This is a genomic window from Microscilla marina ATCC 23134 (assembly GCF_000169175.1).
GTDB classification, from domain to species: Bacteria; Bacteroidota; Bacteroidia; order Cytophagales; family Microscillaceae; genus Microscilla; species Microscilla marina.
Map to the genome: position 1 here is coordinate 1 of NZ_AAWS01000026.1, position 57,671 is coordinate 57,671.

Genomic DNA, 57,671 nt, shown 5'->3' on the forward strand with positions numbered 1-57,671 from the left:
TAAAAAAGGCTAAAAATACTAATGTTCAGTTACTTATGGGTATAGCTTTCCACGTGAAAGTACTACTTTTTGATGATATTTATGTATTTGTCTATGTCATCTTTTGGGAATAGGGTATTTTTTAAGGTTAACATTTTAATCAATTCCTGGTGCTCTTTATCTAAAGAAGCTCTTAAGCAGAATTGTTCATTACATTACTCACTTGCAATAAAACAACTATAGGCGCTTAAAATCATTTTAAAAAGAGAGGTAAGGTGACTCTTTCCACCCACACCTTTTGGGAAAGATAGACTAAATAAAGCATTGGAGCACATAGAGTTATTTTTTGGAAAAGTAGGTGTCAAAGCCAAGAAAATAGAGGAGATAAAAACAGAGTTGACTCAATCTGTAAAAAAAAGCTAACAATATTAACCTGCTGATAAATAGTGCTTTACACTTTTAATCTAATGCATTGTCCCAAGTATTGTCCTCAACAAATGCCCTTGTAATCCTTGGATCAGATGCATACTTACCTCAAATTAGCTTCTGTAACTATCGCAGTTATATTACACTTAATAATTTTTCATTCTTAAATTTTTATAAAACAATGAAAATCATAAAATATGCATTGTCAATTTTTATGTTCTTGCTCATCACAATGCAAGACAAAGCGCAAGCGCAAACTACTACTGTCAGACAAAATGTGATTTTTGATGGGTCGCTCGATAGCAAAGATTCGTGGCGATTTCACCGCTCTAATAATAATTATGGATTGTATGTAGGGCGCGACCCTCAGGGAAATGCGGGCAATCAATGGGAGTTTTTATTTAGATCAGGGGGTACTTTTGAAGCCAAATTTATTCAGATAGGAAGTGTAATTGGTGGAAACAGAAGTACCAGCTATACTGGCAAACGTCCTGTCGGCAATACCTACCGTTTGTCGGTAGATGGTCACATCATTACAGAAAACGTAACTACCCTGCCTAGTGGTAGCTGGCCAGATTACGTGTTTGAAAAAGACTACCAATTGCAAAGTTTGAGTGAGATAGAATCATACATTCAAAAAAACAAGCACTTGCCCAATGTGCCTTCTGCCAAGCAAGTATTAAGTCAAGGGTTTGAGTTGAATGAGATGACCAAGGCATTGCTCCAAAACATAGAAGTGTTGACCTTACATACCATTGCTCAACAAAAGCAATTGAAAAAGCAGGCGCAAGCCATTGAAATACTTCAGAAAAAACTAGCTAATCAAAAATAAATTACTTGAGGGAAGGTAGTGTGCCTTCCCTCTTATTCACTATCCATTTTATGCGCTATCAAATCACAAAAAAAGTTTCTCTCTTAGCCCTTAGTGTCTTTGTGTTTGCTGTAACCCTTGGGCATACCTGGGTTCCTTACTCGACAAAGCTTCCGGAAAGTTATCAAATAAAGCTTTCAGCGTATGGCTTCTTTAAGGGTAAACTAGCTGATTTGCAGCCAGTCAATGGAGTGGTTCCTTATACACTTAATACACCTCTTTTTTCTGATTACGCCCAAAAAGTACGCTTTATAAAACTGCCCCAAGGCAAAAAAACCAGCTATAATGCCAAAGAAGTCTTTGACTTTCCGGTAGGGACTATTCTTATCAAAAATTTCTTTTACCCTATAGATGAACGCTCTCCGGCAAAAGGTAAACGCCTGGTGGAAACTCGCTTACTGATCCATGAAGCAAGCGGCTGGAAAGCTTTACCTTATGTTTGGAATGATGAACAAACTGATGCTTTACTTGAAATTGCGGGCGAAACCAAGCAAGTAAGCTGGATAGATAAAAAAGGAAAAAATCGCCATCTAGGATATATGATTCCTAATATGAATCAGTGCAAAGGGTGTCATGTACGGGGCAAAAAAATGATGCCAATTGGCCCCAGTGCCCGTCAGTTGAATGGTAAATTAACATATAGTAATCACAAAAAAATAAATCAACTGCTGTACTGGCAAAAAACAGGGATGCTACAAGGCCTACCTGCATTAAGTCAGGTGCCCAAAGCTCCTGTATGGAATGATCCTTCTACAGGAGATCTCAACGCCCGTGCCCGTATTTGGTTAGACATCAATTGTGGGCATTGCCACCGTCCGGATGGGCCTGCCAACACCTCTGGCTTATTTTTATATATCCACGAACAAAATATGGCAAAGCTTGGGGTATATAAATCTCCTATTGCCGCAGGCAGAGCCGCACAGTATGCTAAATATGACATACTACCAGGAGAACCTAATCAATCTTTAATCGTGACCCGTCTTGAAGCTACTGATCCTGGAATAAGAATGCCCGAATTAGGAAGACAAATGGTACACCAGGAAAGTATTAAGTTACTCAAACAATGGATAAAAAGGCTTAACAAGTAAATAGATTGGGATAATGAACCTCCTTGCTTATGATAGATGTAGGCAAGTGTAGAAGAAGAAAAAAGGAGTTTTTGACTCCTTTTTTTCTGTATAGCTCACTTCTTTGGTATATTGTTATTTGTCATCAGTGTTGCATAAACTATTTTTTCTTACAAAATATAAAACAATGTACTGAGAGCTTTCTAAATTTTTATAAGTATACATTATTTCATTATCCTTCACCTATTTTTTGCGTCTGGTGCCTGTTTTCTTTCCCCTTTATTCAGGGGTTTATAAAACATATTCGACGCAAGAGTTTTCAACAGTTTATTGTATTATTTAAATCTTTCAATCAACCATGAGAGTTTCATTTATAATGCTATGTATTATGTTGCCTATATTGGTAACTGCCCAAAATAAAAGGCTCATTGACTCGCTAAGTCAACGGCTAAAAAACACAGCTTCTGATAAGCAAAAAATAGAACTATACAATTCAATTGCCTGGCAATACCGTCGCACCCATTTATCAAAAAACCAACATTACGCCCAACAAGCACTTCAGTTGTCTGAGCAAATAGGTACTGCTGAAGGCAAAGCAGAAGCGTATTATGCAATGGGAGGTGGATTGATGGAAAGTGGTAAGTATGATGAAGCCTCTAAACTATATCATCGGGTACTAAGCATTTCTAAAAATGTGCAATATTCGCTGGGACAAGCCAAGGGTTATAACGGTTTAGGTGCGTTGCATGAATATAAACAAAGCTACGCTCAATCAATTATGTACCATCGCAAATCTCTCGAAATAAAGCTGAGAATTGGGATTTTACCAGAAGTCGCCAATAGTTATTATAACATTGGTAATACATATCGCAGGTGGGAAAAGTATGACTCCGCAGCCGTTTATATTCATAAAGCTACTCAAATGGCTTTACGAATTGGACGTACGGGGCAAGCTGCTGATAGTTATGATATATTGGCAATTATTAAAGAAAATCAAGGTAAATTTACCGAAGCCCTTGAGCACTATGTCCGTGCCATTAGTCTATGGGAGAAAATGGGTAACCATGCCCAAACTGCTTTAATTTATAATGACAAGGGGTACCTTTATCAAAGAATGGGTGAATTTGCCAAAGCCCTTTATGCACATAATAAAGCGTTGGCATTATATAAGCGGATAAATTATATAAAAGGGTGTTCACGAGTTTATTTTGGTTTGGGAAGCCTCTATTGGCGGCAAAACAAGTACACCCAGGCAATTAAATACTACCGCCAAGCGCTGCAAATAGACCTTCAGTTGAACAGACAAATGCATGCAGCAAGTGCATATCAGAACATTGGAGGACTCTATAGTGATCAGGCAAAATATAAAGAAGCCCTTCATTATTACCGTAAATCTTTAGAAATAAGACTCAAATCAGGTAATAAATATCAGATTGCCAAAAGTTATTTATATATAGGGCAAGTATATAAAAACAAGAATGAGTACAACAAAGCCAGAAAATATTATTTGAAAATCATTGCTATGAAAAATCAGCTAAACGATGATATTCATATAGCCAAAACCTATTATGGGCTTGGGGTTACTTATTGGTATAGTGGCAATTATCCAAAGGCACTTGATTATTACCAAAAAGCCCTTTCAACATACCAGAAAAATAACCACAAAGAAGAAATTGCCAGATGTTATGATGCCATTGGAATTGTACATGCACAGCAGCAAAACTATGCCTTGGCATTGAAGTTTCTGCTGGAGTCTGAGATGCTGAAGAAACAACTCAATGATAAAAGCAGCTTGATTTATTGTTATAATAATATAGGCAACCTTTATCAAGATAACCATCAATACTTTCTGGCCAAAGCGTATTTTGAAAAAGCACTCACATTGGCAAAATCGATCAATGCACCTCAGGAGATTGCCAATACTTATCTTCAATTAGGGTATTTGGAAGTAAAAAAGAAAAACCCTTCACAAGCAATAGCTTATTTTAGTAAAGTAAAGAAGATGAATAATATTAATACAGAAGCTTTGCTACAGGTTAAGATTTATTGGGGAGTAGCCTGTGTCTATTTGAAGGATTTTCCAGAGGCATTGTTGTTACTTAATGAAGGGTTAAAAACAGCTCAAAAACAACATAGATTATTACTTGTGAAAGTAGCTGCTAAAAATCAAGCTAAAGCTTATGAAGCATTAGGTAGTTACAAAAAGGCTTATAACAGTCATCAAATTTTTAAAGAGGTTTCAGACAGCTTAAATAATGTAAAGGTTACCAGAAAAATAACCCTGCTACAGGCAAGGCATACATTTAACCAAGAAAAAGACTCTATGCAACGAGTCCAGGCGCAAGAGAAAGCACTGTTTCAGAATAAAATGATACAAAAAGACCTGACCAATCGCCTTCAGTCTCGTACCCTTTTATTTGTCTCATTAGGACTACTGACTACACTACTTTTTGCCTTTTACATAAACAAAAGCCGTCAGGTAAAACAGCAGCTGAACCATATATTGATTAATCAACAGCAAGAGCTGAAGTATAAAAATGAAATTCTCGAAATGAGTAAAGAAGAAATTACTACACAAAGAGATATGCTTGAAGAACAAAAACAAGTATTGTCGTTGTATAAAGACCGTACAGGGCAAAGCTTCAGGTCTGCCAGACGAATTCAGAAAGCTTTTCTTCCATCCAAAGAGTACCTCTCTTCTATTTTTAGCGACTTTTTTGTATTGTATTTACCCAAAGATGTGGTTTCAGGTGATTTCTATTGGGCAACCGAAGTAAACAATACAAAGCTTATGGTAGTAGGTGATTGTACAGGACACGGAGTATCTGGTGCTTTTACTACAATGATTACCCATAAATTACTTGATCAGGTCATCAATGTTGAGCAGACTATTTGCCCGGTTACTATCCTCAACAAGATGCAAGACGCATTTCAGCAAAAACTGATGGATGATAAAAATCGCTATGTAGACATAGGGCTGGATGTTACTGTACTTGCAATTGAACCTAAACAATCGCAAGTACAAATAAACTTCGCTGGAGCAAGGCAGAGCTTATGCTATATGCTACCTCAAAACAACAAAATTCACTATATTCCGGGTACCCGTAAGTCAATAGGAGGAATGCGTTTAAAAAATCGGAAGTTTGAAAATCACCAAATATTGTTTCCTGAGGGTAGCCTACTGTATATGGGGTCTGATGGATTGGCTGATCAAAGTAATAGTGACTCTAAAAGATTTGGTACAAACCGCCTTTTAGAAATGTTGGAAAAGAATTATCAATTATCGATGAAACGCCAAAAAAACAAACTGATGAATGAACTTTTTAAATATATGGAGGGTGTAGAACAACGAGATGATATTTTATGGGTAGGAGTTAAACTATAAAAGTAATCTACAGGTGCCTTTCTCTCTAAATTAAACTATTTTAAAACCACACAAAGCGAACAGCACTTTGTGTGGTTTTTTCATTATCTCTTGCAAGCCTTCTTGCTTGTGTTACTCAGTTAAATGTCCCCTTTCTTCTGGTTGGTCTTCAATGTAACTTATTAAATCCAATTCCAGTTTTTTTGCCCATCCGATAAGTTCCTCTCCATCTACCCAAATTCAATGAGGTTTCTTCTTTTTTGAGAGTTGTCAGCAATTTTTTAGCATCTACATTTTCTGAGACACAGGCATCTCATATATAAATCCTCAATATTAATCCCAGTGCATAAGTAAGACACTTTTTAAGGCTACTCAGTATTCCAAAGATTTATATTTTCATGTGAAGTAAAAGGAGGCATTGTACTAAGATTATATTTGGGACTGTTCATAGAATTGTGTCATTTAAATTATTAGGAGCGCACTTTGTTCTCTTACCTTAATATGGACCAGAGAATACATCCACCTGGATTTTTCAAAAAGCAATCTATATAACTCCTTGCCTGGCATTTATGCCACACCAACCCTTGATTAAATTGACAATTCAAACAAGAGTACATCCCTTTGAGATTCAATTCAAATACTTGTTAAATATCTGATATTCAATTGTTTAGTTATTTGATTTATTAACTTATTCCCCTCTCCTGTCCCCTTATAATCCATAGTCAAAACTTGCTTTCGGTGATTAGCTTGTATTATCTTAGCTTTCGTAATTGTGACTGTTAATCGCTTATATATTTTACTTCTGAATACACTACTTAGTGTAAAGTATACAGTGATTAAGCACTAAATAAATTACTTCTCTTTATTGAAAACACTGATTATTGAAAACACATGAACATGGGAGTAATTTGGAATCGCAACACAGGCCTGTTCCCGTAATATCAAGTCGGGGTATTTTGAAAGTAGAAATCAATTAGTTTCCAGCTTTTTATCCAAGTATTATTTATCTATTTCTTAAGATTAGCTATTATGAATCGTCAACCAAACACTAAGTCCACTAACATTAATAATTACATTCAACAATTGGTACATTGCCTAGATACTCTCAACGATCAATCTTTTTGGCAATACGCCCGGTTTTATGGCATTCTTGCTGAAAACTTTCAATATGATCGCTATAAAGCCACCGTCATGCTATTAAAAGCAAACAGGATGAATAATAGTTTTGCAAAAAAAGAACTCAGGCACCTGGGTTTTCAATCTGTTCCAGTCAAAAAAGTAAGCTAACTTCCGCTTTAGATTTAATCAAGTCATCAACGACATAGTATGACTTGGTTGTACTATCCTTTACTAATGAAAGATAGCGTTGTTAAGGTCCCTAACTGGCAGATAGCAAAAGACAAATGTTTGAATTCCGAATTAATGCATTTGATTTTGTGAAACACCCATGTTTTTGGTTTTTCTACGAAAAAAACAAATGCTTCATGTAGAAGACTATTAACATATTACTCTGACCAAGAATGAGGGTTTACTCTGAAAACAGGAGGTATTTTACCTCTTGTTTTTTTACTCATCAATCAGTTTATCATATTTTATTCAAGTATATAATGCACCACTACAATATCAGAAACAAGTCAAATACAAAAGGTGAGTATACTCATCAGTGGAAAAAGATAGTTTGTTCATTAGATAATAACGTTTTTTGGCACTATGCAGGGATGTATGGACTGATACCAAAAAACTATCAAAATAACCGTGAAAAAGCCAGTAAGCATCTATTGAATGCCAGCTTTGTAAGTGAAGAGTTTGCAAAAAAAGAACTTAACTATTTTAGAGTACAGGCACAAAATTTCCGTAAGTTTTAAAATCCTTTAATGAAAAAAAATAACGACAAAATGATGGATAGTTCAGAAATGCCTGCTCCAAAAGTAACTAAAAAGCCTTATATTGAATTATGGAGTCAGAAATTACATACTTTAGATGACACTAACTTTTGGGAGTACCTAAAACTATATGGGATTGTTCAGAAAAATAATAATGGCTGCAGACTCCAAGCTTTAAACAAACTCATTCGAGCCCCTTTTGTTGATGAAAAATTTGCAGTAAGGGAGCTCATGTACCTGAAAAATATAGAGTAATATAGTAAGCTATTATAGAATAGTTGAAAAGGTAAGCCATCTTTCATCGTAAAAGTATGCTTACCTTAAATATTGACTTACAGGTTGCTTTGTATAGATTTACAGTAGTTATGGGCTTTTCACTTTCTTTTACCCCTCCTGCACCATCATTGCCCCATTGATCTTGCGCACAATTTCCTGCACAATAAAATCGGCTGATTGTTGCACCTCCTGACCTTTGGTATCTAGTGCCTTAGTCTCTAAATAAGTCTACTATTAATTGTGATGAATTAACTTCGTTGAGCTCGCGAAAAGCTCGGTTTTGTTTTCTGGCGCACTTCAAAAAGTGCGCATAGCCGTAGCTACGTAAGTTTTTTGAAGTAAAGTCAGCAAGCAAAAGTTTACAGTCCTCCGAGAACAAGCTCGGAGCTGTGAGCTGAACTTGATTCAGGCAGACCGAAAAACCGAGCCTATTTCTAAATCTTAATTCATCGGGGCAGCTATGCTGTGGCGAGCCTTGCGAAGCTAATGTGTAAAGGGGTTTAGTTCCCGAAACATTAGCCCAAAAACCTTGCTTTGAGCTCAGGGGTAGGCATCATACATTCATCTTTTTTGCCATACCAACGATACCTGTTTTTAGCAATGAAGTCATACACCGCATCTCGGATAAAACGAGGTACAATAATAAACCCGTACAACAAACGCCAGGCTCCACCAAACTCACGCGCTACCCTAAGCGCTGCCGTAGATTTTATATAATGCGTATCGCTCTCTATCATCACAAAAGAATCAAGGTCGTCTACCGGGCGGTTAAACTTCCGCAATAATGCCTGTCCTACCTCAGATTGTAGCGAAGCAAATAGAAATTTTTCTTGTTTATCTCTCTTAATAATGGTTTGTACTGCATCATCACACAAATTGCACACTCCATCAAATAGTACAATAGGTTGGGTAGTTTGAGGAACTTGAGTAGGGGGTTGTGTTGTCTGTGTTTTCATAGTTTATATAACGTCTTGCAACTATTCAAAGTTTCAGTATTTTCTGAAAGTTGTGTGCTAAAACAGTGTACCTTGTACTGGAGGACGGTATATTTGGGGAGCTTTCAGGTCAAGCCCACAGGTTTTGTTCAGTGCCCGGATAAGGTAAAGTATCAACTCTGGGGTGGCCTCGTTTTCGTCGGGTTGGTGAATAAAAAGGTAGGCAGATTGCAAACCAAGACTGATGAGTTCCTGAATACGTGCTACCCAGGCATCTATTCGGGTATAGTCGGTAGGGTGCAGGTTGTTGCCCACAAACCGAAGTACCAACGTGGGCGTAGTAAGGCGTTGGTGCAGCACATCGCGCCTGCCCGCTACATCGGTGATTACGGTGGCTACATGATGCTGTTCAAGCAATTGTGCGGCATTTTCAAAATGACCTGCTTTAAACCAGTCAGCATGCCGAAACTCCACCGCCAGCGGTATGTGTTGGGGGAAGTTTGCCAGGTAACGTTGCAGGTGTGCGACATCCTGAGGGCTGAAGTAAGGAGATAACTGCATAAAAGTAGTACCCAAATAATCGCTCAATCCTTCCATTGTTTGAGCAAATACTTGAGTAAAATCGCTTGCTTTGCCCGCAGGCATCAACTTGTGGCTAATATCCTGGGGTACCTTTGGGCAAAACTTAAACCCAGGGCTGGCTTGTGTTTTCCATTTGTTTATAGTGTCGTTGTTTGGCAAAGAGTAGTGGGTACTGTTGAGCTCTATAGTATTAAACTGTTGGGCATAGTGCTTCAGGTATTCTCCCGTAGGTGTTTTTCTAGGGTACAAGGTGCCCACCCAGTTTTTATTACCCCATATAGGGCAACCTATGTATATTTGGGGGGTGTCAGTTTGTTCCCGTTTTTGCAATAGTTGCCGGGTGCCAGCGGCAATAGGAGGGAGGTCAAAATTGATACTATCTGCGGATTCTACTTTACCAAATTTCATATTTATAACAGGGTTTTGTGGCGTAAATTTATACAACTGTCCGTTTGTCTCAAAAGTTTTTTGACTTGGTACCAGATTTACTTCTAAAAGTGCAATCAACGCATCTTGCTTTTGTTATATTTGTTAAAATCAAACTTTTCAAAAACCTAAACTAAATATTATGCAAACTGCATCTTATTACAAAAACTCAGGCACTGTGCCTCCATTAGCACCTGTGCTCATGCTTACCTTGGGAGCAGCCGTTACTTGGGTTATGGCGTTTATCTATGCCTACGCTATTGCTTACATTCCATTTATTTATATCAGCTTTATACTTACCGCTATTTTTGGGTTGGGTATAGGTGTTACGGTAAATTTATGTGGGCAATTTGGTAAAGCGCGTAACGCCACCTTTACTATGACCTCAGCACTGGTGTTGGGTTTATTTGGTGTATATGCTTGTTGGGCAGTGTGGTTCAAAGCCCAAGGAGCCAAAACTGGGTTGTTCATTTCGCCAGATGTACTGTTTAAACTGGTGCAATTTATTGCAGCAGAGGGTGCCTGGAGCATTTTTGACTCTACGCCTACCGGAGGAGCCTTGTATGCTGTTTGGGGCATCGAAGCGGCCATAATTATTGGCGTACCCTTGTACATGGTCAAATCATCGGCCAATGATACTCCTTTTTGCGAGGTGTGTAACAAATGGGCAGACCAGGAAAAAGCTGTAGGACCTTTGGCACCTATCATGGATACCCATGCCTTTAAGTCTCGCATAGAGCAAGGGCATTTTCAGGCCATTTTAGATTTACCGTTGATAGAAGATCGCTATATTCAATATACAATGGTAAAGCTATTGAGTTGTCCTGACTTTGAAAATAGCACCTTGTTTTTGACAGTACAAGCAGTGACAGTAGAAGTAGACGATGACGGCAAAGAAAGCACAGACGAAATTGATATTGTCAAAAACCTCATAATTAATCGTGCAGAATACGAACAATTGCTAAACCATGAGTATGCACAAGAAGTAGCACACGACGAAGACCCGAACGACGAAGATTTGAGAGAAGAATAAACTTAAAATCACATGCATAATGCACATTGTTTTAAGTTCAGTAAATGATAGAACCATAAAAAAAGCAGACTTTATCAAAAGCCTGCTTTTTTTATTATTGAATTTTTTACGATCGTCTGCTACTTTTCTTGGCTGTTTACAGCGTAAAGTGTAAAACTCGGCACCTGTGACATGATTTTTTTTTGCTAAAAATCAATGTGGTGTACAGAGCCTGGCACCGGTACACATCGGCATCTAAGGACTTGCCGATTGTTATTTAAGCCTAAAAACAAACTGCCCCCCTTCGTTGCCTACCCCTTTGAGCGGGTTGCCTATAGGGTTCTGTTCGGTATTGTCGGCCACTGCTACAGTGACATATTGAATAAGTTCTGATACAGCAAATTTGTCTTTTAAGTTATCTTTCAAAAACTTGATCAGGTAAGAAGCAAATGGGCTATTTTTACCCTCCTTGCCGTCCGATACATACTCCAGGTTGCCCGAAGTAAGCCCCCAACGAGATTTTACCTGTTCTACTTTTTCTATATATCCCCGGTGTGCTTCCGAAAACAAAGCTCCTGAAAAACAGGCGTCAGCCACTAAAAATACATGGCGATGGTTCAATGCTTTGATGTATTGCTTAAGCTTAGTATTGGGTATATAAGTAGATGTTTGGTTGATCTTACCCTCTGAAGGTACCCAGTATCCTTCATCAAACGAAGCGTCATAATAGCCATGTCCTGAGTAGTAAATAAACAGGTTGTCCATTCCGGTTCCTTTTTCTTTTAGTTTAGTGAAGGTCTTGCGTACTTTTTCGAGGTTTACATCTTCATTGTACAGCTCATATACGTTTTCCTGAGCAAAACCATACCTTTTCATCAACACCGTTTTTACATCATTGGCGTCTTTGATTGGGTTTTTGAGCGACTTCCAATACTTGTATCTATCCACGGCAAGCACCAGCATAAAGTTTTTTCCAGTACCCCCTACATCAAAATCCAGGTCATCACCTTCGTCGCTTTTACCCTTGCGTAAGTATTTCAGGTCAAAATTATAAGTACGACTATTGGTAAGCGTTTTCTTTACTTTTTTCTTTTTCTTGCCTCTTTCCTGAGCATTGACAGGTAGGGTTGTTGCAAACAATCCTACAATTGCCAGCGACCAGAAAATGAAATGTTTAGTTGTTTTCATTTTGCCTAATATATTTAGGTGATCAAAAGCCAGAGTTTAAATGTCTTATTAAATGAACGAAGTATGGCTCTATGTAGTTTAATAAAGTGTTTTTAAAGTATTGAGGCTTAGTACACTGTAAAATAAATATCTTATGCTTTTTTCGACTTCTTTTGCCCTCTGACTTCTCTTTACAAAAATCGCGTAGCTTTGGCTATGCTCTATTTGTAAAGATCGCCAGCAAACAAAATAAACTCGAACTAAATGACAACTTACTTAATTTACAGTGTACTTAGGAATAGTACCAAAATAAATTTACATTTTTAACGTCATCTTTCGCTGACAGAATTCGTTAAAAAAACTTGCCGTAGCGCTGCTATGACGCCGTCCCGCAGGGCTGGTTCAACATCCACTGGATATTGCCCTGCCTCTCCTGCCAATATAGAACTTTATTTTTACACCATTCCTTATTGCAGCGATGAGTCAAGGAATACAATAAAAATATCTTTCCGGTTGTTTTTTGTCCCAAAGCTTTCAGTAGAGCCAATCAAAACCAATTGGTGATTGTTGCCAGGGTTTATTGCCAGTTTGTTGCCCTCGTCCTCTTCTTTTCCTCCAATGAGTTTTACCTGTTTTAAGTCTCCTTGTGCATTGTATTTAGCAATGATCATGTCTTTACTGGTAAGAATGTTTTCGTGGGTACCCAATACAATAATGTCTTTGTTGCTATCTTCTTCCACATCAGAAAAAGACTCTTTGCTCAACTCCATTGTTTTGAGCCAGGTAAGTGTACCTGCTTGGTTTACCCTTGCCACAAAAGCATGGGTAGTGTCTCCATCGGTGGTTTCACCCACAAAAATAAAATCCCGGTTATCAGATTGGGTCACCGCCTTGGCTTTGCCTGTAATGCTCAAGGTGGTATTCCATTGTATTTTAAGACTAGGGTCAAACTTTACAATCAATGGGGCGTCATCTTCGAAGCCCACTACCACAAAGCCCCCATCTTGAGTAAGCTCCAGAGACGATACCGTCCAGTTGGCACTGCTTATTTCTTGTTTGTCGAGCAATATGCCATTTTGGGTGTCATATACCTCAAACTGAATAGAAGATTGCCCGCCTACTACTTGCGATGAGCCTACTACTACCAGGTTTCCATTGAGGTCAACCACATCGTTAAAACTTTCATTGAGTTCGGTAGCTACTACTTTTTGCCACTGTAGTTCCCCATCTTTATTCACTTTCAGCACAAAAGCGTCATTTTCGGTGGGGCTGTCTTCTATATAACCTACTACCACAAAACCGCTATCATTGGTAGGACTTATGCGTTGCCCGTATACTTGTCCATCGGCAAGGTTGTTAAAGTCGCGTACCCAAAGTTCGTTACCCGAATTGTCAATTTTGCGCAACTGTAGCACATTCACATTCTTTTTTGCCATCAGTATTGTGCCACTATTGTCTATAGCGGGAGTAAAGTTAAAGCCTACCTCGTCATCAGAGGCAAGCCCAAATGTGGCTAATTCCTTAGGAGTTTCAGTGGCAGGTAATACTTTAATCGTTTGCGTGCTACTGTCTTTGGTAATGCCATCAGGTTTGGTCGTAATCAGTTTTACGGTAAAGTTGCCTATACTGTCATAAGTATGCAAAGGCGATGCATCAGTACTGGTTTTGTTGTCACCAAAGTCCCAAAAAAACTGACTTGCCACCGTAGTTGAGTTTTGCGCAAATTTAACCGTATCGCCCACTTGTACCGTACTTTGTACAAACGAAAAACGGGATTGGAGTTCAATGAATGGAATCTCTTGAATTTGTAAACAGCCAATTAAACCCAGTAACAGTCCTCCAAACAATAGTGAGAGAGTAAATCTATAGTTCATATAAATGTCTTTTTTTGATTGTATTGTACACTGGTTAGAATCGCCAGATCAATGATATTTGACTGCTGCCTGTATACTGATTTACATTAGGAACGATTAAAGGCATTAAGAAAGCCGTTTTCTTTTTATCCTCTTCTTTTTTAGGGGCAAACATTCGTTTATTTTTCAACCCCCTTAAATATACCCCTACTATGTCGGCGATCCAGACTGCCCCCCCTGCTATAAAAAAACCATAAGCCAGACGGCTAGACGTGCGTGCTTTATTGAAGAGTTGTTGGTGGTCGGACAAAGTATTAGGAACGCGGTTGTTGTAGTCGTTGAGTTCGTTGTTGGCTTTGATATAAAACAGTGTGCCTGCTCCCAGCAATGCAAAAGTAGTGGCAGTAATCCACTCGTAATGATAACCATTGCGTACTTTCAGATCGCCCAAACCAGGTAATAACAAAGACCATAAGGCATTTTTGGGACCACCCTTGGCTATTTTAGGTATTTCTTCTGCCTCTATCCGAAACATAATATTCTTACCATTAAAATAAGGGTTATCTTTAAGAAACGACCAACTTACTACTTTACTTTTTCCTACCTGAACGCTATCGCCAAAATCGCCGGAAAGCGAACGCAAAGGACCTTTGAAAGAGTTTCCTTTGTTGTTAGAGTAGAGCAATTGAAGGTTGTAGTAACGATTCTTGGGACCTTTTAAGTCATATTTGATCTTTATACTATTGGTGGAGGTATCAAGCTTGGCACTTAAGAATTTAACCTTCAGGGGACGAGAGTAAAAGATTTGAGCCTGGGTAAGTTCCATGCCTGAAATTAACAAGAGAAATGCGCCAATAAAAATTCGGGGTAAAAGTTGAGCCATGCCTTTAAGTTCTTTTTTATATACCATGCATTCTACACAAATATAACTTAAAATACGGCAAATAGCCTGTATGCGATTTACTTTTTAAGCCAAAATAACCGTCAACTTGGGGTCATTTTGACGTCATCGTTAGACCTTATATGCCAAGAAAGTAGTAAAACAAGTAGCCTCTTGAAGCAACAATTATCTTGTGAGTCATGAAATAATAGTGGACTTTTTTATGTATTTTAGGGTATCTGGCTCATTTTGCTGTAAAAATGCCTAAATATGATTTACTTTTTAAGTTGGAATAGTATTAAATTTACAGCGATTTTGAATAAATATTACTTGTTATACACAAAGGGCGTTGTATAACTTAATTTACCACCAAAGTAGCACTATATAGCTGACATGGCTATACCAATAAAAATAAACTATGGATATATACACTACCTCTCCTTTCAAATTATTTAGTATAAAAACTGCTTTGTGGACAATAACTCAGGTATTTAGGAGAGTGGCAAAGTGGAGCTTTGGGTGTTTTTTCCTGTGTTTGTTTAGTGTGCATACTTTTGCTCAAACCCCTGAAATAGACATAAGGCTAGGGACAAACAGTATTGCTTCAGGCAATACCGTGGATATAGGCATTGCAAGTATAGGGAGCCCTTCAACCACTACATTTACTATCTTGAATGTAGTGGGACCAGATTTAATTTTAAGTGGCAATCCAAGAGTCATGTTAGGAGGAGCTAATCAATCAGCATTCTCAATTATTCAACCTGTTTTAGGCTCCATACCACAAACCGATGATGATGATTTCACGGTTACCTTTAGCCCCACTACCACAGGGGTACATACTGCTACCTTGACCATTTTAAACAATGATTCTAATGAAGGTACTTACTTGATTAATATTACGGCACAGGCAAGCAGTTTGCCCGCTCCTGCTTTAATTTCTGTAGAGGCAATAGACGGAGTGGTAGATATATTTTGGCAAGACAACAGCACCACTGAGCAAGGTTTTGAAATATACCGGGCTAAAGCGGTTGGCTCAAATACGCCTCCTGTACCTGGTCCTTTTGTAAAAATATTTGATGCCCAGGCCAATGTTGATTTTCATACAGACATAGGGGTAAAAGAAAAAGAGCTGTATATATACAAAGTGTTGGCAGTCGCTCCACCAGGACAAACTAATTCAGGATTTTCTGATACTTTAGCGGTGTTTATACCAGGGCAAGTGCCGGTATCGCCCAGTAGTTTGAACGCAGTGGCGCTTTCTCAAACCGAAATACAAATAGAATGGGAAGACAATGCGACCAATGAAAGTGGATACGTGATTTCCCGTTCAGAAACAGGGGTACCCGGTTCTTTTTCAATAGTGAATACTACTGGGGCAGATGTGGAAAGTTATATAGACAAAGCTGGTCTTGAGTCAAATACTACCTACTATTACAAAGTAAGAGCTGCATCGACAGATGGTTTTTCACCATTTACTACTACAATATTTGCTACTACCTTATCCAATGCTCCTGCCTCACCTACCAACTTATCCGTTACCCCAGTATCAGGTACCGAACTGTTTTTAGAGTGGGACGATGAGTCGAACAATGAAGCTGGCTTTATTATATCACGTACTACCAATCAGTTGGGTACTTTTACTGTCATTGATACGGTGCCCGCCAATGTAACTACTTACCAGGATGTGGGCTTGACCAATAATAAGTCGTATTTTTATCATGTACAGGCATTCAATGGAGACGGCTTGTCTGAAACGCATACAAACATTGCTACAGAAAAAACGGCCGATGTACCTGTTATTCCAACAAATGTACAATTGACCGTAAAAGACTTCAAAACCATTACCGTTTCCTGGGAGGTAAGTGCTGCCCCATCTACTTCGCGTGAAGCTACCGGGTACAGTGTAGAGCTGGCCAATATTTTAGGCATTAAGCCCCCCGAAGGACGTACTACTAATGGACGTAAAGGGTTGCGTACCAACAACGAAGAAGATTTGACGTTTTTTCCAGTGAGGGAGGTAGATGCCAATACGCGTTCGGTTGAAATTACTAATTTGATTCCCAATCAAAAGTATACTTTTAGGGTAGGGGCTTTTAACGACAATGGTAACTCCCCTTATTCGGTCGAAGTCTCTGCGGTTACCCTGCCCGACTTGTCTATTGCTGTACCCAATGCTCCTACCAACCTGATTGCCGAAGCAGTGTCGCATAACGAAATAGACATCACCTGGAGCGATAACTCAAGCAATGAAAGGGTTTTTAAGATAGAACGTAAGTTGAGTAGTGCTACCAACTGGACAGAAATAGGGCAGGTAATTGGAGGGACTACCAGTTTTAGCAGCCTTGGGTTAAAGGAAGATAGCACTTACCACTATCGGGTGCGCGCCAGCAACGATGGAGGAGAGTCGGCTTATTCCAACGTTGATTCGTCTAAGACTGAGTGTAACCTGATTGTATTGGTAACCAATAACTCAGGAGGAATAAACATTTGCTCAGGCAAAACCTCTTTGTTGAAAGTAAACACCAATGTAACCGATGCGGTGTATCAATGGAAAAGGAATGGAGTAAATATTCCTAATGCCAACTTACCTGTGTATAATGCCGATCGCACCGGGGAATATGATTGCCAGGTGATTGCAGGGGATTGTCGTAAGCAATCGAGTGTGCCAGTGGTGGTCATTGTATCCTCTAGTTTCGACGTAAACATACGTACCACTGACAGCCTTACCCAGTCCATGACCACAAGTATACAAGGAGCACAAAGTTATCAATGGTACCACGATTATCAGCCATTAAAAGATGCTATAGCGAGCACTTACCAACCTACTCAAGACGGTTCTTACTTTGTGGTGGTTACCAACAACGATTGTTCGGTTACCTCTAACCTGATTACTGTGGCAATGACTGCTACCGGACTGAGCAAAAACAAGCTCTCTGGCAACATGAGATTGTCACCTAACCCCGCCGTGAGCCAGTCGGTGCTGGAAGTAGAGAACAATATATACGGTAAGTACACCATTACCATTACCGACTTGCAGGGGCGAGTGTGTATGGTGCTGGAAGGTAAAAAGACCCAGACTTTGCTTCATAGAGAGCTGCCTGTACAAAAATTGCCACAAGGGGTGTATTTGGTGAGGCTAAAAATGAAAGATATAGAAGGGGTGCAAAAACTGGTGAGGTAGGTATCATTGAGATACCAACACTCCCGCATTCTTCACATAACAACGATGAATATATCCCATTAAAGTTGGATAGGTGAGTAACAAGGTGAGTATGTGATTGTTAGGGTTTGTAAGTCATTGAAAAACAATCGAATAAAAAAAGGCGGACAGCTCATACCCATCTGTCCGCCTTATAAGGTGCCTAATTTTAAGTCAGGTGCGTTTACCAATTTCGCCACTCGCCCAGGTAATACCTGCTTTATCAGTGATAAGCATTGTGGGCGAGGAGGGATTCGAACCACTCAATACCGAAAATAATATTCATTGAACTTTCACCACGGATTTTATAACTTATAACCGCTGCTCTACCTCTGAGCTACCCCGAATGATTGCTGAACTATTTTCGGTGATCTGAAAACATAGACTCGGGGAAAGGATTCGAACCTTTGTCCAACGGTGTTCTATCTGCGAGAAGTTCTATAAATATTTTTTAAACTAAAACTATGAAGCTGTACACTGTAACTAATCGGCTACCAAACGGTGATTTCGCGTCGAGAGCACCAAACGGGTTGGGTGTTTGGTTGCGTCAACCTACGTCTTTGTGTTCAGTGCCTTATTAAACTAAAACTAAGACTGATACTAGGCTTCATAAGACCTTCTTACGGGTTTATAATATCTTTGTTTATAAACTCGAATAATTTTGTGGCAAGCTCGCTTTGCACCGCCTCTGCTTCATTGGCTTTGGAACGGGTGGTTTTCACGGCTTCCAGTACTGTATCTATGCGCTTCAACAGTTCTGCCTTGTCACGGGTAGATATTTTGGTACTGGTATATACAGTTTCGTACTTACCCACCTGAGCATCGGTGCTTGATTCGCGAATCTCGGCAGGAAAATGCTCTGTAGGGGGATGTATTACAATATGTTTGGTGCGTTTTTCGGTTTTGTACTTGTGCTCAGGGTCAGTTTTTTTATACCCTCTACTTTTACCCTCATCATCTTTCCAGTCTTTAGTAGGGTCAAGCGTAGGAATGGCCTCATAAAAACGGCGTACCTTGGCAAGGTAGTTTTCCAGGGCAAGCAACGAAGTAGCACTTACATCGCCATAACTTTTGCCTTCTATCATCAATTCGGCACGTGCCGCCCCTGACGAGTTGGTTTCTTCTTTGGTAAGCGTAGTATTGAGGTATTTGCATACAATATCCGACGCATAAGCCACATTCTCAATAATTGTATAATTGATAATTTTATTATCAGTAGTCATTCGTTCGCCTTCACCTTCCAATGGAATCAATACCCTGGTGAGTCCGTCAAATCGGGTATCGTTTTTAGTGAAGTTGGCAGTTTGCTCATTCAGAATTTTTTCAGACTGGGCCTTATTGGTTGCTTCTACGGCAAGTACTGCGTGGAGTTTGTTTTTGTTTTTTTTATTGTCTTTACTCATCTCTTGATTAGTTTTTTCAATAGTTTCTTTGGTGTATAGATTTACCTATACGCAGAGGTGTGTAAATAGATGCAAAATTTGAACGCTTACTGCCCAAGAAGGAAGGAAACATTATGAATTGTAAAATGGTAGAATTGTAAATCAGGCTAAGTTATCCTACCATTTGCCGAGCGTGGTTGCTAATACACTTCTTCGTCTTTTTGAGTAAGCATACGCATAATGGTATCTTTGAGTGGATCAAGCCCTTTTTGAGTAACCGAAGAAAAAATAAGCGTGGGTATATCTTCTGGAATTTCGTTGTCTAAAATTTTCTGCACCTCTTGCTCAAGTTCTTCGTCGAGCATATCAGCTTTAGACACCGCCAAAATCCTTTTCTTGTCCAATAGTTCGGGGTTATACTTGCGCAATTCGTCCAGTAAAGTTTCGTATTCTTCTTTAATGTTGATGTTTTCGGCGGATACTAAAAACAACAAGATAGAATTACGCTCAATATGGCGCAAAAACCTTAACCCCAGTCCTTTACCTTCGGCAGCACCTTCTATAATTCCTGGAATATCAGCCATCACAAACGATTTATAATCGCGGTAAGCCACCACGCCCAGGTTGGGCACCAAGGTTGTAAAGGCATAATTGGCTATTTCGGGCTTGGCAGCAGATACTACCGACAACAAGGTAGACTTGCCAGCATTGGGGAAACCCACCAAACCTACGTCAGCCAATATTTTAAGCTCCAATACTACCCATTCTTCTACGCCTGTTTCGCCAGGTTGGGCATAATGTGGACTTTGGTTGGTCGATGATTTAAAGTTGCGATTGCCTAAACCGCCTCTTCCACCTGGGGTTAAAATCACCTCTTGCCCATCTTCGGTCACTTCAAGTTTTACCTCACCAGTTTCAGCGTTTTTTGCCACAGTGCCAATGGGTACTTCTAATATAATATCTTTGCCCTGGGCTCCAGAGCGTCCGGCACCCTCGCCAGGGTTGCCTTGCCCGGCGGTGATGTGTTTTTGGTATTTCAGGTGCAGCAAAGTCCATAACTGAGCATTGCCCCGTAAAATAATGTGTCCGCCTCTTCCGCCATCGCCTCCGTCGGGTCCTCCAAGTGGCACGTGTTTTTCGCGGCGAAAATGCGACGAACCTGCTCCACCATGTCCCGAACGACATTGTACTTTTACGTAATCTATAAAGTTAGAATTTGCCAAACCTGTTTGTATTTTAAGAGTTGTAAATTATATTTTATCAGCCTGCACTCCTACTAAAAAAGGCTATCTGCTACTTATCAAGTAACAGATAACCTTTTCAGTAATGCCTTGTATTTAGGCAATGGCGTCTATTTTGCCGCAAAGTATCTCAAAAATTTCATCAATAGAACCTACCCCTTCAATGGCTACATATTTATCTTGTGCCTTGTAATGGTCGGCTACTGGAGCAGTTTCGTTTTTGTATACATCCAATCGGCTTTGGATCAAAATCTCCTTTTGGTCATCAGGACGACCAGAAGTTTTGCCGCGCTCCAGAATACGTCTCATCAATTCATCATCACCTACCTTAAGCTCAATCATTTGAGAAATGCTCTGCCCATTGTCAGCCAGCAATTTGTCAAGTGCCTCAGCTTGTGCCACAGTGCGTGGAAAACCGTCAAACACGAAGCCATTGGCCTCTTTATTTTCTTTAAACTTGTTGTCAATCATTCCTATCACTATGTCGTCAGGAACCAATTGACCTTTGCTCATTAAGTCACGGGCTTTGAGACCAAGAGGAGTAGCAGCAGCTACTTCACCGCGCAGAATGTCTCCGGTTGACAAGTGAATAAGTTCGTACTTTTCTATCAATTTTTTACTTTGTGTTCCCTTTCCGGCACCTGGGGGGCCAAACAATATTAAATTAAGCATATAGAGTATATTTTTAGTTTAAAAACGTTTGCCTTTTTTGTTGGGGCTTACCATCATCCAAGGCACAGATAACACATTTAATGTGAATTGGGTACCTGTCTGAAGTTTTCACTGTAAGGTTTCAAACAGGTGGTATACCACTCACTGGTTTTGAGCAAACAAACACCGCTATGAAGTGGTGAAACAGGAAAGCCTGTAAAATTTATTATTTGATAGCATAAATTGCATTCAGTGTTCTACCTTCTTGGTCGTAGTCAAGCCCATAGCCCACAACAAATTTGTCAGGAATGGCTATTCCTACATATTTAGGGTGTACCTCTGCCTTAAGGCATTCGGGCTTGGTAAGCAATGTAGCTATTTCAAGCGATGCCGGCGATTGGGCTTCAAACTGTTTCAGAAGCTTTTCCATAGTAAAACCTGTGTCTACGATGTCTTCAATAATTACCACATGTTTGCCTTTCAACGACACATCCAACCCCATTACTTCGGTGAGTTTCCCGGTACTGGCTACCCCACTGTACGAGGCTACTTTGATAAAAGCAGTTTCGGCAGGAGTTTTCATATGGGTAATCAAGTCACCCATAAATCTAAAGGCTCCATTGAGTACTGCAACAAAAAGCAAAGGCTGTTTTTGTGCATAATCCTTATCTATTTCGGAAGCAATGCGTTGAACTTCTTTTTGAATCGACTCGCTGCTAAGGTAGAGGTCGAAAGTTTTGTCTTTTAACTGGACACTATGCACTATAAAATTGTAGATTTGTAGCTAAAACAATGATTTGGGCTGATTGAAAAAACTTCATCAACTTTTGTAAACATACCTTTGCCAAACGTTGGGGCAAAAATGCTTTCTTAAGGCATTATGGTATTTTACAAAGGTTCAAATTTAGGAAGAAAATCTATTCGAAATAAAAATTAACTCAAAAAAGATGGGAGAGTTTTGTCAGACTTTATCGTTTTTGAGGTAAACCAGGATATTTTGGACGCTGGGCACGTAGGTTTTTCTGCGAAAGCAACCCCAAATATACACCCCTGCTCAAACTTCCCCCCTCAGTCTGTCGTTTTGTAATCAAACCCACTATTGTACATTTTTGGGTGATGGTTTTGCTCTTTTCATCACGCTTGATGTGGGTAAACGCACAAAAAACACTTTAAACAATATCATACACTATATGTATTTTTTACGCACCAAAATTTACGCCTGGTTACTCATCATTACTTGCCTTAGCTTGCCAGTTCTGGGGCAAATTGAGCACTCCGACAATAGCAAAGGTGGCAAGAAGGTTTTACTGCTCGATATGCAAACCCAGATTGATATAGCGCATGCCATCAATGCAATGTATAATTTTAAGTTTGATGTTGCCGAAAATAATTTCGAGTTTTTTCGCGAGAAGCACCCCCATCATCCTATGCCCTATTTTTTGTTTGGCTTGAGCCAATGGTGGAAAATAATGCCCAATCAGGATATAAAAACCTACGACCAAAAGTTTTTGCAGTATATGAACAAAGTTACTGACCTTGCCAAAGGCATGTACCGCAAAAACCGCAAAGATATAGAGGCTTCATTTTTTCTTTCGGCAGGTTATGGGCTCAAGGCTACTTTTTATGCCTACCGCAAAAAGTGGCGAAAATCGTTGGTAGCAGCCAAAGCCTCGCTCAAATACTTGCGTCGGAGCAAAAAATTGAATCAGATGAGCCCTGAACTCATGTTTGGCGATGCCATCTACAACTATTATACAGCGCATTTGCGCAAAGAAAAACCTATTCTAAGGCCTTTGCTTGCCTTGTTTCCACGAGGCAATAAAGCTAAAGGGGTCAAGCAGCTCACCAAGGTAGCCTACAATGCTTTTTATACCCGTACCGAGGCACAATACCACTTAATGGAGATTTATAGGTATTATGAAAAAGACCGCACCAAGGCATTGCACTTTGCCCGTTACCTATACCGCACCTTCCCTGATAACCCCTACTTTGAGCGTAGTTATGCCAGCCTTGCTTTTACCTCTGGGTGGTTTTCTGAACTTACGCTGGTGTCTAAAAGTATTTTGAATAAAATAGCGGCTGGCAAACCAGGCTACGAAGCAGTCAGTGGTCGTTATGCCAGTTATTTTTTAGGGTATACTTACTTGTATCGTTACCACAACAAAGCTGAAGCAAAAAAATACTTTCAACAAACCGTAAGGTTTGCCGAACAAACCAAAAGTGTGGGGTCGGGCTATTACCAATCGTCCATGGTAAAGTTGGCTCGAATTGCCCGTGATGAAAAGAAAATACGCCTGGCAAAGCTCTATTACCGCAAGGTAAGAAAGTATGCCAAGCGCCGGAGCAAGCGTTATAAAGAAGCGCGCGCATTTTTGCGCAAATACCGACGGTTTAGGTAAGTTTGGGCAGGCACCCAATGGCATTTGTGGGCGCATCAGGTATATTGAGCGTTGGCCATTTGGTGCAACCTGGTGGGGTTGATAAGGGTGATGGCTTTGTTTTCTATCAAAATCAATTTTTCCTCTCTAAACTCTTTGAGCAACCTGCCCAGGCTTTCGCGGGCGGTGCCTACTATATTGGCGAGGTCTTCGCGAGGAAGCACAATTTTGCCAGGTTTGCCGGTGGTTTCACTGTATTTTTGCTCTAGCAATAGCAGAAACAAAGCCAGGCGTTCTCTCAATGGTTTTTGTGCCAATACTGTAATCGTGTTGACCATTACCCCAAACTCGTGACTCATATTTTGAATAAGCAATGCTTGTAAGTGGGGTATTTGCGTCAACAGTTGTTCAAATTTTCGTTGATTGATAAACAACATCTGGCAGTCTTCCAGCGCCTCACAAGAGTCGGCATACTTTTCATTGCAAAGCAGTGCGTGGTAGCCCAACAAGTCGCCTTGTTTGTAAATATAAAAAATCTGGTCTTTGCCATCCAACCCTGTTTTAAAAATCTTAGCCCGTCCACTTTCAATAATAAACACCCCCGTAGGAATGCCCTCTTCATAAAAAACAAGTTTCCCTTTTTTGAAAGTAAGTGGGTAAGCCACGCTTAAAAACATCTTACGCTCTTCGGGCGATAGCGAAGATAGAATTTTATCGCTTTGGAAATTAAACTTTTCAACGTCTATCTTCATAAAATATTTCAATGAGTATTGAGGGGCAAGGGCACCCACTGGTCTTTTGAGCACCACCCTATAACATAAAGTTTAAGCCAGTTTGGTAACTATCCAATCGGCTACAAATTTGAGTACCTCGTCTTTTTTTATTTCATTATGTGTTTCGTGACGCAAGCCCTCCCATAATTGCAAGGTAGCCTTATCGCCCGCTTTTTGGGCAAATTCTTTAGAGGCTTCGTGTGAAGTGATTTTGTCGGCGGTGCCGTGCATGATCAAAGTGTCAACAGTGAGCTTTGAGGCATTCTCTAAAGCCCAATTGCCTCCATTGTGCGCCCCAAAAAACGTAGCCACCGACACTTGCCCATGTACCAAGGGGTCAGTGTCATAAGCTTTGCCCACCTCCTGGTCGTTCGACAGCTCGGCAGAGTCCAGGTTATTGGGTTGGGTCATACCTGGCAAAAACTTACCCACCAACTTGCCTAACAGGACCTGGAGCTTGGGTGGTTCAAAAGCCAGGCGCAACCAAGGCGATGAGAGCACTACCCCAACCAGTGGTAAAACCTCTTTTTTTAAAATATAATTACTGACCGTATTTCCTCCCCAACTGTGCCCATACAAAATAATAGGTACGCCCGGAAACCTGTTCTTTGTTTCCTGGAGCAAACGATCCACATCATTTAATAAATGCTCATAAGGGTGTACATGCCCTCTTTTACCATTGGTTTTTCCGTGTCCACGTTGGTCGTAGCCAATGAGGGCAATGTCGCGGGTGTTAAAATATTCGGCTACATGTTGGTAGCGGTCTATGTGTTCGCCAAAACCATGTACTAAAGCTACCACACCTTTAGGTGGGTTGTCGGTGGTCCATACATTGCCCTTGATAGTGGTTTTGTCCAGGTTCCAACTGAAATGTTGTATTTCCATAGTGATAAGTTTTTTCAAGCATCGATAATATACACTACTCAATTTCTTGTGAAGTTTTACTGAGGAAAGGTTGAAGCAAGCTGGCAAGTATTTCTCCAAAAACCAAGTAGAGTAAAACCAAGTGAGTAGGGTAAAACAAACAGTAAAACTATACTAAAATTTTGATCTGAATATAAACCCACCAGCTTTTTTTTAATAAAACCCAGACTAACCTTAGGTTTATTTGGGGTGTATGATCTATGATAGAATGTTGACTGGCATGGCAAGTATTTTGATTTTAGAACTATCAAAGTTTATTGAGTGGAACTATTTGAATTTCTTTGTACATTGAAACAAGAAAACCAATGGATTTAGTAAAACTACAAAAATAATCTAATCCACAGAACGGTATCTCTGGCGGATGTACTTCTTCAAAAACTTGTCCTGCAAGGAACTTTCCATAGCTTTGGCTATGCAAAGATTAGCTGAAGCAGAGCTCGGCACAGTACAACTGTAGCCTCGGTTTTTTTCATTGTCCACCCACCAAATATTTTGTTCTTTTGGAATATTTTATTTCTTCCGTTTTACTTAAAAGAAAAACACACACTCAATACAATAGATTATGGCATTATTATTCGAAAATTTTGAGAGCTGGAGACAATACTGTAAAGATAAAAAACTACCCTTGTATAAACCTGTATTAGAATATGAAATAGAGCAAAAGGGACGAGACGAGCAAACCATACAAGAGGGCTTGCTTAAGGCATACCAAGTAATGAAAGAGGCCGTAAAGACTGGCTTAAACAGCGACATGACTTCGCGCTCAGGAATGATTGACAATGGAGCAAAAAAAGTATACAACCATCCTGTAACTGTGCTATCGCGTGAGTTTACCGAAGTGATTTCCAGTGCATTGGCTGCCAAAGAAGTAAACTCTTGCATGGGGCGGGTAGTAGCAGCACCTACCGCGGGAGCATCAGGCATATTGCCTGGGGTGCTTACCAACTTGCAGAGTTTGCACGGGTTGTCTGACGAAAAAATATGCGAAGGTTTGCTGGTAGCCGCCGGCATTGCCTTGATCATAGAGCGCAACGCCAGTCTTGCCGGGGCAGTAGGAGGGTGTCAGGCAGAAACTGGCTCCGCTGCGGCCATGGGGTCGGGCGCTATAGTTTATTGTTTGGGAGGCACCGTCGACCAAGCCTTCAACGCTGTAGCCATTACCATTCAGTGTATGCTGGGGTTGGTGTGCGATCCGGTAGCAGGCTTGGTAGAAGTACCTTGTGTAGTGCGCAACGCCAGTGCTGCTGCCATTGCCTTTTCTTCGGCACAAATTGCCATTGCTGACGTAAACGCGGTGATTCCAGTAGACGAATGTATAGAAGCCATGGGAGAGATAGGACAAAGCATGGAAACCCGCTACAAAGAAACTGCCTTGGGTGGTTTGGCGGCAACCCTTACGGGGAAAGGCATTGCCAAAAAGGTGTTAATTCAAGATATTGAGATTTTACCCGATGAAGATACTGAGTGATTAGGTACAAGTGTTGCCTCTAAAAGAAGGAGCCTGTATATATCCGAGGCAAGAGGAAACAGTTTGACCAAGAAATAAACTCATTTTTTTGGCCGATTTTGCCAATCCGGAAGAAAATCAAGATGAGTTAAAATATATAGTACAATGAATAGCGATGCAGTAGATAATAGTTTTATTCAGAACCTTGATAACCTGAGTGACCTTGTTACCCAGCATGTAGCAGTTTACCTGGAGGCAAAAGCCAATGAAGTAGAGGGCAAAGGTTCAAGTCTAGAGAAAATTGTAGAAAAAGGCGCCAACATAAGCAAAGCCGTTGTCGATAATATGGCGGCGCGTTTTGTGGCAAAACGCCTGGGGGTAGACAAACTGGAAGCGGCAGGAATGAAGGCATTGCAAGAAGTGGGGATAAGATGGGATAGCGAACTCATGAAACATGTATTGAGCGATGAAGCCATAGGCGATCAACTTCAGCAAACAGTAGATGAGTATACCAATACTGAAGACTTGCCCAAAAAGTTTAAGTACGAAAGGTCATCCATGTTTTATCCGGTAGTAAAAGCCCACAACGATGGGGACTTACACCCACCCGAAAGTGTAAAAGGCAAGGCAATGCAAGTAAGCCGCAAAATAGCCGGAGGAGGCATAAAGGTTTGGCAATCGATGCGAAAGGGCAAGGTGTTAGGCGCGGCTGCTTCTATACTAAACAGTGGTACCGATGTGCTAAAAACTACCCTGGGGCGTGATACTTCAGAATCGAGGCTGCGTTTGCTGTTATTGACCGGAATAAGCGAATATTGTAAAAGAAAAGAGAAGTGATTTTTTACAAACTTTTAGCAACCAACGATCAGTAAAAACCCCAACTCAATACCCTTGAGCTGGGGTTTTTGAACTAAACAAGAAATACAACCAACAGGTTTATTTAACTACCGAAGGAGGCAATCTCACCCCCATTACCAAAATATCGTCAGTTTGCTCGTTGGCTCCTTGCCATTGATCCAGCGCCTGCATCAGTTGTTGTTGTTGCCGATCCAGTGGCTGATCCCCAATATTTTGCAATAACTCCAGAAAACATCGGCTGGTATAGCGTTGGTGATTAACTCCACCAAACTGATCGATAAAACCATCGGAGAAAAGATAAAGAGTCGTAGGCGAAATGTTCGTCAGGCGTATTTTGTGGGGGGTAAAAGTACGTTTGGCTTCCTTTTGACGACCACCTATGCCTCGACGATCTCCTGGTATTTTATAGATTTGTCCCCCTTGGCAATAAATTAGCGGACGCTTGGCTCCGGCAAAATGTAGTACTTCCAGGGCAAGGTCAATGACCACCAGAGCTACATCCATACCATCTGCGGGTATTGGGTTGTTGCAACGCATTGCGCACCTCTTGATGCAGGCATTCCAGAATGAGCTCAGCATCGGTCATCTGCCGCTCATTGACAATATAATTTAGCAAATCGTTGCCAATCATGCTCATAAAGGCTCCTGGTACCCCGTGCCCGGTACAATCTACGGCGGCTAACACTACCTTTCCGTTGACCTTGCGCATATCCCCCAGCCAGTAAAAATCACCCGATACTACGTCTCGGGGACGGTACAGTAGAAAATAATCTCCTAAGCTCGACTTTAGCCTTATGTAGCATACATTAATGTCTGCTGCATATGCTCAAGCAAATCTTTTGATATTGTTATCTCACACTCTCCTGTTTTTGGCGAGTGTGAGAAATTAAATTTATTCCAAAAAAGCCCTCTAACATAAGCCAGCGCATCACTAAAGGTTGGATACGGTTTCTTATACCAAGAAGTCTCTATTGTTGGCAACTCTCCTATGAGTGCTTGCCTGTGAGCCATCAATGTGACTATAGAAAACACGCCCAATAGTACTGGTGTGGCACGATCAATGGCTTTATTACTCCACTGTCTTTGGGTTTCTACTCCCAAGTGCTTTCTTACTTCTTCGAAGGTGACCTCCACTGACCAACGCCTTACATAATAGGTAATCACCTTTTTTAAATCAAGTTCCAAATCAGTACAAAGTATGGCTCTTGGTTCAAGTTTTTGGTCAGGGTCACATAGTAAAACCCATCTCAGAGGAACCACAGGTTTACCCGCCCGATACCACAAGGCTGTTCCTGTGGTAACCTTCATGACTTTATTTACCTGCCCATACCATTTGGTGATATTTTGCCAAACTGTTTGGCAGCCTTTCAATACGTCGGGCAATTTAGGTAGCTTATCACCTTTTACCCGACTACGCCCTCTCTGCCCCGGAGCACGAAATCATACAAAGCTGTATCCATTCTCATAGTGGCAATGATTGTGGCCAATTTACGTGCTTTGTCAAGAAACTCTATGGATGCATAGCTGTTATCTCCCACTACAATGATGTCCTTATCTGGCAACCAACGTTTTACTTGTAAAACCATCTGATACGCCTAATTGGTGAGCGTTTTATGTTTTTTGCTATCGTTCGCTGGGTGCTAAAACACTTAAAAAGGGTAATGCCCAAACCCGACTAGCCCATACGATGTCGGTCAATAACATCACACAAAGCCAACGCAAACCACTACACTTGACAAAATGAGATTTACTACTACGAACACTGTCTCTGTAAATGCCACGTTTGCCAATTTTACTTCCCCACTTTCGTTCAATGGTTTCATCAATATCAATTACTACATCATCACCAGGGAGTTGTAATCTTAAAATTTGACGAAGTAATATTTTAGAACAGGCAAGGGCTGACCATTTTGCCCGACTCAAAACTCGGTGATACTTTCCGAAATTTTTCACCTTACCCAAGCCCAAAATACGAAGCACAGAATTTACGGTGCGTTTACCCTGGCATAAAATTGCCCCAGTGAGTAAAAATTGAACATGAGAATATATACGCTTTGAAAAAACAGCTTTATATTGTATTATCACATCTAGAAACTCATTCGGGAATATTTGCATAGTTAAAAATGTTTCGTCACAATTTTAACTTGCTTTCACCTTTTTTATAGCCTATTTTTAGCATATGAATTGATGCAAAGGGTTTTCTTAAGCTATTTGACCAGCGCCAGGCTGATGGTCAGGGACTACTTTGTGTATCTAATGGGGATACCCTTGACTATCAATAAAAATGCTTTCTGGAAACGCAAATTGCGGGTTTCCAGAAAGCTTGCCAAATGGTCAAAGGCGAACACCCAGCACCAGGACATCGTCATATTGGGGGGCGGCTCTCTGGTATTCGCAAAGCTTTTGCTCTAGCAATAGTTTTTGAGAAAGCAAGTCATACAAATGAAGGGTTTGCAAGGTGTCCATTAAACGCAACTTGCCCATTTTTTTGTTTTGAGCATTGGGTTGCTTCATGTAACCATCGCTACATAAATAAAAGGAGCTCCCCTGGGGCAAAAGCACTTGTTGGTTGGCAATGGAGAGGTTTTCACTGCCAGGGTTTCCGATGGATTTTGGGGCTCCCTGGCATTCTTGAATCGTACAAGGGAGTTGCGCCGTTACATAAAACAAGGAGCTCCAGGCTCCGGCAAAAGTTACCCGGTTAGTTTGTTGGATGGTCTCTTCTACTTGGCAAAAGGCAATGTCTATTTCGTTGTATTCACGGGCTTCTTGTTGACCCAGTAATTGTTGCATTTTTTTGTGTAGTTGGGTAAGGACCTGAGCGGGATTGTGTAAACCTTTTACTTTGACAAAGTGGTTGAGCAAGGTATAGCCCATTAAACTCATAAAAGCTCCGGGAATGTCGTGTCCTGCACAATCGACCACAGCCACAAAGCTTTGTTGTTCTATCCGACAACACCAATAAAAGTCGCCACTAATGTGTTTTTTGGGGCGGAAAAATACAAACGATTGAGGAAACACAGCTTCCAGGTGTTTATTAGAGGGCAAAATAGCCTGTTGTATTCCCTGTGCTAACCGCAGGCTTTGGTCTTGCTGGTGTTGGTAAAGCCGTAGTGCGTTGTTTTGGTCGTTGATAAAACCCCTTTGGACAATCACCTCATCCTGACTTTGGTAAAGAGCTTCTTGGAGAGGTGCCATTTCGTGCTTTAATTGTTGCAAGTAGGCTTGCTGTAAATCCAATTGATCTTTGAACCTATGTCGTCGTAAAAAACGACCAACAATGAAAGTAATTCCCCCTCCTAGCAAGGCCCAAAGCAGGTAAAGTACTTTGGGGTTGGTGAACCAAGAAGTTGCTGACCAAGCCAAGGTCAGTAAAGACCGCTCATTTAGCCATCCCAATAATTTATATATTTCCATTAAAATAATGTGTTTTCAATTGTTGTTCCTTTAGAAAATTACTCAACTAAAGTTGATTTTAACCGCCAAGGTATCCTTTTGATAAGAGGATAAAACCTTTGTATTGTATTGTTTAAAAAATCACCTGGGCATTAGGCAACCAATTTCGGATCAGTTTACGTTTCCGGTAAGGGATGGGATTGCCAGTGAGGTCGAGTTCTTGTAGGTTTTTCAGGCAGCCGATTTCGTCGGGCAAGGTGGTCAATTGGTTATCCGCCAAGTTGAGTTTTTGTAGGTTTTTAAGTGTACCTGTTTCTTGAGGCAGGTACCTCAGTTGATTGTCGGACAAATCCAGGTAATGTAACTGCTGCATTTGCTGAATCGCTCCTGGCAAATAATTTAATTGGTTGCCTCTCAACCAAAGGTATTGCAGGTTGGGGATGTAGCACAACACCAGCGGAAGGGTTTTGAAGTGATTGTTAAACAGCCAAAATTTGCGCAAGCCCGACAAATGAGTCAGATCGCAAGGCAAGGTGGTCAAGCAATTTTGAGCCATTCCGAGCACTTTCAGATGAGTTAAGAACGAAACAGCCTTAGGCAAAGCTGTAAAGTTGTTTCCATTGAGCCATAACTCCTCTAGGTTTTGCAGGCGGACAAAACCAGCGGGAAGCTGCGCCAGGTAATTGTTGTTTAGGAACAGTTTTTTGAGCCCCTGAAGTTGCTCTATGTTGGGGGGCAACTCCCGGATGCGATTATCCCACAGGTTGAGCGATTCCAGGTTTTGTAATATGCCAATCTCCGGAGGAAGTTGTTCTAGGTTTTGGTCGCTTAGCTCAAACACGGGTTGGTTGAGCTGAGCAATTTGCCTGGGTCTAATGCTTTGGAGGGCTTGGTTGAAAAGTGCCCGATATACTCGTAAATAGCTCTCAATATAACAGGTGAGGGCTAACTGGGGCATGCTTTTGCTGAGCTCGATAGCTAACGCTACATTTGCCTCATGGGGCGAACGTAGCAGCTTCAGTATTTTGGTTTGGTAGTTACTCATTGTGCTGAAACGGTGTAGAAAAAAGAGTATCGTGTGCGTCTTACTTGTTGTTATATTTTGGGTTTGATCACTTGTGTTATTAAAATTTGTCAAAAATACAGCATTGGTATCCAGAGAACAACTTTGGCAGATGGACAAAATATGGACAAGGGTAAATAAGCTGTTTTTTCGGTGAATTTATAATCGGTATTATCCTTTATTTATTCAACTATACTGTGACTGACATGGCTAACCGAAAACTGGAGAATTAAAAAAGGTAAGCTATTTTTAAAGTGACCAAACAATCAAAATCATGCTTGCCTGAAACATCAATAAAACTGGGGTTAAGTTGTTAAGATATGAGATGTATGTTTATCCTTGTCTGCTTGTTCAAAAACGTTTACCTGCTTTATATTTAAAGTCAACAATTGATTCTACTCATCAACAAATTGCCAAGGTTGTAGGCATTCAACATGATACATTGGTACGTTCACTGTTATAATCACAAAGGCCTACCAGGGGTTTATCAGGTAAACTATAAGGGTAACATGAGCTAAGTCTTATCGCTTATTTTACTGAAAATGCTCCCTTGTCGAGTACTGGGCAATAGCAGAAATTAAACAACCCCATTTGGGAGAAGGCAAAAGAATGAAGGACAACCACCGCAGCGATAAAACCAGTAAAAATGCAAAAAGCAGTTTTGGTTTAAGTTTGGAGAGTGGGTAATAACCACACTTTCCTAACACAATATGAGTGATCATCTTTAATCTTTTAAAGGTTCTATTTTAACTTCTTTTAGGTCTTTCATATCAAAGCCGTCAATTAGGTTTTTAGCTTGTGAAGATGTCAAAGTCAAGGGACAACCATTGGGTTTCCGAATGTGCTTTATGAAAGACTGCCCGGGAAAACATCACTCCATCTATAGTTGGTCAATAAATGATCTTAACCAGCGCACAATAAACTTTATTTGTAATAGTCCAGAGGTAAGAAAGTTTGAAGATTTCTGGATAAAGGGCATATTTTTTCCTAATTTGTGACCAATGCCAAGAAAATGGAAGTCCAACTCAAAAATCCATGCGTCTTATCTGTATGATTTTGATGGCAGGTATTAGTCAAATGACAGCACCTCTTTATTCAATACTTAGGTAAATCATATAAGTTACTGAAAATCAGTATATAATACTTTAGTCTGATTATTTACTACCTAAATCTCTTTATTTACTAATAACTATTTTAAAGCCTTTTTTAAGCAATTGAAACTACTTTTAAAAGGGTGTTTTTTATAAAAAAGCTTTAAAACCTTCCTTTATAGGGTAAAATAAATTTTTTTTCAAGTCTTCATATCTCTGTAAGAAATAATAAAAAAAGACAACAAAGACCAAATGGGAGTTTGAACCTTCGCTTGCTAAACTGACAACATATCAAAACAATTATCAACAAAACATATCACATATTAATGTCTCTAAAATCTGATAAATCCAAGGCCTTACTCGAAAGGCGAAAAAATGTAGTGGCTAACGGTGTAGGTGTATTTAACACAGCTACAGTTCAAGAAGCTAAAGGTGCCATCATCACTGACGAAGATGGCAATGAATTAATCGACTTTGCTGGTGGTATAGGAGTAGTCAATGCTGGTCACTGTCCCGACCCAGTTGTAAAGGCTATCAAGGAACAAGCCGATAAATACCTGCATACAAGTTTCAATGTTGTGACCTATGAGCCTTACATTAAATTATGTGAAGAATTGTGCAAAATACTGCCGCATGGCGAAGAAACTAAGGTAATGCTTGTCAGTACGGGAGCCGAGGCAGTAGAAAATGCTATTAAGATTGCGCGTCAGGCAACTAAAAGACAAGGGGTCTTATGTTTTACAGAGGCCTACCATGGGCGAACCCTCATGGCTATGAGCCTTACCAGTAAGGTTGACTATAAATTTGATTGTGGTCCGTTTGCTCCTGAAGTATATCGTATCCCTTTCCCTAATTTTTATCGCGATTCGAAGGGCAGGGCATTAGACGAGTTTGTAAAAGACAGCCTCCAAAACCTACATGCCTCTGGCAAAAACCTGATTGACCCCAAAAGTCTGGCAGCAGTCATTATTGAACCTATTCAGGGGGAAGGTGGATTTAATTCGGTGCCACAAAAGTATTTTGAAGGCCTTCGTGAATTTTGCGACCAGCACGGAATCATGCTCATTGCAGATGAGATACAAAGTGGGTTTGCCAGAACAGGGCACTGGGCAAGCTGGCAACACTACAAAGTACAGCCAGACCTCAGTACTTATGCCAAGTCTATGGGTTCTGGATTACCCATTGCGGCAGTCCTGGGAAAAGCGAAGGTAATGGACGCAGCAGCACCAGGTACCATTGGCGGGACTTATATAGGTAGTCCAATTGCTTGTGTAGCGTCACTGGCAACGATCCAATACATGAAAGATATTAAGCTCAACGACCGGGGTAAAGAAGTGGGTGAAATTGTCATGAGCCGATTTGAAAAGATCAAAAAAGAATGTCCGGAAGTTGGAGACGTGAGGGGTTTGGGGGCTATGAACATCATTGAATTTGTGAAAAATGGAGACCCACAGCAGCCTGACGGAGCATTGTGTAGTGCCATAGTCAAAGGCTGTGCAGAAAATGGGCTTATTGTAATAAGTGCAGGTGCTTACAAAAATATGATACGCATACTTTCTCCTTTGGTTATTACCAATGAACAACTCAATAAAGGGCTTGATATACTTGAGCAGCAAATAAAAACTAAAATTAAAAACTAAACTATGAAGCCATTCGCAATTGCAGGAATACAAATGAAGGTATCAGCGGTTCATTCCAATGTGGAAATGATGAAGTTGAAACTAGACATTACAATGAATCTCTACCCCTGGGTAGAAATGGTCGTTTTTAGCGAGTTGTGTGGTTTTGGTCCACTGCTTCATACCGCCAAAGAAGTACCAGGGTTATTTGAGCAGGAAATGCAAAAGATGGCCAAAAAGTATGGCATTTGGCTGGTGCCCGGCTCTGTCTTTGAAAAAAGAGAAAACCTTATTTACAATACAGCCTCTGTCATCAATCCACAAGGTGAAGTAGTGACCAGGTACAGCAAAATGTTCCCGTTCTACCCTTATGAAGTAGGGGTAACTCCCGGAAGTCAGTTTTGTGTATTTGATGTACCTAATGTGGGTAAGTTTGGTATTTCAATATGCTATGACATGTGGTTTCCTGAGACCATCAGAACACTGACGGTAATGGGAGCAGAAGTGATTTTGCACCCTACCATGACTGGTACTATAGATAGAGATATAGAACTTTCTATAGCAAGAGCCATGGCAAGTGTCAATCAGTGCTTTTTGTTTGATGTGAACGGATTGGATACAGGAGGCAGTGGTTGTTCTATCGTTTGCGGACCAGATGGTAGGGTGATATATCAGGCAGGTAGTACTGAGGAAATAATCCCTATAGAATTGAACATAGAACAGGTAAGGCGAAGCAGGGAATTAGGGATATTACGGTTAGGTCAGCCGCTTAAAAGTTTTCGGGATCACATAGGTGTATTTGGTATTTATCAGGCGAATGCGCCACTACCTTATTTAGACTCTCTCGGACCACTCATTAAGCCTACTAAACTTGATAAGTTAGCCAAACTACGCCAGAAAGAAAGTGAATTTATCGAAAATCCGTCTACAGCTACCTACAACGACGAATTTAATTAATAAGTACCAGTAAGTAGCAGCAAGTAATGAGCTATAAGCCCTTAGATACCGATGCTACAAGTAAGAGCCACTTGCTCATTATAAGGCAGTTACACCTACTCATTAGGTATCTTTAATGCTGCCTTGGTACTTACCAAGAATAAAGTGTTCAGAATAACCGTTCCGATGTTTTTCGGAAGGATTCGTATATTCAACACCACGGAACAGCATTCAGTTAATTTTGAACATCGTTTAGCCACTATTACTTAACTAAAACAAACAATATGGGACTACCATCAATAAGAAAAAAAAATGCTAAGTTAAGACACTATGTAAGTTGGTTTGAAATACCAGCATTGAACCTGCTAAGAGCCGTAGGTTTCTACAACTTTATTTACGACATAGAAATGGAGACCACCGAATCGGGCGGTTATGCCATGGCTCTTTTTCCTGCTGACAATGGCATAGGGGGGGCAATAGTAGTAGGGGAAGGAAGCATACCCAGTGAATCTGGCCCCTTGGTTTATTTAAATGCAGGAGCGGATTTAGCTCCCGTTTTGGGAAGGGTAGAGGAAGCCGGAGGCCGTATCGTGATGGAGAAGACGCTTATCAGTAAGGATGATGGGTATTTTGCCTTGTTTATTGATACTGAAGGAAACAGACTAGCTCTCCACTCTAAATCATAACTTTATGTCGAGTCGAAAAAAAACACTAAGTGCGCAATATTACAGCATAGGTCAGCTTCGGATCAATCGTTGGGATGAACTTAAGACTAAAACTGAAGAATTATCTCATTGTAATGAAGGATCTGCCAATGAAATCAAGTACAGAAACGAGGTCGAGCAATTGCTCAATGATTTAGCATCAGTCGAACAATACTTTGTCATACCTGGCAAGACTGTTATTGATAAATTAACCAAATCATTAGAAAAAAGGGCGTATGGAGTGTTGGCACACATTGCCAAGAACACCACACGCCAGCTGATCAATGATGTATACAGTGGCAGTGCCGAAGATGACAAGGAGTCTCTGGAAACAGATTTGGGTCATGATATGCAACAAACTTCCAAAAAGAATTATTTTGAAGTACTTGTACTGGATAACCTGAATTCTGTAGATGAAACAGCTTTACACCAAAAGATTTCTGAATTGCATGATCCAGGTGATCAGTTTATCTATAATGTGATTGTACAGCGTTCCTTTCAGGATGCGCTGATTACTCTTTTTTTTAACCCTAATATCCAAGCTGTTGTTATTCACTATGCGCCACCATACCGCTCAACGAATATCACCCCATTGATAAGACCGTACATTCAAAATGTACTCAAATTTAATCTTGAGGCTGTTCCAGAAGCTCAATTGGGTCCACGTACAGGGAAACTGATCAATCAATTCAGACCAGAACTTGATGTCTATTATGTCACAGATACCGCACTGGGAGATTTGAAAAACAGTACACTCAATACCTTCAGAAGGATTTATTATCGCAAAGAAGATTTGCAAGAATTGCACTTGGCGGTTATCAGAGGCATCAGGGAAAGGTATCATACTCCGTTTTTCAGTGCCCTAAAAGAATACAGTCAAAAACCAACAAGTATCTTTCATGCCATGCCCATATCCCGGGGAAACTCCGTTTTCAAGTCTAAATGGGTCAAAGATTTTGGCGATTTCTATGGAAGAAATATGTTTTTGGCAGAAACATCCTCTACAACTGGAGGCATGGATTCTTTGTTGCAACCAACCGGACCGCTAAAGAAAGCCCAGGAAATGGCTTCAGAAGCTTATGGTTCTCAACGTACATTTTTTGTAACAAATGGTACTTCCACTGCCAATAAGATAGTACTGCAAGCACTGGTAGAGCCAGGCGATTTGGTGCTCATCGATAGAGATTGCCATAAATCGCATCATTATGGGCTGGTGCTTTCTGGTGCTTACCCTGTGTACCTGGATTCTTACCCTGTTGAAAAATATTCCATCTACGGGGCAGTGCCTTTAGAACAAATCCTGGAAAAACTATTGGTATTGAAGAAAGCGGGGCGATTGAATAAAGTAAAAATGCTTTTGCTTACGAATTGTACTTTTGATGGGATAGTGTATAATGTACAACGTGTCATGGAAAGAGTGCTGGCTATAAAACCAGACATGGTTTTTCTTTGGGACGAAGCCTGGTTTGCATTTGCCGGATTTACCTATAATTACAAACAAAGAACAGGTATGTTCAGTGCAAATAAGCTTTACCGAAAATATCAATCTGAAACCTATCGGAAACAATACCTTGAACATGTGCAAGGACTAAAAGAAGGAGAAGAGCCAATCCTCCCTGATCCGGACAAAGTACGTATTCGGGTATATTCTACCCAAAGTACACACAAAACATTGAGCAGTTTTCGACAGGGTTCAATGATCCATATTTGGGATGAAAGTTTCCGGAAAAAGACAGAGAATACTTTTTTGGAAGCCTATATGACCCACACCTCTACTTCGCCAAACTATCAGATGCTTGCTTCTCTCGATATAGGAAGGCGGCAAGTACAGTTTGAAGGCTATGAAATGGTAGAGCGAAGCATCGAACTGGCGATGGTTTTCCGAGCCAAAGTGAATGATACCCCCTTGCTGAGTAAATACTTTGATGTACTCACTGTACAAGATTTTATTCCAGATGAATTTAGGGACAGTGGGTTGAGTGAGTTTTATGACCCTGAAACAGGGTGGAACCGCCTGGAAGAAGCCTGGGAGAATGATGAGTTTATGCTCGACCCAACAAAAATCACTTTGTTTATAGGCAAGACAGGTATAGATGGTGATACTTTCAAAAACAAGTATCTGATGGATCAATACAACATCCAGATCAATAAAACCTCCAGAAATACGGTCTTGTTTATGACCAATATCGGAACTACAAGAAGTAGTGTTGCCTATCTTACCAAAATATTAATAAAAATTGCGACACAGTTGGACGAGCATTTTAATTCGCTGAACACACGTGAAAGAGAAATAGCCGATGCGCGTGTACAGTCACTGACGCTGGATGTACCACCATTACCAGATTTTAGCAAGTTTCATTCTTCATTTTTGGCGGTGCCAGGTGTGCCAGGAGGAAACCTAAGGGCGGCTTATTTTCTTGCATATAGTGAAGAAAACTGTGAATATATCTCGATGCTCGAATGTAAAGCAGCTGTAGAACAAGGGAGGGAGATGGTGGCTTCTTCTTTTGTTATTCCATACCCTCCCGGGTTTCCCATACTTGTACCTGGACAGGTGGTGAGTAAAGAGATTATTTCTTTTATGCTGGCATTAGATGTCTCTGAAATTCATGGGTATCGTGCCGACCTTGGTCTTCGGATATTCCGTGACTCTGTGCTGAATCGTCAAAAAACAGGAACAGCGATGGGAGCTATGGGACAATCAAAAAAAAAAATAAAAATTTAAATAATAATAAAAATTATGAGCAAAGTAGACAAACCTGAAAATACTATTACGAGCAAAGTAGACAAACCTGATAAGTCTATTACGAGCAAAGTCGACAAAGCTGAAAACCCTACTAAGAGCAAAGTCGACAAAGCTGAAAGCCCTCTTATGAGTAAAGTTGACAAACCTAATAAGCCTCTTGTGAGTAAAGTCGACAAACCTGATAAGCCTACTAAGAGCAAAGTCGACAAAGCTAAAAACCCTAAGCTAAAGGGTATTTCTGATATCAGACGATTTTTCTTTAAAAATGAAGAACCTATCTACTTTATCAGTGCTACCAACTTTAATCTATTGGGTGCCGACGAATGGATTAAGGGGTTCAAGTTTATATGCCACATTGAGTGTTTTGATTCGTTACATCCAAACGTTTTTTCTCCTAAAGAAGAAATGCCACATGATGAGTTCGAGAGCATTGAAGACATCAACAACTATCTTTTGCAACATCCTGAAGTACAGGCCTACATTCGATCAAGAAAGGTGAGAGGCAAGGCAGGTAAAGTCATGTTTTTGATGTTTAATGAAAAAACGGAAAAACTTGCGAAGAAACTAGGGTTGGAAGTTATTTTTCCAACTGCCAAGATGCGTAATTTATTGGACAACAAGGTGAACACCAACAGAATAGCTGAGAAAGCTGGGGTTCCCTGTGTACCTTATGTGCTGTCACCCGTGAAAGGCTACAAACACCTGGGCGAAATTTCTGAAAAAACATTAGGAAATGACCTAGTGATTCAAACACCATTTGGTGATTCGGGACATACCACTTTTTTCATTTCAAATGAAGAGGAGTATTCAAAGCATGCAGAAGAAATCGAGCAGGAAGATGAGGTGAAAGTAATGAAACGCATCAACTGTCGTGGTTCAGCCATCGAAGCTTGTGTAACCAAAAATGGAACAATCGTAGCTCCTTTGATGACCGAACTGGTTGGATTTAAAGAACTTACTCCCTACAAAGGTGGCTGGTGTGGCAATGAGGTTTACCCTGATGCATTTACACCAGGAATAAGACAAAAAACAAGGAAATATACTAAACTTTTTGGTGATCAATTAAAGAAAGAGGGTTACAAAGGATATTTCGAGCTGGACTTCCTAATCGATCAGGACAATGGAGAAGTTTACTTGGGCGAACTAAACCCAAGGGTAACCGGGGCAAGTTCTATTACCAATCACGCTTTATTTGCCTTGGCAGATGCCCCTCTGTACCTTTTTCATATCCTGGAATGGATGAATCATGAGTATGAATTTAGCGTGAATGCCCTCAACGATCGCTGGGCAAAACAAGAATATATTGATGGCTGGAGCCAGATGGTAGTAAAGCATACAGAAGATACTGTGGAGTATGTGCATGCAGCTCCCAGGTCTGGAATCTGGCGTATGTTTGACAACGGACATATCCAGTTTAACAGAATGGATACGCACCGAAGAGCGGTAGAAAGTGAAAATGAAGCCTTTTTTCTGCGCATTACCAAAAAGGGAGATTATCTCTATGAAGGGGCAGATATGGGAATTTTGGTATCAAGGGGGCGCATGATGACCAATGATTTCAAGCTTACGCCAAAGGCTAAAGGTTGGATCAAAGCCATTAAGTCTCAGTATTCTGCTGAAATGGTTGAAGATAAACGAGTGCCTGTAATGCTTGCAGGAAGTTTGACCAAATGATATATGGAACATTGATAAGCGTTGCTTTTTTCAACAATGGGCAGGACAAGCTCATTGTTGAAAAAATCCTGATCCATCAGGGCAACACTTGTCAGCATCCTTTATGCTATACACTCAAATAAAATAGTCAATTATTGTCCTCCATAGCTATATCAATGCTATGATGTCCTGGAGCTCACTTAATTATCATTACAAATATCAATTCAATTTGAATTGTTAAAATATATGGAAAGTCTTTTTACCTCCATTAGTGAGCCAATAGCTGACTTCAAGTGGAAAAAAATATTTAATGAACGGTGGCCTGCGTATGAGGCATGGCTAACAGCCAATGGTTCGGTCTATGACTCAAAAATGTCATTAGCGGCATTACGAAAGTATATGCCTGGAATGGTGGATACCCACGAGCATCTTTGTCATCTGGTGAACGCCAACGAGGCAGCGGTATGCTTTCTCACGGGCTTTCAACCACCAGCATATAATAGTGCCTGCTCTCAGGCGGTTTCCACTAAGGATACTGTCCAGTTGATTCGTAATTACGATTATCATCCCGATCGTTTTGAAGGGCTACTATGGATGACTGCCTGGAATGGAAAGAAAGTAATTGCCAGTAGCGATTGCCTGGTGGGTGTGTTGGATGGTATGAATGAAGATGGATTAGCACTGTCTCTTACTTTTGGCGGACGTGAAATAGTTGGTTTTGGTTTTGGTTTACCATTCATTTTAAGGTACATACTAGAGTTTTGCAGTAATGTAGCAGAAGCAGTAAATGTGTTGTTAAATGTACCATCACATATGTCTTATAATGTAACCATTACTGATAAAACGGGTATAATCAACACCGTTCAAATAGCCCCAGACCGCAGTGCTGTGGTCACAAGTGCTGCTTTTACCACTAATCATCAGGGACCGATAGAATGGGCCGAAAATGCTGGTTTTAATAAAACTGCCCAAAGAGCTACTTTTTTGGAGAATTTATTATTTAGAGGGGTAAGTGGGGATGATTTAACCCACTCTTTTCTACAACCTCCACTTTACAATACGAAGTATTTTCACGGTTTAGGCACACTTTATACCGCAGTATATAATCCAATAGAAAGAACGATGTACTTGCGTTGGCCAAATGATATCATGGTTCAGTCGTTTGATATTTTTACAGAAGAAAAAAAGCTTATAAAATTTAATCATAACTAAACTTCCCTTTTAATAACAAATGGAATTCAATAGTATAAACCCATACAATGATCAAATGGTTGGTCAACACACTGCTCAAACTGAACAAGAAGTAGCTGATGCGCTGAAAAAAGCAGAAGATGCATTTAATTCCTGGAAAAAAGTACCCCTAGCTACACGTGCCTCTTTCATGGTAAAGGCAGGAAGTGTACTACGTGATAATATAGAAGAATACGCGCGGATGATTACCCTGGAGATGGGTAAACCTATGGCAGAATCTCGATCAGAAATCAATAAATGTGCTTGGGTATGTGATTACTATGCCACCCATGCCGAGCAATTCCTTAGGGCAGAAACAATAGAAACAGATGCCCAAAAAAGCTTGGTGAAACATGAGCCTATCGGTTGTGTATTGGCAATTATGCCTTGGAACTTTCCATTTTGGCAAGTTTTTCGTTTTGCTGCGCCCGCACTCATGGCAGGAAACACTGGTTTGCTCAAGCACGCCCCCAATGTATTTGGCTGTGCCAAACAAATAGAAGAAGTTTTCATCAAAGCAGGTTTCCCTTCAGGGGTTTTTCAAAACTTGATTGTGCACCATGATCAAACAGAAAGTATCATAGCGCATGAAACTATAAAGGCAGTTACGCTTACCGGAAGCGAGCGGGCGGGTGCCGCTGTAGCAGAAATGGCAGGAAGGTATATCAAAAAATCGTTGTTGGAATTAGGTGGCAACAATGCTTTTATTGTATGGGAAGATGCAGACATTGACCAGGCAGTGAAAACAGCAGTTGGCGCGCGGATGCTCAATGCCGGGCAAAGTTGTATTGCTGCCAAGCGCTTTATTCTGATAGAAAGTATTTACGATGAATTTGTTTCTAAATTTACTACTGCTGTTCAGAACCTAAAATCTGGCGATCCTATAGATGAGCAGACCGAAGTGGGTCCATTGGCTCGAAAAGACTTAGCAGACCAATTGCAGGCACAAGTACAGAAGTCGATCCAATCAGGTGCGCAATTATTGCTTGGAGGAAATCAAAAGAATTGCTATCACGAGCCCACCGTTCTGGGCGATGTTAAGCCTGGAATGCCCGCTTTTGATGAGGAAACTTTTGGTCCACTGGCTGCCATGATCAAGGTAAAAGATGCAAAAGAGGCATTCGAACTATCTGAACAGTCAAAATATGGATTGGGCGTGACAGTGTTTACCCGCAATGTAGAGAAAGCCTTGTCTATGTCTGATCAAGTGAGCGATGGCGCCTACTTTATCAATCAATTAGTCAAATCTGACCCAAGATTACCTTTTGGCGGAACAAAGCGCTCTGGCTATGGGCGCGAACTAGCCAAAGATGGGATGATGGAGTTCATCAATCGAAAGACAATTTATGTAGGGTAGTGCAAAGAAGTCTTATAGCACCCCTCACTGGTTCAAGATGTGTTAAGAAAATGGTACAAGTTGTCAAAGTTAAGGCATAGCATGCGATCATCTGGAACAGCGCATAGCACGAGAGCATAGTGTCTATGCAACAACCGTCATTAATTTGTAACGACTCCTTTTGGGCTTAATTATATGGTGCGATACTCCAGAAGCGAGGCTACGTTTGCTGTTATTGACTGGAATAAGTGAAAAGAGAAACGAAAACCCCAACTCAACAACCTTGAGTTGGGGTTTTTGTTTTATAGAGCCTTGAACCCTTGGAGCACACCCTGCTTATTAGGCATAAAAAAACCCCGCTTCAGGGAAAAGCGGGGGGCTAGTTTACCATAAAATGTTGTAGTATGTGGAGAAGTGCGATGTTGCTTATTGTTCACCTTGAATAAATCGGTTTAAGTGTACAAAGCTATCAAGTATGTAGTCAGCAATTTGCCCGTTGCAGGTTTGGGTGCTTTTATGCCCCACGCCAGGACTTACACATATATTAAAATTACTGATCAAAACGAACTATTTTTAGTTGTACCCGATCGTTTCAAAGGTGATCATTTTACCTTTTCCGATAGGTCATCCTTCGCTTCCTTCTATCTTTAACCAAACACTTTAAATGATAAATGTCTTTGTTTTGATATCTTGATTACAAAGTTATATGTTTTGTTGTAAAATACAAGTTTTTATTGAAAAAATAATAAATATTTTATTTTGATAAACACATTATTATTAATAGTAAAAATGTTTTATGCTAGAGAAGTGTGTTTTTTATTTGGTATAAATGCTGTTGTTCAATTAAAAGTGGTTAATTGATAAGGGTGATTGTTATACTATAAGCGAACGATCTTTACTTGTATTTTATGGCTAATTACTTACTGCTACCTACACGGCTTCAAACAAATTAACCGCTGATATGATTGATTGATTTTAGCTTGGGAAGTTTTATTTTTTTAAGGCTTTTTTTAAGCTTTTTATTTACCTTATCCTGAAAGCCCAACGTATCTCGATTGATCAAATAAGGATAATCTTCCAGCATTTGATGCACCTTGGCTCTCAGGTTGGTGTAGTCGTTCATTAAGCCCAACTCTTCTTGAATTAATTTATAGCTTTTTACTTTGGTTTTAATGGTCTTGGCATCTGCTTGGTGAAGCGCAAAGTCAAGGTAGGTATAAGCATAGCGCAGGTTTTTGGTCACAAGACGGACCTCGTGCAATGCCTCAAATGTACGGGGATGGGTAGTTCCATTGATGTCTCGTTGAGTGAGGTAGTTCAAATACCTTTTGTCAAATTTTTTGTGTAGCTTCTTAAAGTGGCGTTTGGTTTTGAGGTGTTGCACATGCAAAGGCAGGTATGATTCCAGAAACGTTTGCCAAAGTTTAAAAAAACTCTTGTTGAGATGCTTGGGCAAGTGCAGTACCAGTTCTATACGCGCTATTTTTCGCTCTAGCCTGAGGGCTTGCACCAATGTATGCAGCTGAAAGCTCCCTGCGTTTATTTTGTCCACATGCCCCACCATTACATCAAAGTCACGTATTTTGCCCAAAGCTTTGAGTATTTGTCGAGACTGCAAATGTGCTTGGTTTAGCAACTTAGGGTCAATGTCTTTGTGAGGCGATGATTTCAGAAAGCCAGTAAGGGTAGTAATGGTGCGCAAGGCAACCCTTGCCTGGTGTACATCTTCTTCGTCTTCGAACGCATATATTTTAGCTGCATAGCGCTCAAAGGTAGTGAGTATATCTTTAAAGTGCTGGTGCCACAGCGTCAAAGTGTTACTGGTGTCATTTGTTGGAGTTGGGTTCATATAATTTTTGCTTGATAGTTTTGGTGTTACACAATACCAATATACAAAATTAGAGGCAATGGGCACAACCAAAACAGCGGCATTTGAACCCCTGTTCCGATAAATCAGCTGTTATTATTGGGAAAAATCATACCATCCACAAGCGCCAAATGCCTGACAACAGCACTATAGCAATGGCAAACGGAATAAGCACTTTCCAGCACAAATACATCAATTGGTCTACCCGCAAGCGAGGGTAAGTCCAGCGCACCCACATTTGGATGAATACCAACACAAAAGTTTTACTCATTAGCCAAAAGGCACCCGTAATGTAGCCATAAACTGTACCTGGCGCCCCACTTGTCCAGGTGGCAAGTTGTACCGCTCCTATGTTGGGCAAAGGGGTGTTCCAACTACCCAAAAACAAGATGACAGCTAAAAAACTCACCAACAACATCATGGCGTACTCGGCAAGCATCATCATGGCAAAACGTATTCCTGAGTATTCGGTATGAAACCCCGCAATGAGTTCAGACTCTGCTTCAGGAATATCAAAAGGAGCACGGTTGGCTTCGGCAAGGGTACCAATAAAAAAAATAATGAAGGCAATGAGCAAGAAGGGAGCCCTGACAATGTTCCAACTAAAAAAACCACCCCAATGCGTAACATCTACTCCTAGTGCCTTGAGCCCAAACAGGTAGTTTACATCTTGAGTATGTTGGGGGTGAGATTGTACCCAAATGCCCTGCTGAAAGCTCATATCCTGCAAGTCGAGGGTTTGGGTAATCATTACAACCGCAAGCACCACCAGCCCTACCGGAATCTCATAAGATACGATTTGCGCCACCGAGCGCATGGCACCCAATAATGGATATTTGCTGTTAGACGCCCAACCTGCCATTAAAATACCAATGACATCGAGCGACACAATGGCCAGCACATATAACAAACCCACCGCTGCGCCTGAACCGATGAATTCGGGAGCAAACGGTATGACAGCAAAGCCCGCAAACACTGCCACAAAAATAATGATTGGGGCAATCTTAAACACCCATTTGTCGGCATTGCTGGGAACAATGTCTTCTTTTTGTATCAGCTTGAGTATATCTGCCAGGGTTTGCAGCAAACCCATAGGACCTACTTCCATAGGACCCATTCGGTCTTGAATAAACGCTGACACTTTACGCTCAACATATACCCCAATGAGGGCAAAGGTCAATACAAACGGTAAAAAAATAAGGAATGCGATCATGGGTTTCTCTACTCTGGACTTTTTTGTAGTCTATCTGATCAAATAAAAAAGGCTGGACTGAAGAATCAAAATATTTTGTACTTTTTATAAGGGATCAAGCAGATAAAAAAAGCACAGGATAAAAACCCTGTGCTCAAATAATACTATTTAAAGAACATCTATTTAATTACTTATTTTTCTTAGCTGCTTGGTTAGTAGCAATTTGCTTCAGCATTTCTTTTACAGCAGCTTGTATTTGTTGGTCTTTGCCCTTGCTCACCTTGTCAAAGTCGTTGCTTACTTTAATGTCTGGCTCTAGCTGCTTATTTTCAAGGAAAGAGCCATCATTGGCTCGCATACCCACCTGAGGAATCCCAAAAGTCAAAGACCTGTCCTGAAGGTTCTCCCACCATACAGCTGTTCCAGTACCAGGTACAGGCATTCCTACCAACTTGCCAATGCCTAAAGTTTTGTAAATAAAAGGAAACATGTGAGCATCAGAGTAGTTAGATTCGTTCATTACTACAACCGAAGGCTTGGTCCACTTAAACTGAGGCTCAGAGCCCAGGTTTTGTCCACGAGGCACAAATTCCAGGTATTTTTTACCGTTCAGAAAAGTAGCCAGGTCATCGTGTAGCCATCCACCACCATTAAAGCGGGTATCTACAATCAACGCCGATTTACCCGCGTATTTGCCTAGAGCATCTTCGTATACCTTGCGGAAACTGCTTTCGTTCATGCCCCTTACGTGTACATAGCCTACTTTGCCGCCAGACAGTTGATGAACCATTTCCTCCATTCTGACCACCCATCTTTTATAGCGTAACTGAAACTCCTGTTGGCGTCCTATAGGTTTGGTGGTTTCTTCCCATCTTTGTTTGGTTTTGGGGTTATACAATGACAATAGCGTGTACTTGCCTTTTTTGCGATTAAGCAGTTGATAAGGGTTTGTTTCAGGGCTTAGCTCAACGCCATCTATTTTTTCTATAATTACCCCTGCCTTTATTTTAGTGCCTGCTTTGTCTATAGGACTGCCTTTCATTACTTCGGTTACTTTGAGCCCTGTTCCAGTATGGCTATTGTCATAATATATACCTAAGCTTGCAGTAGCATCAGCATTTTTGTGACGGGCACGATAAAAACAACCAGTATGTGAGGCGTTCAATTCTCCCAACAACTCGCTCATCATATCGGCGTAGTCGTGATTGTTGTTAATATGAGGTAAAAATTGAGCGTAGGTCTTTTTCAAACCGTTCCAATCTACCTTATGCAAATCTTTCAGGTAAAACTTCTTTTGTACTTGTCGCCACATGTGCTCATACATATACTCACGCTCTTCGGCTTTGTTCAGCACCATTTCGCCACTAAAGCGAATCCTTTTTCTTTTGCCGCTTTTGGGGTTTATTTTGCTAATGCCACCAGAAGCAAGCAAGAAAATATTCTTTTGGTCTTTGTCCCATCTCATTCCACCACCTCTTGAGTTGAGTTTTGCCAAAATTTTGGTAGAACGAGTACGCAGGTTGGTTTCCCAAAGGTTGTAACCTTTTTCGAAACGTGCCATATAATACAACTTCTTACCGTCTTTAGACACCAAAGCTGAAGACAAGCGAGAAGAGTGAATCGTCAGGCGAACTTTACGGTCTTGCATACCTTCCAGTTCTATCTTGACGGGCTTCAGTTTTTTACTTCCCTTTTTATCTCCTTTTTTGGTTTTCTTACCTTTGGCCTTGGCCGATTTCTCTTTCTTTTTTTTCTCTTTTTCTCTTTCTTTCAGCAAGGCATAGTCTTCTTTGCTTAGCTTAAACTTATCATAAGCATCTTTGGTAAAAAACATGGCATAAACGTCCATTTGGCTTCCCCAACTTGCCTGACTACGCATACCATGGCGATCAGAGTAATAAAACATCATATCGCCGCCCATAGCCCAAGTGCCACCACCATCAGAGTAACCGCTTTTGGTGAGGTTCTCAATCGGTTTTTTGGTTCCTTGTGAGCTTACCAGGCCTACTTCGCCAATCCACTGCTTACGAGGCAGAAAATCAACCAAAAACCATTTGCCATCTGGCGACCAATCATAATACTGGTCTCCATCAACGTAAGAATAGTTCCTATTACCCGGCACAATGACTCTTACCTTCTTACTGGCAAGGTTGATCACCCTCAAGGTTGTACGTTCTTCGAGAAACGCTACCTCTTTGCCATCTGGCGAATACTTGGGGTCAAAAGTTTCTTTCTTTGATTCCAGCACTGGCGTTTCTTTGAGTATGGTAGCGCTAAAAAAGTATTTCTCTTCTTTACGAGTCAACGAAGTTTGGTACAGGTTCCAGCTACCGTTGCGTTCGCCCGCATACAAAATCGAGCGTCCATCGGGGCTAAAGCTAATATTACGTTCTTGCTCTGGAGTATTGGTAATCCGTTTGGTAGTTCCTCCTTCAATAGAAGCCGCAAATATTTCTCCGCGTACTACAAAAGCTACTTCTTTGCCGTTGGGCGATATTGCCAGGTCAGTAGCTCCTCGGTTGACTGATACAATTTCTTCGGGGTTGTGACGATCTTCGCTAAATATTTTGATATTTACTTTTTGAGGCGAGCCATTGCTTGTTTGGGTATATATTTCGCCCGCATAGCGGTAGCAAAGGGTACCATTGTTGGCACGACTCAAATCTCTTACCGGATGGTCTTTAAACTGGGTAAGGGGCTTTTTCTGTTGGTTGCTCAAAGTCATTTCAAACACATTGATGCTTCCTTTTTCTGCGCTTAGGTACACCATCATTTTTCCATCTTCCGAAATGACAGGGTTTAAGTCCTCCCCTTTGAAACTGGTCAATTGAGTAAAAGTATTGGTGGCAGGTACATAGCTCCACAAATCACGGGTAACCGACGATGTGTGGTGTTTACGACGATCATCTTCGTATCCTTTTTGGTCTTGAAAAACCATTATTTTTCCCGTCTTGTCATAGTTGGCGAATAAGGCTGGAGTAGTCAATATTTGGGTAGGTTTACCCCCTTTTAATGACACTTGATAAAGCTCTGACATTGCTCCCGAAGGAAACATCGCATTTTGGGCATTGTCCAGGCGGCTTGATCTAAATAACACCGCCTTGCCATCTGGAGTAAAGCTGCTGGGTACATCGTTAGAAGAGTGGTAAGTCAGTCGTTTGGCTTGACCACCTTTTGCTGAAATAAGGTAAATATCAAAGTTGCCATAACGGTCAGACATAAAAGCAATGCTTTGGCCATCTTTTGACCATACTGGTTTCATGTCGTGCCCTTTGTGCAAGGTCAAAAGGGTAGCAGTGCCTCCTTGTGTTGGCACCTTGTACAAATCACCTTTGTAACTAAATACAATGGTGCTGCCATCGGGCGATATAGCAGGTGTGTTCGTCCACTGTGGGCTTATTTGAGCCTGCGTATACAACCCTACACTCATCAGTAGCATTGTGAAAAGCAGACGATAATGAATCTTTCTCATGATTATAATTTGGTTTAAAAAAATATAATGTTATCACCATGCGTAGATGGTTACACCAAAGCAGCCATCTTGCTTAAGAGCTGTCGCATATTTAATAGTGAGTATATATGCGCAAATATGGACAAAATAATGTATTTAAACCCATTTTGGCAGGATAAAATGTAGCGAAGAGAGGTGAGGGGAGAGCAAAAAATAAGGCATAAGCTTATTGCCTATGCCTTGGTTTTTTAGCGACTTTTTTATGCTTATCTGTGCAAAGAAACATCCAAAAGATCCATTGTATGGGTAATGAGTCTACCATCTCCCCAGTCCTGGTGTCCAGGTACTACAGTTTCTACTTCTTTAAACTTACTCTGCACTTTGAGCAGTCCCTTTTTCCAGAGTTTTAGGTGAGCATCTTTAGTATTACCCAACTTGCGGGTATCGGTACTTTTGATGAAACATCCCCCAAACAATACCTTTTGCTTGGTGAGGTACACCACAATATTATCAGGAGCGTGTCCCCAACCTGGCGAGAAAATTTCAAGATTATTATTCCCACAGTCAATTACCTGACTTTTCTTTAATACAGGTTGTGGAGAAGGCAATCCCGACTTTACGGTTCGCTTGGCAGTAAGTTGGGTAGATGTCACCGGGATTTTTTCATCCAGAAAAGCCTGAATTCCCCCCGCACGATCGTCGTGAGCGTGGGTAATGATTACTTGTTGAATTGGTTTTTTAAGGTTCTTTTTTACCCAACCAATGATTTGCTTGGTTTGATCGTCGTCCCAGGCAGTATCAATAATCCATACTCCTTTATTAGTTTTTACAATCAAGCCATTAGAAGGTACATTGGTGTTGCCCATCTTTTTGTATGAGATATGCACATACACATTTTTTTCCAGTTTCTTTACTTTGATTTTTTGGGCATAGCAAGCATAACTTAGCAGGCTGAGTGCTAATACAAAGCAAGTGGTTGTTAGTTTTGTCATTTTTGTTTGTTTTGGGTTTGAAAGCTCAAATTTCACTAAAAATGCGCAGGATAGCTACCGTGATTGCTACTTAATTTTGGCAATGTATGTTTATCTTAAGTTTTGCCTCGAAATAAGGAGATAGAGGGGAGCATAGCTGGTTTGTTAGATGAAAACTTTATTTGGATAAATTGGTTTATTAATTGATAAAACACATTAATTTACCAAGTAAATAAGCTTTATAGGTTGAATATTATACAATAATAAAAGATACTCTTGTGGTTTTAACTCTTTTTGTTACTATTTTGTTTTGTATTTTGCGTTCGTTTTCTGTGCTGGCTACCTTGCCTTATCCCACTTTCACAAATCCGTTTTTGACCAAAAAATTACATCCTGGTAGGTTTGTCAAATCTCTGCTTTTCAATTCCTTACTTTATTTAACATCGTTCACCTACACATCTTTGCTATTTGAACATTCATTTCAAGTTGACCTAAAAACAAGGGGAGAAGCGTTGAGTTTTAAATGAGCTAGATCTATTACTTTTACAAGAAATCCCTGTTTGTCGATATGCCAGGAACCACTAAGTAAAAGAGGAGAATATGGTATGAAAAAAATAATACAATATATTGATATATCAACTAATAAGTAGCTTATCTTTTATCGGACTTTGTCAAGCATAGTATCACTAATTAAAGTTTTTGTGCGGTTTGCTGATACTATATTGATTTGGGATATAATTTTTTTGATAGTAAAACAAAGTTATTACTCATTGTGTTGGTTTTATAAAACAAACTCTTTATAATTGTACAAAGCATATCGCTTTTCATCTCAATGGAGAATATTAAGCATAACATAGCGCCCCGATTTTATTATTATTGCCGATTTAGCTTCTGCTATTGGTGGCGTTAATCTATTCTCTCTTATCATACATTGCCACCAGGCAGCCCATTCCGACCCGGTTTTCTTTAAGAAATTCCTTATAACAATACTTGCATTTACATACTGTTAGTTTTAAACAAAAAAACTAAACACATATATAAAACCCCTAAATTAATTTTCCTATGAAACTAGAATTAGATATTCACCCGTTACAGAGCTGGATTCCGCATCAGGACAAGCCTTTGATCATTTCTGGCCCTTGTAGTGCCGAGTCTGAAGAACAGCTCGTAAACACTGCTAAACAATTGAAGCCATTGGGTATCAACATATTAAGAGCTGGTGTGTGGAAACCACGCACGCGCCCCAATAGTTTTGAAGGCTACGGCGAACAAGCCCTGAAATGGTTGCAAACTGCCAAAAAGGAGGTAGAATTACCAGTAGCTATTGAGGTGGCCACTCCACAGCACATAGAGTTAGCCCTTAAGCACGATGTTGACATTTTGTGGTTGGGTGCACGTACTACGGTAAACCCTTTTAATGTACAGGAGATAGCTGATGCCTTGAAAGGCGTAGATGTTCCGGTGATGATCAAAAACCCAATCAACCCCGATTTGGCGTTGTGGATTGGAGCCATTGAGCGTATCTATAATGCAGGTATTCGTAAGCTGGCGGTGATTCACCGAGGCTTTTCTACTTTCCAAAAATCAAAATATCGCAACGAACCTACCTGGCAAATACCCATTGAGCTAAAAACTATTTTGCCCAATATGCCCATCATTGGCGACCCTAGCCATATTGCCGGACGCAGAGATTTATTACAAGAAGTATCGCAAAAGTCGCTGGATTTGAATTATGACGGGCTTATGATTGAATCTCATATTGACCCCGACAATGCTTTGAGTGATGCCAAACAGCAGGTAACACCTGATTCGCTCAGAAATATTTTAGGTGGTTTGCAAACCCGTATCTCCAGAGGTGAAAACCAAGATGCAGTGTTTTTGAATCAACTGGAAGAGCTACGCAAGCAAATTGACAATGTAGACCGTGAGTTGATTGAGATTTTGAAAAGCCGAATGAATCTGGTAGAAAAAGCCTGCGAATACAAGCTACAAAATAATGTAACGATTTTTCAGGTAGAACGCTGGAATGACATTTTTAGAAGTCGCTCTGAGTGGGCACAAAAAATGAATCTAAAAGGAGACTTTATCTCTGAGATTTATAAACTCATTCACGTAGAGTCGATCCGTAGCCAAACCGAAGTAATGGTAAAGCGCGAAACAGTAGACAATTCTAAGTGAGCAAGAACAAAGGTTATTCTTAAAACTGATTATATATAAGGAGGCTATCTTTACAGTTGATTGTAAGGTAGCCTTTTTTGCTTTAGAATGATGACATGATGTGAGGCAAGAGAAAGGTGAAAAAAAACCTCAGTAACCCACACTCTTGGTAATGAATGGTTACTGAGGTTTGCTTGGTGTAATCGGCTACTATAACTGAATGCCAATCACTGTAATATCATCTCGTTGGTCAGCATCTTGTTGATGCGCAATGAGCTTTTCGTGTAAGATTTGCTTTTGTGTTTCAAAAGGCAAATTATAATTTTCGTGTATGATATGTTTGAGATATTTTTCGCCAAAACGCTTGCGTCGTGGATTAGGGTTATCTAAAATACCATCCGTTGTAAAATATATTTTTGTTCCTTTTTTGAGTCTTACTGGTTGGTTAGAGAATGTACGGTAGTTTTCGCGTTGCCATCCACCTATCGACTTTCTATCCCCTTTGATTACCTTCATTTCTCCGTCCTCTTCTATATAATAGATGTTTTGTTTGGCCGCTGAGAATATAATGTCAAACTCTCCGTTGGGTAGTTCTTCTATTCTTGCCATGCTTACTACCATGCCGTCTCCAGTGTTTGCTTCTTTTTGGCGTAGTCTCGCCCTGATACCAATGTGCAAGTGTTCAAGAATTTTGCCTGGTTCCAGTATCTTATGTTCGCTCAGGGTACGGTTCAAAATACTACTACCAATCATTGACATCAACGCACCTGGTACTCCATGACCAGTACAGTCAACAATGGCAAGGTAAATCATTTTGTCTGATACCTGACGGAACCAGTAGAAATCGCCCGAAACAATGTCTTTGGGCATGTACAATACATAATAGTCAGCAAACGAGGTGTCCATTTCTTCTTTTTTAGGCAAAATGGCCGTCTGAATATTTTTTGCATAGTTGATACTATTGGTAATCAACTTATTTTTTACTTCAAGACTTTTACTTTTCTCTTGCAATGCCTCCTGGGTAGTTTGCAGCTCTTCCATGTTTTGTCTTAGCTCTTCCTCAGTGGTTTGCAGTTGGTTAATCGTATCTTTTAAGCCTTGCTCTTGCGCCTGTATTTTTTCATAAGCTTTTTTGAGTACCCGTTCGTTGGCAGCCATTTTTTTATTTTTGCGTTCAAGCTCATCTTTGGCATCTTCCAGTATTTGCGATTGTTTCACAATTTCTTCGTTTTTCTTGCGAATTTCGCTTTCACTTTCTTTTACCTGCTCATACGCCAGTTTTAGTACTTTCTCGTTGGCAGCCAGTTTTTTGTTGGCACCTTCAATTTCTATTTGTTTACGCTCCATTGCCTCTTGAGTAGCTTTTAGCTCCTCCATATTTTGGCGTATTTCTTCTTCTTGTGCTTTAAGTTCTTCGTTTTTCTGTTTGATTTCCAGTTCACGGTCTCTGGCTTTTTTATACGCTTTTTTGAGTACTTGTTCGTTTACTTCCAATTTTTTCTTGGCTTTTTCAAGTTCTCGTTGCTTTTCGCTCATTGCCTCTTGAGTAGCCTGGAGTTCTTCCATATTCTGGCGCATTTCTTCTTCTTGTGCCAGCAGCATTTCCGTTTGTTCTGTTTTTTCTTCAAGCGACTTTTCTATCTGCTTCTTCTGCTCTTCTATCTGAGCTGTTTTGTTTTCTACCTCATCTTGTGCCGCAATAAGTTTCTGCATGTTTTTGTTCAACTCCTCTTCTCGTAGTTGCAGCTGCTTTTCCGACTCTCTGGACTTTTGAAGCAGGCTTTTGGTTTTATGATTCGACTTAACACTTGATATGGTGATGGCAATGGCCTCGGCAAGGTGTTCTACAAAAGTGACTTCAAAATCTTCAAAAACCTTAAAAGATGAAATTTCCAGTACTCCTTCTACCGTTTCTTGTATGGTCAGGGGTACAATTAGTACATTGTTAGGGGCAGCTTTACCAGTGATAGAGCTAATATAGCCATAATCTTTAGGTATGTCTGATATATGAATTGTTTTACCCTGTCGGAATGCTTGTCCGGCGAGTCCGTGGTCAATTTTAATAGTTTGTTGGGTAGCTTCCTTATCTATGCCATAATAAGCCAATAAGCTTAGTTCATCCTCTTTGTCTTCTGACAACATATACAGTGCACCCTGGTTGGCGCTCATATACTCTACCACACCTACAATCACTTCGTCTCCTACTTTCAGTAAGTTTTCTTGTGAACGCAGTACTTCCGAAAATTTAGCCAAACCATCGCTCACCCAATTATTCCGATCCTGGATAGTGGCGCTTCGCTGAAGGTTATCCCGCATTTTAATCAGGGTATTACCTAATACAATATCTGGTTTAAATTTGGTTTTTGCCGAGTAATCGCCTGTACCCACCTTGTCGGCAAAGTTTACCATTTGGCTAATGTTGATGGTAAGTTCATTAATTTCATGGGTAATTTCGCCAATCTCATCGTCCGACTTAGTTTCAATAGTTTCAGGAATGTTTCCTTTCATTAATTGTTTTACATTGTTGCGGAGTGTAGACAAACGATTAACAATTCTTCGGCTTGATATACCAACAATTAAAAACACTGTAATCAGTATAAACACCAGCCCTACCAGCACCAGATTAATGCGCAAGTTGCTGGTGACATTGAGTTGGCCTTTAGGTATTTTATAAAGCAGCACCAGGTAATTGTTAGCAACGTCTTTATTAGGCACAATCTTACTTGAGGTATAAAGGTGACCATCAACAATTAAAGGTTCGTTGTAATGGGTAGACAATAGCTTCTGTACCTGATCAGGCTCTCTCTCCGAAATATTATGGGTAGGCATTTTCAAGTCTTTGCCCCATAACAAAGTATTGTTAGTATGGTATACATAGTAACCCTCTGAGGTAAGCAACGACAAGTTTGTGTGAGATTTGTTTTTGATAATTTTATTGTCATTTTTTTCCCAGGCTCTTAAGTTATCCATCAAAAGGTTTAGGTCAAGATCAACCACAATCATCCCTGATTTTTGGTCGTTTTTGTCCATTACAGGAGTAGCATAAGTTAAGGTAGGTTGGCTAATATCGGGGGTTTGTTTGCGGTCTTTTTTCAGGTAAGGGGTTGTATGATAAAACTGTCCTTCCTGAAGTTGTCTGGTTTTTACAAAAAACTCTTCTCCTTTGCTGTTTTTCAACGCCTGGCGTTCGGTACTATTTGCATTGCCGTTTTTGTAGTCTACTTTGATCAACTCTTGTCCGTTTTGATCTATAAAACGAATCTGGCTAAATACTTTTCGGGTGCGGGCAAGTTGTTGAAAAGTTTCAGTTAAAGTATGAAGCGATTCTGATGCATCTTCTTTGGTAGTGTCAGCCGATAGTTTGTTCAATTGTGATAATCGACTCAAGAATAACAAGTCGGTTTGGGCACTTTGAAAAAATTGCTCTACCTGTGTTGCTTCGTTTTTAATTTCACTTTTAGACTTTCTTTTTGCCTGATCATATAAAGCATCAGTAGCGTATTTGTCAGATAAAATGACGTATGTAGCAATAGACAAGACCAATAGTACTATCACTGGCAGCGCTAACTTTATGCTTATATTTAGATTACGAAATAACTTTAGCATTGTAAAATGGATGACTCACAAAATAAGTTAATGAATTCTAAGAATTTAGTAAGGTACGATTGTTTTGTTGATAGGTTATGTAAAAAGTCGTGCCATAGTTGAAAATTTGATTTAGGAAATTACATAAGCAATAATAATCAATGAAGATACATTTTGTTTTATAAAATAATAAATAAGCGTATGTTTTTTTCTGATGTTGTAGCTATACCAATAAGATTATGTGGTGACAAATTGGAAATAATACAAAAAAACAAACTTTTGCAATGCTTTTGGTCAAAGGCTTTTAAATATACTTATACAATATAGGTTTATTGTAGTGATAAACTTTATTTTTTCTTTATATGCTATTTATTATCAGATAGCTAATTAATAAAAATGCCTGAACGCAACCTAATAATTACGAAATTTTTATTAAAATAAAAATTTGAAAAAATGAGTAAATTGTTACATTAACAAAAGTTAAAACTCACTACTTGGAATGATTGTTTGACAAAATTGTAATGATAAAAAAGAGGTTGAAAAGTTTTGGATACGCAGGAAAGGGGATCAAGTTTTTTTTTGTGACCCAACCACATGCCAAAGTACATACCGTGATGGCGTTCATGGCAATAGTATTGGGCATTGGGTTTGATATTGCCAGAACCGACTGGTTGGCAATTGTAGTAGCTATAGGATTAGTATTGGTAGCCGAAACTACCAATACTGCTCTTGAAGAGTTGGTCAATTTTGTGTCTCCTGATTATCACAAGCAGGCAGGCATTGTAAAAGATATAGCCGCCGGAGCGGTATTGTTGGCTGCTATCACAGCTTTAGTAATAGGAGTGTTGGTATTTTTGCCCCAAATAGTCAAACTTATACAAACTTAGACGCTTTGGCAAGGTCATCAGCCGTGTCTATCGACAAGGTACTCATCTTGCTAATGCCTACTTTGATACGATAGTGCTCCAGCCAGCGTACTTGCTCTAGTCCTTCGGCTATTTCAAGGGCTGACATGGGCAACTGCGATATATTGGCCAATATGTCGGTTTTAAAACCATAAATTCCCAGGTTTTTATAATAGGGGTGGAGTTTTAGCCATT

44 protein-coding genes and 1 tRNA gene (1 of these 45 running past the window's edge) are annotated in these 57,671 nt (G+C 40.3%); 20 read left to right on the plus strand and 25 right to left on the minus strand.

What is annotated here, in order from left to right; genetic code table 11:
* The first annotated feature begins 586 nt into the window (after positions 1–586).
* From M23134_RS38660 to M23134_RS21875, 6 genes are all read left to right on the plus strand, one after another.
* Positions 587–1,237, plus strand: coding sequence for a hypothetical protein (locus tag M23134_RS38660; RefSeq protein WP_053337349.1), 651 nt, complete (start codon positions 587–589; stop codon positions 1,235–1,237).
* Between the two features lie 50 nt (positions 1,238–1,287).
* The gene (locus M23134_RS21855; protein WP_045114087.1) at positions 1,288–2,364 is read left to right on the plus strand and encodes an SO2930 family diheme c-type cytochrome; all 1,077 of its coding nucleotides are present in this window, start codon (positions 1,288–1,290) and stop codon (positions 2,362–2,364) included.
* 337 nt (positions 2,365–2,701) lie between these two features.
* Positions 2,702–5,728 carry a tetratricopeptide repeat protein gene (locus M23134_RS21860; RefSeq protein ID WP_082226651.1) on the plus strand — a complete coding sequence of 1,009 codons (3,027 nt, stop codon included), beginning with the start codon at positions 2,702–2,704 and terminating at the stop codon, positions 5,726–5,728.
* A gap of 1,008 nt (positions 5,729–6,736) precedes the next feature.
* Positions 6,737–6,994, plus strand: coding sequence for a hypothetical protein (locus M23134_RS21865; protein WP_045114088.1), 258 nt, complete (start codon positions 6,737–6,739; stop codon positions 6,992–6,994).
* Between the two features lie 320 nt (positions 6,995–7,314).
* Complete coding sequence (locus tag M23134_RS21870; RefSeq protein WP_045114089.1) at positions 7,315–7,572, plus strand: hypothetical protein; 258 nt, start codon at positions 7,315–7,317, stop codon at positions 7,570–7,572.
* A 9-nt stretch (positions 7,573–7,581) separates the two neighbouring features.
* Positions 7,582–7,845: a hypothetical protein gene (locus tag M23134_RS21875; protein WP_004156113.1), complete on the plus strand. Its 264-nt coding sequence runs from the start codon at positions 7,582–7,584 to the stop codon at positions 7,843–7,845.
* Positions 7,846–8,381: 536 nt separating this feature from the next.
* On the opposite strand, the gene M23134_RS21880 is transcribed toward M23134_RS21875, so the two are convergent.
* Together M23134_RS21880 and M23134_RS21885 are read right to left on the minus strand one after the other, a co-directional pair.
* Positions 8,382–8,822 (minus strand): thiol-disulfide oxidoreductase DCC family protein, encoded by a 441-nt coding sequence (locus M23134_RS21880; protein WP_004156116.1) that lies wholly within the window; start codon positions 8,820–8,822, stop codon positions 8,382–8,384.
* A gap of 57 nt (positions 8,823–8,879) precedes the next feature.
* Entirely contained in the window at positions 8,880–9,791 is a 912-nt protein-coding gene (locus M23134_RS21885) for a DUF72 domain-containing protein (RefSeq protein WP_045114107.1), read from the minus strand.
* A 160-nt stretch (positions 9,792–9,951) separates the two neighbouring features.
* Between M23134_RS21885 and M23134_RS21890 the strand changes: the two genes are divergently transcribed.
* On the plus strand, positions 9,952–10,842 hold the full coding sequence (locus M23134_RS21890; protein WP_004156118.1) for a hypothetical protein: 891 nt from the start codon (positions 9,952–9,954) through the stop codon (positions 10,840–10,842).
* Positions 10,843–11,094: 252 nt separating this feature from the next.
* On the opposite strand, the gene M23134_RS21895 is transcribed toward M23134_RS21890, so the two are convergent.
* From M23134_RS21895 to M23134_RS21905, 3 genes are all read right to left on the minus strand, one after another.
* Positions 11,095–12,009 (minus strand): caspase family protein, encoded by a 915-nt coding sequence (locus tag M23134_RS21895; protein ID WP_004156122.1) that lies wholly within the window; start codon positions 12,007–12,009, stop codon positions 11,095–11,097.
* Positions 12,010–12,455: 446 nt separating this feature from the next.
* Complete coding sequence (locus M23134_RS21900) at positions 12,456–13,862, minus strand: PKD domain-containing protein (protein ID WP_045114090.1); 1,407 nt, start codon at positions 13,860–13,862, stop codon at positions 12,456–12,458.
* Between the two features lie 34 nt (positions 13,863–13,896).
* On the minus strand, positions 13,897–14,724 hold the full coding sequence (locus M23134_RS21905) for a hypothetical protein (protein ID WP_045114091.1): 828 nt from the start codon (positions 14,722–14,724) through the stop codon (positions 13,897–13,899).
* Between the two features lie 415 nt (positions 14,725–15,139).
* On the opposite strand from M23134_RS21905, the gene M23134_RS21910 reads away from it, so the two are divergent.
* Positions 15,140–17,902, plus strand: coding sequence for a fibronectin type III domain-containing protein (locus M23134_RS21910; protein ID WP_004156127.1), 2,763 nt, complete (start codon positions 15,140–15,142; stop codon positions 17,900–17,902).
* A 257-nt stretch (positions 17,903–18,159) separates the two neighbouring features.
* Here M23134_RS21910 and M23134_RS41285 read toward each other — a convergent pair.
* The 5 genes from M23134_RS41285 to hpt all read right to left on the minus strand — a co-directional run bounded on the left by M23134_RS41285 (position 18,160) and on the right by hpt (position 21,957).
* A tRNA-OTHER gene (locus M23134_RS41285) sits at positions 18,160–18,264 on the minus strand.
* 276 nt (positions 18,265–18,540) lie between these two features.
* On the minus strand, positions 18,541–19,323 hold the full coding sequence (locus M23134_RS21915) for a DUF7873 family protein (RefSeq protein WP_004156128.1): 783 nt from the start codon (positions 19,321–19,323) through the stop codon (positions 18,541–18,543).
* Between the two features lie 179 nt (positions 19,324–19,502).
* Entirely contained in the window at positions 19,503–20,525 is a 1,023-nt protein-coding gene (gene obgE, locus M23134_RS21920) for a GTPase ObgE (protein WP_004156129.1), read from the minus strand.
* A 114-nt stretch (positions 20,526–20,639) separates the two neighbouring features.
* Complete coding sequence (locus M23134_RS21925) at positions 20,640–21,215, minus strand: adenylate kinase (protein ID WP_004156132.1); 576 nt, start codon at positions 21,213–21,215, stop codon at positions 20,640–20,642.
* A 205-nt stretch (positions 21,216–21,420) separates the two neighbouring features.
* A complete protein-coding gene (hpt, locus tag M23134_RS21930; RefSeq protein ID WP_004156134.1) occupies positions 21,421–21,957 on the minus strand; it encodes a hypoxanthine phosphoribosyltransferase in 537 nt (178 codons plus the stop codon).
* A 427-nt stretch (positions 21,958–22,384) separates the two neighbouring features.
* Between hpt and M23134_RS21935 the strand changes: the two genes are divergently transcribed.
* Positions 22,385–23,593 (plus strand): hypothetical protein, encoded by a 1,209-nt coding sequence (locus M23134_RS21935; RefSeq protein WP_045114108.1) that lies wholly within the window; start codon positions 22,385–22,387, stop codon positions 23,591–23,593.
* Positions 23,594–23,628: 35 nt separating this feature from the next.
* Here M23134_RS21935 and M23134_RS21940 read toward each other — a convergent pair whose 3' ends face one another.
* Positions 23,629–24,324 (minus strand): Crp/Fnr family transcriptional regulator, encoded by a 696-nt coding sequence (locus M23134_RS21940; protein WP_045114109.1) that lies wholly within the window; start codon positions 24,322–24,324, stop codon positions 23,629–23,631.
* A gap of 72 nt (positions 24,325–24,396) precedes the next feature.
* The gene (locus tag M23134_RS21945; RefSeq protein WP_004156141.1) at positions 24,397–25,230 is read right to left on the minus strand and encodes an alpha/beta hydrolase; all 834 of its coding nucleotides are present in this window, start codon (positions 25,228–25,230) and stop codon (positions 24,397–24,399) included.
* Between the two features lie 601 nt (positions 25,231–25,831).
* On the opposite strand from M23134_RS21945, the gene sdaAA reads away from it, so the two are divergent.
* Both sdaAA and M23134_RS21955 read left to right on the plus strand, forming a co-directional pair.
* Positions 25,832–26,737, plus strand: a complete 906-nt coding sequence (gene sdaAA / locus M23134_RS21950) for an L-serine ammonia-lyase, iron-sulfur-dependent, subunit alpha (RefSeq protein WP_004156148.1) — start codon at positions 25,832–25,834, stop codon at positions 26,735–26,737.
* Between the two features lie 144 nt (positions 26,738–26,881).
* Positions 26,882–27,553, plus strand: coding sequence for a hypothetical protein (locus M23134_RS21955; protein ID WP_004156149.1), 672 nt, complete (start codon positions 26,882–26,884; stop codon positions 27,551–27,553).
* Positions 27,554–27,652: 99 nt separating this feature from the next.
* Here the strand turns inward: M23134_RS21955 and M23134_RS21960 are convergent, their stop codons facing one another.
* The 7 genes from M23134_RS21960 to M23134_RS21980 form a co-directional block, all read right to left on the minus strand.
* Positions 27,653–28,078, minus strand: coding sequence for a PP2C family protein-serine/threonine phosphatase (locus tag M23134_RS21960; RefSeq protein ID WP_004156150.1), 426 nt, complete (start codon positions 28,076–28,078; stop codon positions 27,653–27,655).
* Complete coding sequence (locus tag M23134_RS41290; protein ID WP_004156152.1) at positions 28,053–28,283, minus strand: hypothetical protein; 231 nt, start codon at positions 28,281–28,283, stop codon at positions 28,053–28,055. Before M23134_RS41290 ends, M23134_RS21960 begins: the two co-directional genes overlap by 26 nt.
* An 83-nt stretch (positions 28,284–28,366) precedes the next feature.
* Entirely contained in the window at positions 28,367–28,882 is a 516-nt protein-coding gene (locus M23134_RS42205; protein ID WP_053337350.1) for a hypothetical protein, read from the minus strand.
* 95 nt (positions 28,883–28,977) lie between these two features.
* Positions 28,978–29,160, minus strand: coding sequence for a hypothetical protein (locus M23134_RS40770; protein ID WP_002702935.1), 183 nt, complete (start codon positions 29,158–29,160; stop codon positions 28,978–28,980).
* A 37-nt stretch (positions 29,161–29,197) separates the two neighbouring features.
* Positions 29,198–29,689: a transposase gene (locus M23134_RS40775; protein WP_085986342.1), complete on the minus strand. Its 492-nt coding sequence runs from the start codon at positions 29,687–29,689 to the stop codon at positions 29,198–29,200.
* A 219-nt stretch (positions 29,690–29,908) separates the two neighbouring features.
* The gene (locus M23134_RS21975) at positions 29,909–30,991 is read right to left on the minus strand and encodes a PP2C family protein-serine/threonine phosphatase (protein ID WP_004156161.1); all 1,083 of its coding nucleotides are present in this window, start codon (positions 30,989–30,991) and stop codon (positions 29,909–29,911) included.
* A 112-nt stretch (positions 30,992–31,103) separates the two neighbouring features.
* Positions 31,104–32,015: a leucine-rich repeat domain-containing protein gene (locus tag M23134_RS21980; protein WP_004156163.1), complete on the minus strand. Its 912-nt coding sequence runs from the start codon at positions 32,013–32,015 to the stop codon at positions 31,104–31,106.
* A gap of 1,435 nt (positions 32,016–33,450) precedes the next feature.
* Here M23134_RS21980 and M23134_RS21985 point away from each other — a divergent pair.
* From M23134_RS21985 to M23134_RS22015, 7 genes are all read left to right on the plus strand, one after another.
* Entirely contained in the window at positions 33,451–34,764 is a 1,314-nt protein-coding gene (locus tag M23134_RS21985) for an aspartate aminotransferase family protein (RefSeq protein ID WP_004156168.1), read from the plus strand.
* Positions 34,765–34,767: 3 nt separating this feature from the next.
* Positions 34,768–35,700: a carbon-nitrogen hydrolase family protein gene (locus M23134_RS21990; RefSeq protein ID WP_045114092.1), complete on the plus strand. Its 933-nt coding sequence runs from the start codon at positions 34,768–34,770 to the stop codon at positions 35,698–35,700.
* 263 nt (positions 35,701–35,963) lie between these two features.
* Positions 35,964–36,365, plus strand: coding sequence for a VOC family protein (locus M23134_RS21995; protein WP_045114093.1), 402 nt, complete (start codon positions 35,964–35,966; stop codon positions 36,363–36,365).
* Positions 36,366–36,369: 4 nt separating this feature from the next.
* Positions 36,370–39,108: an aminotransferase class I/II-fold pyridoxal phosphate-dependent enzyme gene (locus M23134_RS22000; RefSeq protein WP_004156172.1), complete on the plus strand. Its 2,739-nt coding sequence runs from the start codon at positions 36,370–36,372 to the stop codon at positions 39,106–39,108.
* A gap of 15 nt (positions 39,109–39,123) precedes the next feature.
* Positions 39,124–40,803 (plus strand): biotin carboxylase, encoded by a 1,680-nt coding sequence (locus M23134_RS22005; protein WP_004156174.1) that lies wholly within the window; start codon positions 39,124–39,126, stop codon positions 40,801–40,803.
* A gap of 225 nt (positions 40,804–41,028) precedes the next feature.
* A complete protein-coding gene (locus tag M23134_RS22010) occupies positions 41,029–41,994 on the plus strand; it encodes an acyl-CoA--6-aminopenicillanic acid acyltransferase (RefSeq protein ID WP_004156178.1) in 966 nt (321 codons plus the stop codon).
* Between the two features lie 19 nt (positions 41,995–42,013).
* Positions 42,014–43,369 (plus strand): NAD-dependent succinate-semialdehyde dehydrogenase, encoded by a 1,356-nt coding sequence (locus M23134_RS22015; RefSeq protein ID WP_004156179.1) that lies wholly within the window; start codon positions 42,014–42,016, stop codon positions 43,367–43,369.
* 928 nt (positions 43,370–44,297) lie between these two features.
* On the opposite strand, the gene M23134_RS22020 is transcribed toward M23134_RS22015, so the two are convergent.
* The 4 genes from M23134_RS22020 to bla form a co-directional block, all read right to left on the minus strand.
* The gene (locus M23134_RS22020; RefSeq protein ID WP_045114094.1) at positions 44,298–45,197 is read right to left on the minus strand and encodes a CHAD domain-containing protein; all 900 of its coding nucleotides are present in this window, start codon (positions 45,195–45,197) and stop codon (positions 44,298–44,300) included.
* Between the two features lie 127 nt (positions 45,198–45,324).
* A complete protein-coding gene (locus M23134_RS22025; RefSeq protein ID WP_004156185.1) occupies positions 45,325–46,428 on the minus strand; it encodes a complex I subunit 1/NuoH family protein in 1,104 nt (367 codons plus the stop codon).
* Between the two features lie 166 nt (positions 46,429–46,594).
* The gene (locus M23134_RS22030) at positions 46,595–49,879 is read right to left on the minus strand and encodes a S41 family peptidase (RefSeq protein WP_045114095.1); all 3,285 of its coding nucleotides are present in this window, start codon (positions 49,877–49,879) and stop codon (positions 46,595–46,597) included.
* Between the two features lie 245 nt (positions 49,880–50,124).
* Positions 50,125–50,850, minus strand: a complete 726-nt coding sequence (bla, locus tag M23134_RS22035; protein ID WP_004156189.1) for a subclass B1 metallo-beta-lactamase — start codon at positions 50,848–50,850, stop codon at positions 50,125–50,127.
* 1,041 nt (positions 50,851–51,891) lie between these two features.
* Here bla and M23134_RS22040 point away from each other — a divergent pair.
* The gene (locus M23134_RS22040; RefSeq protein ID WP_004156191.1) at positions 51,892–53,007 is read left to right on the plus strand and encodes a bifunctional 3-deoxy-7-phosphoheptulonate synthase/chorismate mutase type II; all 1,116 of its coding nucleotides are present in this window, start codon (positions 51,892–51,894) and stop codon (positions 53,005–53,007) included.
* A 189-nt stretch (positions 53,008–53,196) separates the two neighbouring features.
* On the opposite strand, the gene M23134_RS22045 is transcribed toward M23134_RS22040, so the two are convergent.
* Positions 53,197–56,592, minus strand: a complete 3,396-nt coding sequence (locus tag M23134_RS22045; protein ID WP_004156193.1) for a SpoIIE family protein phosphatase — start codon at positions 56,590–56,592, stop codon at positions 53,197–53,199.
* A 500-nt stretch (positions 56,593–57,092) separates the two neighbouring features.
* On the opposite strand from M23134_RS22045, the gene M23134_RS22050 reads away from it, so the two are divergent.
* On the plus strand, positions 57,093–57,458 hold the full coding sequence (locus tag M23134_RS22050) for a diacylglycerol kinase family protein (RefSeq protein WP_045114111.1): 366 nt from the start codon (positions 57,093–57,095) through the stop codon (positions 57,456–57,458).
* Here M23134_RS22050 and kdsB read toward each other — a convergent pair.
* Positions 57,445–57,671, minus strand: partial view of a 3-deoxy-manno-octulosonate cytidylyltransferase gene (gene kdsB / locus M23134_RS22055; protein WP_004156197.1) — the final stretch only. 514 nt of this gene lie beyond the right edge of the window; only the last 227 of its 741 coding nucleotides appear in the window; the start codon falls outside the window, past its right edge — the gene reads right to left on this strand; its stop codon occupies positions 57,445–57,447. The two genes, M23134_RS22050 and kdsB, sit on opposite strands and share 14 nt — an antisense overlap.

Bases quoted from the DNA above. Each gene is read 5' to 3' on its own strand.
- M23134_RS38660 (WP_053337349.1), top strand. From the start codon at position 587: ATGAAAATCATAAAATATGCATTGTCAATTTTTATGTTCTTGCTCATC.
- M23134_RS21855 (WP_045114087.1), top strand. From the start codon at position 1,288: ATGCGCTATCAAATCACAAAAAAAGTTTCTCTCTTAGCCCTTAGTGTC.
- M23134_RS21860 (WP_082226651.1), top strand. From the start codon at position 2,702: ATGAGAGTTTCATTTATAATGCTATGTATTATGTTGCCTATATTGGTA.
- M23134_RS21865 (WP_045114088.1), top strand. From the start codon at position 6,737: ATGAATCGTCAACCAAACACTAAGTCCACTAACATTAATAATTACATT.
- M23134_RS21870 (WP_045114089.1), top strand. From the start codon at position 7,315: ATGCACCACTACAATATCAGAAACAAGTCAAATACAAAAGGTGAGTAT.
- M23134_RS21875 (WP_004156113.1), top strand. From the start codon at position 7,582: ATGAAAAAAAATAACGACAAAATGATGGATAGTTCAGAAATGCCTGCT.
- M23134_RS21880 (WP_004156116.1), bottom strand. From the start codon at position 8,822: ATGAAAACACAGACAACACAACCCCCTACTCAAGTTCCTCAAACTACC.
- M23134_RS21885 (WP_045114107.1), bottom strand. From the start codon at position 9,791: ATGAAATTTGGTAAAGTAGAATCCGCAGATAGTATCAATTTTGACCTC.
- M23134_RS21890 (WP_004156118.1), top strand. From the start codon at position 9,952: ATGCAAACTGCATCTTATTACAAAAACTCAGGCACTGTGCCTCCATTA.
- M23134_RS21895 (WP_004156122.1), bottom strand. From the start codon at position 12,009: ATGAAAACAACTAAACATTTCATTTTCTGGTCGCTGGCAATTGTAGGA.
- M23134_RS21900 (WP_045114090.1), bottom strand. From the start codon at position 13,862: ATGAACTATAGATTTACTCTCTCACTATTGTTTGGAGGACTGTTACTG.
- M23134_RS21905 (WP_045114091.1), bottom strand. From the start codon at position 14,724: ATGGCTCAACTTTTACCCCGAATTTTTATTGGCGCATTTCTCTTGTTA.
- M23134_RS21910 (WP_004156127.1), top strand. From the start codon at position 15,140: ATGGATATATACACTACCTCTCCTTTCAAATTATTTAGTATAAAAACT.
- M23134_RS21915 (WP_004156128.1), bottom strand. From the start codon at position 19,323: ATGAGTAAAGACAATAAAAAAAACAAAAACAAACTCCACGCAGTACTT.
- M23134_RS21925 (WP_004156132.1), bottom strand. From the start codon at position 21,215: ATGCTTAATTTAATATTGTTTGGCCCCCCAGGTGCCGGAAAGGGAACA.
- M23134_RS21935 (WP_045114108.1), top strand. From the start codon at position 22,385: ATGTATTTTTTACGCACCAAAATTTACGCCTGGTTACTCATCATTACT.
- M23134_RS21940 (WP_045114109.1), bottom strand. From the start codon at position 24,324: ATGAAGATAGACGTTGAAAAGTTTAATTTCCAAAGCGATAAAATTCTA.
- M23134_RS21945 (WP_004156141.1), bottom strand. From the start codon at position 25,230: ATGGAAATACAACATTTCAGTTGGAACCTGGACAAAACCACTATCAAG.
- sdaAA (WP_004156148.1), top strand. From the start codon at position 25,832: ATGGCATTATTATTCGAAAATTTTGAGAGCTGGAGACAATACTGTAAA.
- M23134_RS21955 (WP_004156149.1), top strand. From the start codon at position 26,882: ATGAATAGCGATGCAGTAGATAATAGTTTTATTCAGAACCTTGATAAC.
- M23134_RS21960 (WP_004156150.1), bottom strand. From the start codon at position 28,078: ATGGATGTAGCTCTGGTGGTCATTGACCTTGCCCTGGAAGTACTACAT.
- M23134_RS41290 (WP_004156152.1), bottom strand. From the start codon at position 28,283: ATGCGCAAGGTCAACGGAAAGGTAGTGTTAGCCGCCGTAGATTGTACC.
- M23134_RS42205 (WP_053337350.1), bottom strand. From the start codon at position 28,882: ATGAAGGTTACCACAGGAACAGCCTTGTGGTATCGGGCGGGTAAACCT.
- M23134_RS40770 (WP_002702935.1), bottom strand. From the start codon at position 29,160: ATGGTTTTACAAGTAAAACGTTGGTTGCCAGATAAGGACATCATTGTA.
- M23134_RS40775 (WP_085986342.1), bottom strand. From the start codon at position 29,689: ATGCAAATATTCCCGAATGAGTTTCTAGATGTGATAATACAATATAAA.
- M23134_RS21975 (WP_004156161.1), bottom strand. From the start codon at position 30,991: ATGGAAATATATAAATTATTGGGATGGCTAAATGAGCGGTCTTTACTG.
- M23134_RS21980 (WP_004156163.1), bottom strand. From the start codon at position 32,015: ATGAGTAACTACCAAACCAAAATACTGAAGCTGCTACGTTCGCCCCAT.
- M23134_RS21985 (WP_004156168.1), top strand. From the start codon at position 33,451: ATGTCTCTAAAATCTGATAAATCCAAGGCCTTACTCGAAAGGCGAAAA.
- M23134_RS21990 (WP_045114092.1), top strand. From the start codon at position 34,768: ATGAAGCCATTCGCAATTGCAGGAATACAAATGAAGGTATCAGCGGTT.
- M23134_RS21995 (WP_045114093.1), top strand. From the start codon at position 35,964: ATGGGACTACCATCAATAAGAAAAAAAAATGCTAAGTTAAGACACTAT.
- M23134_RS22000 (WP_004156172.1), top strand. From the start codon at position 36,370: ATGTCGAGTCGAAAAAAAACACTAAGTGCGCAATATTACAGCATAGGT.
- M23134_RS22005 (WP_004156174.1), top strand. From the start codon at position 39,124: ATGAGCAAAGTAGACAAACCTGAAAATACTATTACGAGCAAAGTAGAC.
- M23134_RS22010 (WP_004156178.1), top strand. From the start codon at position 41,029: ATGGAAAGTCTTTTTACCTCCATTAGTGAGCCAATAGCTGACTTCAAG.
- M23134_RS22015 (WP_004156179.1), top strand. From the start codon at position 42,014: ATGGAATTCAATAGTATAAACCCATACAATGATCAAATGGTTGGTCAA.
- M23134_RS22020 (WP_045114094.1), bottom strand. From the start codon at position 45,197: ATGAACCCAACTCCAACAAATGACACCAGTAACACTTTGACGCTGTGG.
- M23134_RS22025 (WP_004156185.1), bottom strand. From the start codon at position 46,428: ATGATCGCATTCCTTATTTTTTTACCGTTTGTATTGACCTTTGCCCTC.
- M23134_RS22030 (WP_045114095.1), bottom strand. From the start codon at position 49,879: ATGAGAAAGATTCATTATCGTCTGCTTTTCACAATGCTACTGATGAGT.
- bla (WP_004156189.1), bottom strand. From the start codon at position 50,850: ATGACAAAACTAACAACCACTTGCTTTGTATTAGCACTCAGCCTGCTA.
- M23134_RS22040 (WP_004156191.1), top strand. From the start codon at position 51,892: ATGAAACTAGAATTAGATATTCACCCGTTACAGAGCTGGATTCCGCAT.
- M23134_RS22045 (WP_004156193.1), bottom strand. From the start codon at position 56,592: ATGCTAAAGTTATTTCGTAATCTAAATATAAGCATAAAGTTAGCGCTG.
- M23134_RS22050 (WP_045114111.1), top strand. From the start codon at position 57,093: ATGATAAAAAAGAGGTTGAAAAGTTTTGGATACGCAGGAAAGGGGATC.